The sequence below is a fragment of the Erwinia sp. 9145 genome (assembly GCF_000745075.1).
Lineage (GTDB): Bacteria > Pseudomonadota > Gammaproteobacteria > Enterobacterales > Enterobacteriaceae > Erwinia > Erwinia oleae.
Map to the genome: position 1 here is coordinate 2698544 of NZ_JQNE01000001.1, position 57671 is coordinate 2756214.

Here is a 57671-nt window from a genome sequence, read left to right on the forward strand (position 1 = left end):
GACCCGCCGCGCCGATGCGAACCGTGGCTTCAACCACAAAACCAAATATGTTTCCTGGGACGTACTCGGTTCGCAACAGCTGTTTGGCATGACGCACGATCTGGTGCTGGGAACGGATTACGAGATGAACCAGACCTACCGTGCCCGTCAGTATCAGGGTAAAGCGGACAAAAACTTTACCCTCAGCGATCCCGGCTACGACATGCTGACGCCAACCACCGATGATTCGACGGAAAACAGCGCCAATGCCAACAACCTCAACCGCATTCACAGCCGGTCACTTTATGCTAAAGACAGTATCTCACTGACCTCAGACTGGCTTGCCATCGTGGGCGGTCGCTATCAGCATTACGAGCAGCGCGCGTCGAAAGGCGTTGATCCCATCGTGCAGACGCTGGACAGCGAAGGCAATAAATTCCTGCCGCAGGCCGGACTGATTTATAAACTGACGCCGGATGTGTCGTTCTACGGCAGCGTCAGCAAGTCCTTTACGCCTTCAACTGACGTTGATGATGATGGCAGCGTCGGCAAACCAGAACAGGGCACCACCTGGGAAATCGGCAGCAAGTGGCAGATGACACCGCGTCTGTTCGCAACCGTGGCGCTGTACCGTATTGATGAAAAAGATATGTCGCTGAGCATCAATGGCACAACGCGAGCCATTAACAAGGCGCGCTCCAGCGGCGCTGAAGTCGAGGTGAACGGTGAAATTCTGCCTGAATGGGATCTCAGCGCCAACTACAGCTATGACAAAGCGGAGATCGTTGACGACGGCGTCAACGCTGACAACAACGGTAACCGGCTGCAAAATGCACCCCGCCATTCAGGCGCGCTCTATCTCAGCCACAATATCAACGTCCTTTCGCTGCCGGGCGATTTCCGCCTCGGCGGCGGCGCCCGCTACGTCGGTACGCGCGCGGGCGACCCGGAGAACAGCTTCACACTGCCGGATTACGTGGTGGCGGACAGCTTTATCGCCTGGAATCATCGACTGTTTGGCCAGAAAACCCAGCTTCGGCTGAACCTGAATAATATGTTTAATAAACACTACTACAGCTCCAGCGGCGGCAACCTGCGCGTGCGCGAGGGCGAAACCCGTAACGTGATGGTGCAGGCAAATGTTGAATTTTAAACGCGGGCGCATTGCGCAGGCAGCGCTCTTACTGATGCTGGCCTTCAGCCCGCTGCTGTCGGCAAAAACAATCACGGATATCGACGGTAACCACATTGCTATTCCGGATCGGCCGCAGCGGATTGTGCTCGGCGAGAGCCGCATGCTGTATACGCTGGCGATGCTTGAACCCGGCGATCCCTTTAAACGGATCGTTGGCTGGCCGCTGGATCTGAAAAAATACGACAGTCAGACATGGGCTGTTTTTGCCCGGCGCTTTCCGCAGATGCTGAAGATCACCCCAACAGGCCTGGGTGGCACCAACGATTTAAATCCGGAAAAAGTGCTGGCGCTGAAGCCTGACGTGGTTATTCTGCCAAGCCTTGCGCGCTATGACGACGCCGATCAACAGCTTCAGCTCATTCTGAAGGCGGCGAAAATACCCGTTGTCAGGGTCGATTTACGCGTACATTTACTCAAAAATACCACGCGAAGCGTGGAGATTTTGGGCGAGGTACTCAATCAGCAGCAGCGTGCCGGCGCGTTTACGCAGTTCTATGATCAGCATATGCATCGTATTCGCGATCGGCTTGCCGCCCACGCAGGGCCAAAACCGACGGTGTTGCTCCATTTCCACCTGGGTCGCCGCAACGAATGCTGCGTAACGGCGGTGAACGGCAGTCTGGGCGAACTGCTCGCGTTTGCCGGCGGCGATAATATTGCCGGAGGTAAAGTAAAGGGCGTATTTGGCCGACTCAGTGAAGAAACCGTGATTGCCTCGCAGCCTGATTACTACTTCGCTACCGGCATGGGTGATGCCAGCGATCGCAGCGCGTTGAGAATGGGGCCGGAGGTTTCGCCCGCCGTTGCACAACGCAGCCTGAAGGAACTTACGGCGAAGCAGAACGGCCTGCGTGAACTGAAAGCACTGCGGAACGGTCATTCGGCCGCTATATGGCACAACTTTTATCTCAGTCCGTGGCACGTTGCCGCCACGGAGTTTATGGCGAAAACGCTCTATCCCGACCTGTTCAGCGACGTAAACCCGGAACAAACGCTTCAGCAGTTCTTCCATCAGTTCCTGCCAGTCCCGTTCAGCGGCAGCTATTTTCTGCACGATCCCGGCTCCTGAAATCACCTTTCGCCGCCGCGACTGGATCGAAAGCGTCGGCTGGGGCATTATCTTCAAACGGGTTGATAATTCACACATTTGAAGCGTGCCGACGCAGGTGGTACGTAAAAGGGATACGGGTTAATGAAAGAGAGTTCGCTCACGCTCTACGGCATCAAAAACTGCGACACGGTAAAAAAGGCACGCAAATTTCTGCAAACAAACGGCGTGGCCTGCACGTTTCACGATTATCGCGTCGATGGTCTGGACGCGCTGATGCTGCAACGCTTTATCGATAAACTGGGCTGGGAGATCTTGCTCAATACACGCGGCACCACATGGCGTAAGCTCAGTGAAACGCAGCGCGCTGCGGTCACCGACGCTGACAGCGCGCGCGATCTGATGCTGGCGCACCCGGCAATCATCAAACGCCCATTGCTCTGCGGTGCAGACGGTTCTATGCTTCCGGGCTTCAGCGAAAGCGCCTATACGCAGTTTATTCAGGAGCAGCCGTAAATGTTTTGTCCCGTCATTGAGCTGACACAGCAGCTCATCCGCCGTCCTTCTCTCAGCCCTGATGACGCCGGCTGCCAGGCGATTATCATTGCCCGACTGGAAGCGCTGGGGTTCACCATCGAACCTATGCCGTTTGGCGATACGCTGAACTTCTGGGCCTGGCGCGGCCAGGGCGAGACGCTGGCGTTCGCCGGTCATACCGACGTGGTACCCGCGGGTGACGCCAGCCGCTGGATCAATCCACCGTTTGAGCCCTCCATCCGCGACGGCATGCTGTTCGGACGCGGCGCGGCAGACATGAAAGGCTCGCTGGCCGCGATGGTGGTCGCCGCCGAACGCTTTGTGAAAGCCTGCCCGAACCATCGTGGTCGACTGGCCTTTTTGATCACCTCCGATGAGGAAGCCAGCGCCACTAACGGCACGGTCAAAGTGGTCGAGACGCTGATGGCGCGCAATGAGCGGCTGGATTACTGTCTGGTGGGCGAACCGTCCAGCACCGAAACCGTCGGCGACGTGGTGAAAAACGGGCGTCGCGGATCGATGACCGCCAACCTGACGATCCACGGCGTGCAGGGACACGTCGCCTATCCGCACCTGGCGGACAATCCCGTGCATCGTGCGCTGCCCGCGCTGAACGAGCTGGTGGAGATTGAATGGGATCGCGGCAACGAATTTTTCCCGCCGACCAGCATGCAGATAGCCAATATGCAGGCGGGCACCGGCAGCAATAACGTCATTCCTGGCGACTTTTTTGTGCAGTTCAATTTCCGCTTCAGTACCGAACTGAGCGACGAGATGATTAAACAGCGGGTTCAGGCGCTGTTGGATAAGCATCAACTGCGCTATACGCTGACATGGAACGTTTCCGGCCAGCCCTTCCTGACCGCCACCGGAAACCTGGTGAATGCGGTAGTGAAAGCCGTTGCGCACTATAATGAAATCAGGCCAGCGTTGCAGACCACTGGCGGCACCTCCGACGGACGCTTTATCGCACGTATGGGCGCGCAGGTGGTTGAGCTGGGGCCGGTGAACGCCACCATTCATAAAATCAATGAGTGCGTGAAGGCCGCCGACCTGCAACTGCTGAGCCGGATGTACCAGCGGATTATGGAACAGTTGATCGCATAAGGGTAACTATATGGAATGGCTTAAAGAGTACTGGTGGATAATCGTTATTGTGTTGATGGTTGGCGTGCTGATGAACGTTTATAAAGATCTGAAGCGCATCGATCACAAGAAGTTCATGGCCAACAAGCCGGATTTGCCGCCGCATCGTGATTTCAACGATAAGTGGGATGACGACGACGACTGGCCGAAAAAGAAATAGTCAGCCGGGGCGCCTGCCGCCCCGCATTATTCTGCCGCATTGCTTTTCTCCCTCAGCGTCGCAATACGTAAGCGCCATTGCTCACTGCGCGCGCCGTCCAGGGTTTCCAGCGCGCGCTGCGTCTCCTGTCGGCATCCCGCCAGCAGCACCTTACGCCCGCTCATGCCAAACTGCCTGGCAAGCGAAGCACCGTCAGCGCCTTCCGCCACGGAACCGGAAAGCAGCGGCAGCGGCTGAGGAAAAACGCTGACCAGGCGCCCCAGCGCGCCAATGCCCGCCTCAAGCGGCCGCTGTGCCCAGGCGAAACCCGCCAGTTCCCGCCAGTCGTCGTCGTCGAGCGCCTCGTCATGCGCCGGAAACGTGAGACCGTCAATCTGCACAAACCGACGCAGCCACGGCCAGTCTCGCGCCAGACGCTGACTGGCACGCGCGCATAGCTGGCTGCCCTGTTCGCTTATCGGCAGGACAGCCATCGCCGCATAGCAGCCGCTGCTGGCTTCCTGCCGGGTGCCGATTCGTACCAGTTGAAATCCGCACGCGCGCCAGAATGCCCACAGCGCGTCGGTGTAGCCAAAACTGACCGAGAGGAAATCCAGCCCGCGCGCGCGTGTTATGCCGTGACGCACCATGTTACGCCCGATGCCGCACCGCCGCAGCGCAGGCGCTATCGCAATACGGCTGATACGACGTGAGTGAAGCTGCGCCGCCTCGGGAAAGCTGGCGTGTGCCGCAAGCGACTGCGCGACAAGGTTTCCGCGCGGACGGCGAAAACCAGCCCAGACCGCTTCGGCCAGCGACGCCGAAAGCCCCCCCTCTTCGACCAGCCATGCGGCGCCGCTCACCTGGTCACCCTGCAAGGCAGCGCTGAAGTGCATACCCGGCGCATCCATCATCCGTCTTAAATCAAGCGGCGAGGTGCGATAGTGAGCGCTCGCAAGAAGCTGATAAAGGGCGCAGAGCTGTGCTGGATGGGTTTGCCAGTCTGCCTGTTCAGGAAAAACATAGCGGACGTCCGCCTCGCTGCGCTCAGGCTGCGCCTCTTCAAACAGCAGCGTCCCATCGACAAAGCGCTCAAGCGGATCGTTTTTCGCCCAGCGCAGCGGTTCGTCAAGGCTCAATAGCGTGGCATTTGGCAGCCCGGCGCAAAACTTCAGCAGGAAGCCGCGCCCGGTTCCCTCAAAGCCCTGAAGCGTGGTGGTCAACAGCACACGAGGAAAAAGCGTGACCAGTTTTTCCAACAGCGGCGTGGGGATAGCCGCCGCTTCATCAATAATCAGCCAGTCGATTTTCTGCGCCTGGTAGTCAGCCTGTTCCGCCAGCAGGCGATCCGGGGCGATAAAACGGAATTTCTCGCCCGCAAAACGTGCCAGCACCTCGGTAGACACCTTCGCCGGAGCGGTGATGAGACATTCGCCAGGCCACTCTGCCGCCAACTGCCCGGCCAGCGCCGATTTACCTCTGCCGCGCGGCGAAATCAGCGCGTGGATCCCCGGTTCGCAGGCGAGCAGACGCGCAAGCAGTTGCCGCTGCGCGGTGTTATCGGGCTGCCACGCGGGCCCGTCGGGCAGCGGCGGCAGGCGCAACGGAGAGTGCTGGCGCAGCAGCGCGGCATCGCTGTCGGTCAGCACCCGTTGGCGGAATCGATGAAGGAAATTGGGCGTGGGGATGGCGGAAGGTTGTTCGCTCCAGCGTAGTGAATCGGTATCCGGCTGTGCCAGCCAGCGTTCCCACGCCGGCGCCAGAACCAGCAGCCAGCTGCCGGGTTTAAGCGTACCGGAGAGCGCGGCCAGCGCCTCTGCATTGAAGCCGTGTCGGGCGTCAAAAACCGCATGAAGAAATTCGCGGCCCAGTAGCGTGCGTGCCGCCGTCGCGGCGCAGGAGAGCGGGCTTTGCGGCGCATCGCCGAGCCACAGCCAGTCGCCGGGAAGCGCCGCCATCCACCGGGCGGCCTGCTGCTGGCACCACTCCTCCTCGCCGCTGATCACCAACAGACGGCGCCTGCCCTGCTGCTTCAGCGCCTCTGTATGTGTGATCAGGTCGCCGGGTTCAGCCACCGCTTAGCCTGCAAAGGTGTTGCACTGGCCAGGATTCCCGCTGTCGTAACCTTTTTTGAACCAGTCATAACGCTGTTGCGACGTGCCGTGCGTAAAACTGTCCGGCACCACGCGGCCCTGACTTTGCTGTTGCAGGCGATCGTCGCCGATCGCTTCGGCGGCGTTTAACGCCTCGTTCAGATCGCCCGGTTCAAGCACTTTTTCCTGCTGCATATAGTGGCCCCAGACGCCGGCAAAGCAGTCGGCCTGAAGCTCCATTTTCACCGAAAGCTGATTAACCTGCGTCTGGCTGGCGCCCTGCTGCATCTGGCGAACCTTCGATTCAATGCCCATCAGCCGCTGCACGTGGTGTCCAACTTCATGAGCAATCACGTAACCCTGCGCAAAATCGCCGTCTGCGCCGAGCTTGTTTTTCATCTCATCATAGAACGAGAGGTCGATATAAACCGTGCTGTCGGACGGACAATAGAACGGCCCCATCACCGACTGGCCGGTACCGCAACCGGTTCGCGTGGCACCGCGATACATCACCAGTTTCGGCGCGGTATAGGTTTTGCCCATCTGCTGGAAAATTTTCTGCCAGGTGTCTTCCGTCGTCGCCAGGATCACTTTAGTAAATTTCGCCGCCTCATCGTCCTGCTGCGGATCAACGCGCTGTTGCTGGACGGATTGCGATCCCCCCGTCTCGCCGGTTAACAGCGGCGTCAGGTCGTATCCATAGTAGCCCGCCACCATCACCACGATCAGCAGCACGATGCCGCCTTTACCGCGCGGAATACGCATCCGACCACCGCCGACGGTGCCCGGTTCATTTCGACGATCTTCGACATTGTCGCTTTCGCGGCGCCCTTGCCAACGCATACATTACTCCTTGTTGAGACCGCAAAGCGGCAGATGGGCTAATTTTAGACGTCGCGGGGTCACTGCACCAGCCCCGGCATGATAAAGGGGGATTTGAACAGGCAGGAAAAGGCGCTACGGCCGCGAGCCGTAGCGCAGAGGGTCAGTCCAGCTTCACGCCAAGACGAGTTGCTACTTCCTCATAGGCCTCGATCAGGCCGCCAAGGCTTTGGCGGTAGCGATCCTTATCCATCTTATTGAGCGTTGCTTTGTCCCAGAGACGCGCGCCATCCGGCGAGAACTCGTCACCCAGCACCACTTCGCCATTGAACAGGCCGAACTCCAGCTTGAAGTCGACGAGGATCAGACCGGCGTCATCAAAAAGCGCGCTTAACACCTCGTTGGCTTTGTAGGTCAGCTCGCGCATGCGCGCCAGATTCTCTTTACTCACCCAGCCGAAGGTCTCGCAGTAGGAGTCGTTGACCATCGGATCGTGTTTGGCATCGTCTTTCAGGAACAGATCGAACAGCGGCGGATTGAGCACCATGCCCTCTTCAACGCCCAGGCGCTTCACCAGCGAGCCTGCCGCGCGATTGCGCACCACGCACTCCACCGGCACCATATCCAGCTTTTTCACCAGCGCTTCGTTATCAGAAAGCAGCGCTTCCATCTGCGTGGGGATGCCCGCTTCCTGAAGTCTGGTCATAATAAAATAATTAAATTTATTATTAATCATTCCCTTGCGATCAAACTGTTCGATACGCTCACCGTCCAGCGCTGACGTATCGTTACGGAATTCGAGAACCAGCAGATCCGGGTTATCGGTGCTGTAAACGGTTTTCGCTTTACCGCGATACAACTCAGCTTGTTTTTTCATCTTCTTAAACTCCAAACATAAAATATTCTGCGTATTTCGCTTCGCCATCACGGCAACAAGAAGCAATCTGTCGAGGCGAATAGTCTATAATCTGCGGCGAAAAAACCGAAGCAATCGTTTACGCGTCAGAGAATAAAAAAGGCCGGAGATGCTCCGGCCTCTGATATTACTTACTGAAGGCGGCCTGGAATACGGCCACCAGCGCGTCGTTTTGCGACTGCGTAAGCGTATGACCTTTCGGGTCAAGGAATTGCAGGCTGCTGCGGTTATCCAGATCGCCGACCTGAAGTTTGTAGTCGCCGTTGACCAGTTCAGGATCTTTCGCACCCAGCTCGTCCCAGGTATCGCTACCCGGCGCTTTATAGGTCACGTTCAGGCTGCCCTGAGAACGGTTGCTGTCGGTCACCTCCATCCCCACGCGCGGCAGCGCCTGCGGCAGACGTTCCCAAACGGTGTTGAACGGCGCCCGCACGATCAGCGCAGGCAGACCGGTTTCATCAGCACCGCTCTGCACGTCAATCTGCGTGGCGCTGCGGTGTGCCGCGGCGTTTTCACGACTGGTCTCAATCTTATCCAGGCCGCTGCTCAGTTCATTCAACATCTGCGCGGTGTAGCGCTGAAGCTGAACCGGCGAAGTTACCGCACTGTTTTCCTGTTGCAGTTCCAGCAGCTTGACGCTCAGCGCCTGCTGATAACCCTGCTGCTGCACGTTGATTTGATAGCGTCCGCGATACTGATGATCTTCATCGGCGCGATTCCACTGCACCCAGTCCGTGGTCAGCGTCTGGCTGGCGTCAGTGCGGCTGGCAATGGGGTAGTTTCGTTGCTGTACCACATTAACTACCTGCGGCCACAAAGTGCCATTGCGAGCGTTATCCAGCAGCAGCACGCCTGAGTTACCGGCAAACTGAGTGCGCGCGCCGTTCATCAGCGCCAGCGGCTGAGCGGGCGGACGAATGTCTAACTGCTTGCCAACCGCGCCTTTGCTGTTAACGTCAGGAACGTCATATTCACCATTTTGCAGCGGAAGTACCATGCCCGCAGGGGCGTGTAGATCGCTAACGTCTGCGGCCTGAAGATAGGATTCGTCACCGCTGACCTGGCGCTTATAGCGCTGGTCGCTGGAACATGCCGCCAGCAGCATCACAACGGAAAGCCCTACCACCTTTGCGACAGCGGACTTTTGTACTGAGTAAGCCATTACTTCTCCCTAAATTTAAAGCAGGCCAGCTTTTTGGAGCGCCTGCTCAACAACCGGACGTCCCGCTGCTGTCAGCGGCGTCATAGGTAAACGCATCGTATCGGTTGCAATTAATCCTAACTGTTTAGCCGCCCATTTGACCGGTACAGGATTAGGCTCGATAAACAGCTTCTGATGGAGGTGCATCAGGCGCTGGTTCAGGCGACGTGCTTCCACAAAATTATGCTGTTGTGCCAGTTCGCAGAGCTGCGCCATCTCGCGTGCGGCAACGTTTGCCGTCACTGAGATAACGCCATGACCGCCTAACTGCATAAAGTCGAGGGCGGAAGCGTCGTCGCCGCTGACAAGAACGAATGTCTCATCAACCAGCTCTTGGATCTGACTAACCCGCGATAAGTTCCCGGTTGCCTCTTTAATACCGATAATATTTTTGATTTTTGACAGACGGCCAACGGTTTCCGGCAGCATGTCGCAGCCGGTGCGGGACGGCACATTATACAGCATCTGCGGCAGGTCGGTACTTTCGGCAATGGCTTTGAAGTGCTGATACAGCCCTTCCTGCGTGGGACGATTGTAGTAAGGCGTGACGGTCAGACAACCCACCACGCCGCTGTTTTCGAATCGTCTGGTCAGCGAGATGCCCTCGGCGGTGGCATTTGCACCGGTTCCGGCAATGACCGGGATGCGGCCATCGGCCAGCTCCAGCGTCATCATCACCACATCGCCATGTTCATCATGGCTTAACGTAGCGGATTCACCCGTTGTTCCTACCGAGACAATTGCTGCCGTTCCGCTGGCAACATGATAATCGATCAGTTTTTTTAAGCTCGCCCGGCAGACATACCCTTTCTCATCCATCGGCGTAACGAGTGCAACAATACTTCCCGTGAACATTAGCCATCCCCTCCACAAACAAGTGCTTCATGGTACGTTTGACGGCTATTGAAAAGCAAGCGGACAAGGCCGCGCGGCCCCTTGGCACAGGGTATTTTTTATGTTTACCTTAGCGTTATCATATTTGCTAATCATCATGACGGACAGGAAGCATCATTTTGCCGCAGTCAGAGCAACATCATTTGGTTATCACCGCGCTCGGCGTTGATCGTCCGGGTATTGTTAATACCATTACCCGTCATGTCAGCAGCTGCGGTTGTAATATTGAAGACAGCCGCCTCGCCATGCTCGGCGACGAATTCACCTTTATTATGCTGCTTTCCGGCAGTTGGAACGCCATCACGCTGATTGAATCAACGCTGCCGCTCAAGGGCGCCGAGCTGGAACTGCTGATTGTAATGAAGCGCACCGCCTTTCGCGAACGGCCGCCGATGCCCGCCACGGTGTGGGTGCAGGTTGAGGTAACCGACTCGCCACACATTATTGAACGCTTTACCGATCTGTTCGATTCGCACCAAATGAACGTTGCGGAACTGGTTTCTCGCACGCAACCGGCTGAAAATCAGCCTGCCTTGCTCTATATTCAAATAACGGCCCATAGCCCGGCTCGCCAGGATGCATCATTTATTGAGCAGGCGTTTAACGAGCTATGTACAGAACTGCATGCGCAAGGCACTATCAGCGTCGTTACGTATCCACAGCATGATGAAAAAATGGAGAGTTGTGATGAATCCACTGAAAGCCGGTGATGTTGCACCGAAATTTAGCTTGCCCGATCAGGATGGCGAACAGGTAAATTTAACCGACTTCCAGGGACAGCGCGTTTTGGTCTATTTCTATCCAAAAGCGATGACGCCGGGGTGCACCGTACAGGCGTGCGGCCTGCGCGACAGCATGGACGAGCTGAAAAAAGCAGGTGTTGAGGTGCTGGGCATCAGCACGGACAAGCCTGAAAAGCTTTCGCGCTTCGTTGAGAAAGAGCTGCTGAATTTCACCCTGCTCTCTGATGAAGATCATCAGGTCTGCGAGCAGTTTGGCATCTGGGGCGAAAAAACCTTTATGGGGAAAACCTACGATGGCATCCACCGTATCAGCTTTCTGATTGGCACGGATGGTAAAGTCGAGAAGGTGTTTGATGAATTCAAAACCAGCGATCACCACGATATCGTTATGGCCTGGCTACAGCAGGCATAATTCAGGAAGAAAGCGGGTTTAAAAAACCGCATAACGCTGCAATGGGCTTAACGGAGTAATCTGTTAAGCCTTTTTACGGACAACAACTTTTTAACGATACGTTTTTTGTTGCGGTATTTCTGGATAAATTTATATATAAAGCGACCAGACAATCAAAATATTAAACACCTGATGGTTATTATATTATTTTTTTAATAAAAACCTGGCCCAACATAGCCATTAGCTCAAAAAACTCACTAACCCCATTGAATTTGCATAAGAAACATACTCATCAGGTAAATAACAAAAAAATATGGCGTACCGTATTGCTATTAGATAGTACTGATTTATAATACTTGAAAATATCGAGAAAAAAGATTTTTTCCTCATAAGTGGACTGTTATTCAAAAGGATTTAAAAATGAAAAGAACCTCTCTTTTATTGTCTGTCGTTGCATTAACTTTTAGTACTTTCACCTATGCAGCCGAACATACTGCGATTTCCGTGGCAACCTGGTCTGCAACGGCCAAAAAAGATACTACCAGTAAACTGGTTGTTACGCCGGTGGGAAGCCTGACATTTGACTATGCGGCCGGCCTGGCAGGCTTTAACACGCAAAAAGGATTATTTGACGTTACTATTGAAGGCAATGCTGACGCGAAGGATTTTTCTCTTGAATCAAAAGTACTTTCCAGCACGTTAAGCTTTCTTGGTTCAGATCCCTCCACGCTGGAAGTTGGCGTTATGTGGAATGGTATAGCCCTTGATAAGGCTTCCTATACCACCATTCTTGATACAAAGAAGAATATCAACGGCGGCAACCTGTTTAATCTTGCCAGTATTTACAAAACGACTGGTCGCAGCAGCGCACAGGAAAATTTCACGTTCAATATTACCAGCGCCTCTGATGGTACGGCGCCCTTGACCAACATGGAAGAGTTACCTGATGGTGTATGGACCGGTGATGTTAAGGTAGAATTCCTGGCCACCTGGACCACCGCATAATTAATCATGGATACAGCGCTGCCTGACGACGGCAGCGTTTCCAAAGGAATGACATCGTGCTTCGCTATTTTTTTGTATTTTTTTTCTTTGTTATACCTTTCCCTTTAAAAGCAATAGACGTTGGAGAGGTAACCTCATTTATTTTTCCAACAACCCACGCGGTTGCCAAAGAGATAAAAAATACCGCGCATTCGGCACGTATGGTCAGTGTAGAAGTTGCACGACTCAGCTCCCCGCAAAAAGGAGGTAATATAATTCAAACAGAAACACCTGATGAATTATTAATGACGCCTTCGCGAATCTTATTGCAACCACAGTCAAGCGACATCGTTCGTTTTTATTATAATGGTCTAAATGATGACAAAGAGCGCTATTATAGAATTTACTGGACCGAGCAGGCTTTAACGGATGACAGTGTTTCATCTTCTCAAAAAAACGCAATTGCGACCACTTCGGTGCGAATTGGCACAATTCTGGTTGTTACGCCACGACAAGAAAATTTCTCCTGGAAATTCACCGGTGAAAAAGTTATCAATAACGGGAATGTCTCTTTCCGGTTAATTGCTTACGGCCCTTGCCTGCATCCAAAAAATGGACAGCATGAATGCAGAGAGAAACACAACATAATGCCTGGCGACAATCGTGCTTTCACTCGTGTTGATGTAAAAAGAAAACAATCGCGAATTGCTATATGGCACGGTAACGAGTTTATTTCTGTAAAGTAAATGTTACCTAAGTCATCACTTGCTAAGGGAATGCGGGCATGCTCAGGAATCAGTTTAATGTCTCTTATTTCCACTTAGTGATGGTGAGCTTGTCTGCCTGTATTCCCCTTAAGGGTAATACAGCGGCAAATAACGCTGCGATCGATCCGGTACGTATTAAAAACATTCTTATTCCCGGTGCGTTCCGACAGGCTTTACAGGAAGGGGTGGCGATCCCGGTGATGCTGTCTCTTGAAGGCAATCAAACAGAGAATAATCAGAAAGTCGCCAACGTCATGTTGGTGCTTCATAACGCTCAGTTTCGCATTGCACAGGTAGAAACCATTGAGAATCCGCAGGGTGCAAAGCTGACAGAGGAGATCACCACGCAGCTTGCCGCGCTGAAGAGCGTTGAATTTAACAACGACCTCAATATTGCCGTCGCCCCGGGCGCAACGCTTCATCTCGATCTGAAAAGTCTGACGATACGGCTTATTGTTCAAAAAAATGCCTTGAGCAGGCGGGAGCGCCCGCGTCACACTCTGCTTAATGCTGCTACCGTGCAAGATTTTACCGGTACAATCGCCTGGGACACGGGCCTGTACAATTCATGGCACAGCCATCAGCAATCAAATACCAATGGCTACCTTTCACTCAACAGCCTGCTAAGTAAGGGCGAAGATCATTTTAATGTGAATGGTTCGGTCTACGGCACGGATGATAAAAATTACGACGCCTTCCTTTCTCGCGCCATCTATGAACGCGACGTGGGTGGCTATCGCTTCGCAACCGGCATGGCCGATAGCTGGGATCTCCAGTCGCTGGGCAACGTGTCGGGCATCAACGGCGGTAAGGTTCTTGGTATCTCAATGGGTAATCACGCCGCGTCGCGTAACAGGATTGAAGGACAATCCCTGATACCGATTGAGGTTTTCCTGCCCGCTGCCGGCGAAGTGCATATTAAACGCGACGGAAAACTCCTCTCAATCCAGAATTTCCCGATGGGCAGTTTTGAGGTGGATACCCGTGCTCTGCCGTGGGGCGACTATGCCGTTGATGTTGAGATCATCGTTGACGGCAAACGGGTTTCCACCACCAGGCAGCAGCTCAAGAAACATTTTCTACGTCGCGGGATCGGCACACCTAAACTACTGTGGCAAACCTGGGGCGGGCTGCTAAAGCGTGAAGGCTGGCAGGACAGCAGCAGCAAAACCGACGACAAGACATGGATAGCCGGTGCTTCCGCCTCATCGCAATTGTCGCTGTGGCAGGTTATTGACTGGACGTTCAGCGCCTGGGGGTTTGCAAACGTCGGCGTAGCGGAAAGCACCCTTACGATGCCGCTGTATGAAAACGCCAGCATTACCATGCAAACGCTGAGCGCAACTGACCGCTCAACGCGCGCCATGCTTAGCGGTAATGTGTCCATTAACAGCCAGTTCAGCGTTTGGGCCAGCCATGAAAAAAGCACGCAGGGCAAATCGTTATCATTTGATGCCAGTAATGAGTTCGCCGTAGGCGGCACGCTGAATCTGCGCAGGCTGCTGCCGAAAGCAGGCGTTGTTAACGTCAGTTATCACCGCGACCGAAAGCATAACAATGCCTGGCATAATCTGGACTATAGCCAGTCTCTTTTCTCAGGCCGGTATGGCAACCTTTCAATGCGTATGGGAATGCAACACTACCGTTACCAAAACAGTGACAGTAGCGGGAAATACCTTGCCTTTGATTTCTCAATGCCGCTCGGTAAAGCCCTTGGCTTGGGCATGTCGCATCAAAACGGCTATACAACGGCCAATGTCAGCGCCAGCCAGACGCATAAAGAAGGCATTATTAACGCAACGGGTGTCAATATTGCCAGAGCGATCGGCGGTGATACCGGCCTCGATAAAACGCTGAGCGGCAGCGCCTATGCCAACTTTCAGGCGAAACAGGCCAGCGGCTCGCTGAACGTGAATAGTTCGGCGCGAGGTTATGTTAATACTAACCTTGTGGCCCACGGCGAAACGGCGTTCAGCGGCAAAAATTTTGCCATGAGCGGCGCCAACAGCGGGAGCGGTTCCGGCGTTATTGTCGAAACAGCTCTAACGGACGGTTCATTAACCGCACGCGTCAACGGACAACGTTTCAAAATCGACGGCATTAATAATTACATTCCGCTGTCGCCCTATCAGCATTATCAGGTTGAGTTGATGAACGATCGCAACTCAATGGCAAGTTATGACATCCTGAAGGGTCGCCAGCAGAGTTTTACGCTCTATCCCGGCAACGTAGTGGTGATGACCCCAGAGGTTAAACAGCGCGTGACGGTATTCGGTCGGCTGCGTTCGGCACAGGGGCAGTTGCTTGCCAACACGTCTGTCCATAATCACATCGGCAAAACCGTCACCGATGAACAGGGCGAGTTCAGTATTGATGTGGACAAACTTCACCCGTCAATTTTTATTTCAGATGCTTCAGAACGGCTTTGCGAATCGACATTAGATTTATCAGGCGCACAGGGCGTTAAGTGGATTGGGGAAATTATTTGTGAAAATAAGGCAAGCTAATATTAGACGGTTGGGTTTGATCGTTTTCACCATGTTGCTGTCATTGTGCATGGTATCGCCCGTATGGTCATTGACACCGGTTATTACCGCAGCCACCCATTCAAATTCATTTTTATTTGTCGAAAATAACCTCGACGACGACTACTTCATTACACCGATGAAAAGCCTTGACCCTCGCATGACCGGCTCAAGCAGTTGGACAATGTCGAAATGGCAGAGTGGTTCAATTGTTAACAAACAGCGGAGCCTTGGCTACATCAACAGCTATACGCACTACACGATCCCCAACAACCGAAACGTTGATATCTGGTTCGAGCAACCACCGGTCAACCGCGCCATTACCGGGCTGCGCTGCCTGATCGATTATGCAGGATGTCCGCCTGACAGCGGCGTAATTCCTGCGGCGTTGGTCGATAATGACGGTTTTTACAAAGCCAGAACCCCGTCCAGTGGTACGCGGTGGAATCACGGATTGATAAGCATGGCTTTTTATCAATTCCTGCGCGTTTTGCCCACCGGGGACACGTTCGAAATGATTATCAACAACTGCTGGACGGAAGAGGATTACGACGTTCATAACGGCGGCAGATGCAAAGACGCCACGCGGGGCTCCTGGTATCAGCAAAAGGTACAACACACGAAAAGCGCGCACCTGATTCTTAAGCCGACCAATTCGCTTTCAGAAGTGTTTATCGACTCTGAGGGTAACCCGACTATCGGCGAGGGCGGCGTGGAGTGTTTTAAGTACCGACAGTCGGGCGGCACGGCCTCAACGCGCGACGGCGTGGTATGCAAAATGCTGGATCTGTCCCTCACTATGGCAAACGGCAGCAGCAGCAGTTCTATTGCGTTTAGCCTCTCCGCAGAAGGATTAAGTTTCACCCCCAATAACGCTGCACTGCGACTTAGCTTCGACGGCAACAACTGGACGAACCTCAACGGCGATTTCAGCTTTTCGAAGCTGGCGTCATCAGGCAGTAAAGCGCTTTATATTTTTTTCTCAAACGCCTTTTTTAAAGAGCTGGCCGCAAGTGGTCTGAACTATATGGACAGCAGCCAGTTTCTTAAAATAAATATCACTAACAGCCTGACGCCTGAATCAGGTTTTTATGAGTTTCGACCATCGAATAAGATCCTTATTAAACCGAGAAACTTTGGCATCAGCATTATTTCCGATGCGTTCGCCATCTCTCCTCATAAAGATGGCCGCGTGGAATCAGGTGAGCCGCCGCTTGAGTTTGGCTACATCCTCACCACTAGCGGCAGAACGGAGGCGGACAAGGTTTCCGTGCAGGTCACCGGGCCTACCGGACGGGTTCTCAACAGCGATTACTGCCTGCTCAGCGCCAGGGACAATACCTTCCGCGTACCTTTCCCCGGCTTCCTGATCTTTACCCGTTCCGACGGTGCCGTTGAACGGCTGGCGCACAACTGCACCGAAAAATGGTTCGATATTACTCATGCGCTGTGGTCGCAAATCCCCTGGGATGACGTCAGCGGCGACACGGGTGTGATGAATAAAACCAGGCTGAAGCTGCAATTTCCAATGGATAATAGCGTTTCACAACGCACTACAGAGCTCGAATTTTGGGAAGGGATTGTTTCTGCATCGGGAGAAATTCGCGTTTCAGCCACCTGGCGGAATATAGAATGATGAGAAGGCTCAGCGCGACACTGCTGTTTCTCTGGCTCCCGGCGGAGGCCATCGCGATTGATATCGGCACGCTGACTTTTTCCATGCCGCCTGAAAAAAAATTCATCAGCAAACAGGTACATAATAATAATCACGCCTCGCGCGTTTATGCCATTTCCGTTACCGGCATTGACAGGCCGGGTAATAATGAAGTTAAAGTCCGGCCTGTCGATGGCGAGATAATGTATACGCCGCGCCGGCTGACGCTGGAAGCGGGACGAAGTGATAACGTGAGGTTTATTTACTCCGGCCCGCAGGATGATAAAGAGCGCTACTATCGCGTGACTTTCCGCGAAATACCGCTCGGCGTACTGATGACTGAACAGGTTACCCGTGGCGCAACGCTGGAACCGGTGGTGGCGCTGGAAGCGATTCTGGTTGTTCGCCCGCGCCAGATGCGCCTTAACTGGACCTACTCCGTCAGCGAAGGAACGTTGCTCAACAGCGGCAATACCTGGTTCAGGCTGATGGTGAAAAATGGCTGTAGCGGCAGCGATCAACTCGCTAAAAGCGTCTACCTGCGTCCGGGAGAAACTTTTCGCTCACCGTTGCTCAAGGGTAATAATAAAAAATTTATCGTCACTGAATCGCGCTTTATTCCGCTTGGCGCCGCCTGTTTTGATCAGGCGGCTCGCTGATTAATGCTGAACCGCTAAACGCGCTTCTGGCTGGCTGGTCACCACGCAGTTGCGACCGGCATTTTTGGCCTGATAAAGGGCATCATCAGCCAGTTTAAAGGCGCGCTCCAGCGGCATCTCATCCGCTGACCAGAACGCCACGCCAATTGAAATGGAAATATGCCCGATGGTTTCGAGCGTTAACTGCGCTATGTTTTCCCGCACGCGCTCGGCGATGTCCACCGCTCTGGCGCGATCGGCGCCGGGTAAAATGATTAAAAACTCTTCGCCGCCGTTACGGCATACGACGTCAGTCTGACGCGAACTTTTTGCAAGCTGCTGCGCCACGCTTTTGATCACGCTGTCGCCGATATCATGGCCCCAGGTGTCGTTGACCCGTTTGAAATGGTCGATATCCAGCGCCAGCACTGCAAAAGGCTGCCGCGTGGCGTTAAAGTACTCCAGCACCATATTCAGCCCGCGCCGGTTCAGCAGCGAGGTCATCGGGTCGGTTTGTACTTCAAATTTCAGGCGGCCAATTTTGTCCTGAAGCATGCCGATGCCGGTTAGCATCGCGCGCTTAATTTGTGACGCCTCATAGTACCAGGCGCGAATGCCGTTAATTTCTTTCGAGACGCCGGGCGCATCCATGTTGCTGGCTTTGCGTGCCAGCTGCCACAGCGGCAGCGCAATCAGTCGCGCCAGAATCCATGCGCACAGCAGCGTCAGCAGCGCAAAGGGAATCGAATGTTGGAGCACCTTCAACAGCAGGCTGCTGAGCGGCGCCAGCGTGGTCTGCGTCGGCTTGATTGCAACGATAGTCCAACCCGGCGTCGGCACCGTGGCATAACCGACCAGCGTCGATTCGCCGTCTGCCTGATCAATCTCACGCGAACCGTTGAGATCGCCAGGGGCGATACGATCGCCAATTATCGACGGAAGCTTTTCGCCGATCAGCTTGCCGTTCTGATGGTAGAGGACGCGATCGTTATCATCGACCACATAAAGCGACGAACCATCGCGATAGAACTGCTCGCCGAGCATTTCATTGACGATACTTTTTTTCTTTAAATAGATCGTGCCGCCAACGAACCCCAGATAGCTGCCGGTTTTTGACCAGACGGGCGTGGAAACGAGCACCACCAGATTTCTTGCCGCTGAGATATTGGGGCGGCTGATAAGCGGTTTACGCTGTGACAATGCCTGTTCGGACATGGGCGTACTTAACTGGATACCTTTCAGCCTCAGCGATTCAGGAGAGATCGCCCGGACCCAGCCGCTCGCATCGGCCACCACCACTGAATTGAAACTGTTGGTTTGCAGACGCAGGCGATCCACCTCGGCCTGAAGCGCCTGTTCATTATCCATCTCGCCGCTCAGCATTTTTGCGCTATAGCCCAACTGAGACTGGGCGAGCTGAAAAAACATTTCGGTGGTGGAGGCCAGCTTGGTGGCATAGACGCGATTGGACTCAAGCGTATTGGCAATCAGCACGTCGCGCTGTACCCGCCAGCTTGCATACAGCGAATTGGCCAGCGTAATCACAATGCTGGCAATGGCTAACAGCGTTATAAGCGTGCGCAAGTCCATTTTCAGGCGTTTACGCCTTAACATAGACTTACCTTATTTTGAATTATCATCATTCAGCGCCTTGCTATTGTTTATGCGCGTTTACTTTACAATGTCATGCCCTGGTAAAACACCTCCCGATTGTACACGTCTCGATAATTTTGGGAATATTCGGCCCTGTTTTGATCGCTAATAATTCGGCCCGCAAAGGCGGGCCGAAGAATTTATTGCAAGAAGCAGAAAAGCATTACATCGCGAGGAAGGCGTAACCTTTATTTTCAAGCGTTGCAACAGTCGTCGGGCTGGAGAGCGCATGCGTGACGGATTTATCAATCCAGTCATGCTGAAAATGGTGAAAAGCAACGGACTGGTCGCAGACCGATACGTCCACACCTTTCTCACGCAGTTCGCCAATCAGCTTAAGATTGGGATTATCGATACCGTAAATGCGTTTGTACTGCACGTTATTGAGCATGGCAGGCGTACCGTCTGCGGTCACTGAAACCACGAACTTGAGCTGGTCCACCGGCACGCCGGATGCCACATAGAGGTTAACCACGCGCGCAACACGCTCCAGACCCAGGTTGGGATCTTTCGGACTGTTTTCTGCACGGGTCACCTGAAAAACAATCTTGTTGCTGTCGCCCACCGCCGGTTTGTAAGCGGCATCCGCTTCGTAATGCGCTTTACCATAGCCTTCGATCGCTGGCGTGGTCCAGAATTCCTTAGGTTCTTCTTCAGGCTGGCTGCCTAAATGGTTGCTGATTTTTGCGACGACTTCTGGTGCCTGAGTAAAGCTTGCGCCGATAAAACCGGCTACGACTGCGATAAGAACATAGGTGACAACGGGACGCATATAACACTCTCCAAACGGTAAGCTGATAAAGGATTGGCCACACGAAGCGGCGAGGAGAGGATCTATATCACAGCAACGCGCGGTTGTTTCGCCTCTATTTTGCGTCAGTCGCTTCGTTAATTTCATAACGAAATTATTGATCACAATTAATATGTAGCTGCCCTGAATGCTGATTCAAAAGATATTTTTTGGTCAGTGCCATTTAAAAAAAATCGGAAGGGGTCAGAAGAGAAATTTGCGTTAAGAAATAACGGGTAAACGGCCTGCACAGCAGAAATTATTATATTCATACCCGGCCCTGGAACATTGGCAAAACTGATAAACCTGCCTGATGTAATTTACCCTTCGCAGCAGTACTTCATCCGGGGTCAATACGGCTTTTCAGACAATGCTTAATCAAAAAACATGCCAGAATCAATTTAATTGAATAAATTTACTAAACTTTAAAAAAATCTGTCGCTTATCCGGTTTTTATTTTTTCCAGAATGCCCGTCAACCGGTGCTTTACCCCACGTATATGCTAACGGGCGCCCTTTTTGTGGCCCCGCAAAACGTTCAGTTTTTTTAGCGTAAATCGCGTCAGCACGGCAATATCGCTCTTCACCCTCTTTCCCCTGGTGATTGCCCGCGGTTAAGATAAGGCGCGTCAACCGATCGACGCGGTTAAAACGCAGAACGTTATGGCCGGTTCCGGGTCAAAAGAGGAGTTGCTCACCGTGGGATCCCCGATGCTTAATCCATTAAAAAAAGGCGCCATCGCCTCACTGATCCTTTCTCTGCTGACCGCCTCGCTGCCGGTTTCTGCCGACCTGAGCGATAATCTGCCGGATATCGGCACGACGGCAGGCAATACGTTATCGGTTAATCAGGAACTGGCGATGGGCGATTTTTACGTTCGCCAACTACGCGGCAGCGCGCCGCTCATCAACGATCCTTTGCTGAATGATTACGTTAACCAGCTCGGCCAGCGCCTTGTCGCCCATGCCTGGTCGGTGAAGACGCCGTTTCACTTTTTCCTCATCAGTAATGATGAAATCAACGCCTTCGCCTTTTTCGGCGGCAACGTGGTGCTGCATTCCGCCCTGTTCCGCTATACCGAAAACGAAAGCCAGCTGGCATCGGTAATGGCGCATGAAATCTCTCACGTCACCCAGCGCCATCTGGCGCGCGCAATGGAGGCTCAACAGCGCAATGCGCCGCTGACCTGGGTTGGCGCGCTGGGTTCAATCCTGCTGGCAATGGCCAGCCCGCAGGCCGGCATGGCCGCGCTGAGCGGCACGATAGCCGGTACACAGCAGGGGATCATCAGCTTTACGCAGCAGAATGAGCAGGAGGCGGACCGCATCGGCATTCAGGTACTGCAACGCGCTGGTTTCGACCCGGAAGCGATGCCGAATTTCCTTCAGAAGCTGGCGGATCAGTCGCGCTTCTCCTCGAAGCCACCTGAAATGCTGCTTACCCACCCGCTGCCGGACAGTCGGCTTTCCGATGCGCGCAACCGCGCCAATCAGATGCCGCCCATCGTCGTGCAGTCCTCTCAGGATTTTTACATGGCGAAGGTGCGCATTCTCGGCATGTACGCCTCCGGCAGAAATCAACTTAGCGACGATCTGCTAGATACGCTGAGTAAAGGCAACAGCCGCGAGCAGACGGCGGCGCGCTACGGCAAGGCCGTGCAGTTTTTACAGGCCAAACGCTTTGACGAAGCAAAAAGAATTATCGCCCCGCTGCTGGCAAAACAGCCTGGCAACGTCTGGTATCTGGATCTGATGACCGATATCTGCATCGGCCTGAAGCAGCCGCGTGAAGCCATTACGCTGTTGCAGGCGGCGGGCGGTTCAAATCCGGTGGTACAGCTAAACCTGGCAAACGCCATGGTGGAAGCAAAACAGCCTGCCAGCGCCAGCAAGATACTTTATCGCTACACCTGGGCGCACAAGGACGATCCTAACGGCTGGGATCTGCTGGCGCAGGCGTCGCACGATCAGGGTCTTGGCGACGAAGAGCAGGCGGCCAGAGCGGAAAGCCTGGCGCTGAGCGGGAAGTTGGATCAGGCGATCCGTAGCCTGAGCGAGGCGAGCGCCGCCGTGCCGTTGGGCAGCCTGAAACAGGCGCGCTACGATGCGCGTATCGATCAGCTACGGGATCTGCAAAAACGCTTCCGCCCGTATCAGCGCTCATAAACGTCAGTAGAAGGCGTGATTTACTTCCCGTCACGTTGCACAAGCGCCACCAAACGCTAGAGCGCCAGCGCCTCTTTGACGAAGGGAATAGTCAGCTTGCGCTGTGCGCTAATCGAGGCGCGATCCAATTGATCGAGCGTGGCGAAAAGCTGACGCATCTCGCGGTCCACTCTTTTCAGCAGAAAGCGGCCCACGTCTTCCGGCAACTCAAAACCGCGCAGCTTCGCACGTAGCTGAAGCGCCTGCACTTTGTCGTCGTCAGAGAGCGGATGAAGACGATAAATCTGTCCCCAGTCGAGCCGCGAGGCGAGATCCGCTAATGTAAGATTCAGCTGGCGCGGCGGACGATCGCCGGTGATCAGCAACCGCGTACGTCCACTTTCAAGAATGCGATTGTAGAGGTCGAAAATCGCCATTTCCCAGGGATCGTCACCGGCAATGCATTCAATATTATCAATGCAGACCAGCGCCAGCTGCTCCATGCCGTCGAGCACTTCCGGCACAAACCAGGTGCGCTTATCCAGCGGCACATAGCCCACCGCTTCACCCCGCGCCGACAGCTCGGCGCAGGCAGCATGAAGCAGATGGCTACGCCCTCCGCCCTCTCGCGACCAGAAATAAAGATAACTGCCGTGCTGCTGGTGAAGCGCGCCCTGAAGCGCGGCAAGCAGGGATGGGTTTTCTCCCGGCCAGAAACTGGCGAAGGTTTCGTCATCGGGTAAATAGAGTGGCAGCGATAGCTGAGCCGGCGTGTTCAGAAGCACCTCGGTGTCGATCGGGCAAAATCCGGCAAAAGTTTACCACACCTTTGCCGGGAGATTAAACGACGTGTATTCAGCCGCGATCGTCAGGATCGAGCACGGTTTCTTCCGGCCTGAGCAGGCTGATAACCTTGAAGATCAGGCTCAGTGAAATACCGACAACGGTTGCCAGCGCCATGCCCTTCAGCTCGGCCGCACCAATATGTATGGTGGCACCACTGACGCCAATAATCAGGATCACCGAGGTCAGGATCAGGTTTTGCGCCTTGTTATAATCAACTTTGGATTCAATCAGGACGCGAATACCCGAGGCGGCAATAACGCCATACAGCAGCAGTGAAACCCCGCCCATCACCGGCACCGGCACCGCCTGGATCGCCGCCGCCAGCTTGCCCACGCAGGAGAGCAGAATAGCCAGCACCGCCGCGCCGCCAATCACCCAGGTGCTGTAAACGCGGGTAATGGCCATCACGCCGATATTCTCTCCGTAGGTTGTGTTAGGCGTTGAGCCAAATAAACCGGAAAAAACCGTTGAAATGCCGTTGGCAAACATGGAGCGATGCAGGCCCGGATCTTTCAGCAGATCTTTTTTGACGATATTCGCGGTAACCACCAGATGCCCGATGTGTTCCGCAATTACCACCAGCGCGGCGGGCAGCACGGTAAGCATGGCGAACCACTCAAAGCGCGGCGTGTAGAAGGTGGGCAGCGCGAACCAGTGCGCGGCGGTAACCGGCGCCCAGTTCACCATGCCCATGAACCACGAAAGCGCATAGCCCGCCAGCACGCCGATCAGGATTGGGATGATAGCCAGAAAACCGCGAAACAGCACCGAGCCGAAAACCGTGACCGCCAGCGTTATCATTGAGATCAAAATGGTTTTGCCATCCGCTGGCGCGCCGTTAGCAGGCAGCAGCCCTGCCATATTGGCCGCCACGCCCGCCAGTTCAAGGCCGATGACGGCAACGATGGCGCCCATCGCCGCCGGGGGAAACATCACGTCCAGCCAGCCCGTACCGGCCTTTTTCACAATCAGCGCCACCACGCAAAACAGCACGCCGCAAAGAATAAAGCCGCCCAGCGCCAGTTCATAGCCTAACGGCAGCAGCAGCAAAACCGGCGAAATAAAAGCGAAGCTCGAACCCAGATAAGCCGGGATTTTTCCCTTACAGATGAAGAGGTAGAGCAGTGTGCCAATGCCGTTAAACAGCAGCACCGTGGCCGGGTTGATATGAAATAAAATCGGCACCAGCACCGTTGCGCCAAACATCGCAAAAAGATGTTGAAAGCTGAGCGGAATCGTTTGCAGCAGCGGTGGTCTTTCGCTTACGCCAATTGCGCGACGCGTCATCGTATTCCCCTTATTGATTTACCCTGAACATTAAAAAGCCGACTCTTCGGTCGGCTTCCTTTTATTTTATTTCGTCCCGAAAATCTTATCGCCCGCGTCGCCCAGGCCGGGAATGATATAGCCTTTCTCGTTGAGGCCTTTATCGACCGAAGCGGTATACAGCTCCACGTCCGGGTGCGCTTTCTCCAGCGCGGCGATGCCCTCCGGCGCCGCAACCAGCACCAGCACTTTAATACTGACGCAACCGGCCTTTTTCAGCAGGTCGATGGTGGCGATCATTGAGCCGCCGGTTGCCAGCATCGGGTCAACCACCAGCGCCATGCGTTCTTCAATATTGGATACCAGCTTCTGAAAATAGGGCACCGGCTCCAGCGTTTCTTCATCGCGATAAACGCCCACAACGCTGATACGTGCGCTGGGTACGTGTTCCAGAACGCCCTCCATCATGCCGAGACCGGCGCGCAGAATCGGCACCACGGTAATTTTTTTACCTTTGATCTGCTCAATCTCCACCGGGCCATTCCAGCCTTCGATGGTGACTTTTTCAGTGGCTAAATCAGAAGTGGCTTCATAGGTCAGCAGGCTTCCCACTTCGGAGGCAAGTTCACGGAAACGCTTGGTGCTGACGTCATGTTCACGCATCAGGCCCAGTTTATGTTTGACCAGCGGGTGTTTGACTTCCACGATCTTCATTTTTTGTACTCCCCCGAGTAATAGGCTGCCAAAAAAAATCGCGAGATTATAGCGCCATTTTTCCGCTGCGCCCTATGACTTAATGTAAGTTATACGCGATCTTTTCCAAACTTCGCACGGTGATGAGGAAATTTTCATCGCCCAACGCAGGAGGACAGATGGCACTCGCAAACGTTTGCCTGCGCTGGTAGAATTGCCGCGCCTTATTTCTTTACCACCATCGCGGGGATTTCGCAGTGACCGACAACACCTCTCTCAGCTATAAAGACGCCGGCGTAGATATCGATGCGGGCAATGCGTTAGTCGATCGTATTAAAGGCGTGGTGAAAAAAACGCGCCGTCCGGAAGTGATGGGAGGGTTAGGCGGTTTTGGCGCACTTTGCGCGCTGCCGCAAAAATACCGCGAACCGATCCTGGTCTCCGGCACTGACGGCGTTGGCACCAAACTGCGCCTGGCGATGGATCTCAAACGTCACGACGCCATCGGGATCGATCTGGTCGCCATGTGCGTCAACGACCTGGTGGTACAGGGCGCCGAGCCGCTGTTTTTCCTGGATTACTACGCCACGGGCAAACTGGATGTTGATACCGCTGCCAGCGTGATTACCGGTATCGCCGAAGGCTGTTCGCAGTCCGGCTGTGCGCTGGTCGGCGGCGAAACGGCGGAAATGCCCGGCATGTATCACGGCGAAGACTACGACGTGGCGGGTTTTTGCGTCGGCGTGGTGGAAAAGTCAGAAATTATCGACGGCAGCAAAGTGCAGGACGGCGATGTGCTGATCGCGCTGGGCTCCAGCGGCCCGCACTCTAATGGCTATTCGCTGGTGCGTAAAATTCTTGAAGTCAGCAACACCGATCCTGAAACCACGCAGCTCGACGGTAAATCTCTGGCCGATCACCTGCTGGAGCCTACCCGTATTTATGTAAAAAACATCCTCAGCCTGATCGAGCAGGTGGACGTGCACGCCATTGCTCACCTGACCGGCGGCGGCTTCTGGGAGAATATTCCACGCGTGCTGCCGGACAACACCCAGGCAGTGCTGGAAGAGTCGAGCTGGCAGTGGCCGGCAGTGTTTAGCTGGATGCAGCAGGCGGGCAACGTCAGCCGCCATGAGATGTATCGCACCTTTAACTGCGGCGTCGGCATGCTGATCGCCCTCAGCCCTGACGAGGCGGATAAGGCAATCGCACTGATGACGCAGGCGGGTGAAAAGGCCTGGAAAATCGGCGTGATCAAGGCCTCTGATGCCGATGAGCGCGTGGTTATCAACGCATGATGCGGCTGGTTGTGCTGATTTCGGGCCAGGGCAGTAATCTTCAGGCTATTCTTGATGCGTGTCAGCAGGGTCGGGTGGCTGGCCGCGTGGCCGCCGTGTTCAGTAACAAAGCCGACGCCTTCGGGCTTGAGCGCGCGCGCGCGGCGGGCGTTGCGGCGCACGCGCTGTCCGCTGCGGAGTTCGCCGATCGCGAAGCCTTTGACCGGCAGCTGATGCAGGAGATCGACGCTTACGCGCCCGATCTGGTGGTACTGGCGGGCTACATGCGTATCCTCAGCCCGGCATTTGTTCAGCGCTATGCCGGGCGCATGCTCAACATCCACCCTTCCCTGCTGCCGAAATATCCGGGTCTGCACACTCATCGCCAGGCCATCGCCAACGGCGATGATGAGCACGGCACCTCGGTACATTTTGTCACCGACCAGCTTGATGGCGGCCCGGTGATCCTTCAGGCGAAGGTGCCGGTCTACCCGGATGATACGGAAGACGAAGTGAACGCACGCGTTCAGCATCAGGAGCACGCCATCTATCCGCTGGTGGTGGGCTGGTTTACGGAAGGACGCCTGGCGATGCGGAACGACGCCGCCTGGCTTGATGATAAGCGCCTGCCGCCGGAAGGCTACGCGTGGGAGTGAACGCACTGAAAGCGAATCGTTGATTCGCTTTTTTTTCAGCCGTAGCGCCCGGAAATATAGTCTTCCGTCCGACGCTGCCTGGGCGCGGTGAACAGCACGTCGGTTTCGCCCGCTTCCACCACGCTTCCCTGATGCATAAAGACGGTATAATCCGAGACGCGCGCGGCCTGCTGCATATTGTGGGTGACCAGGATCAGCGTGAACTGCTCTTTCAGCGTCTGCATCAGCTCCTCAATCACCAGCGTGGTGATGGGATCAAGCGCCGAAGTGGGTTCGTCAAGCAGCAGCACCGCAGGCGCAATGGCAATAGCCCGCGCAATCACCAGCCGCTGCTGTTGCCCTGCCGACAGCGTCATCGCGTTTTGCCACAGCTTATCTTTTACCTCCGGCCACAGGGCGGCAGCGCGCAGCGCCCGCTCCACCGTCTCGTCGAGCACGCGGCGATCGCGCACGCCCTGAAGGCGTAGCCCGTAGACCACGTTCTCATAAATCGTCTTCGGGAACGGATTCGGCCGCTGAAACACCATGCCAATCCGGCGGCGCAGTGCCGGAAGATCGAGGTTGTTTGCCATAATTGACTGCTGTTCGAGAAGGATATCCCCCTCAACGCGGCAGTCGACAATAGCGTCGTTCATACGGTTAAAACAGCGCAGAAGCGTGGATTTCCCGCAGCCGGAGGGGCCGATCAGTGCGGTAATGCGGTTCTTCGGTATCTGCAAGCTGATGGCGCTCAGCGCCTGCTTATCGCCATACCACAGCGACAGATTATCCAGCGTCAGGGCAATGTCCGGTTCGTTCAATCAGGCGCTCCTTCAGTTCATCAGCGTGCGGTAACGTTCGCGCAGACGGTGGCGCAGCACCATCGCCAGCAGATTCAGCGCAAGAATAATCACCACCAGCAACAGCGCGGTGGCGAAGACCAGCGGGCGATCTGCCTGCGCGTTGGGGCTTTGAAAAGCCAGATCGTAGATCTGAAAACCCAGATGCATAAACTTACGGTCCAGATGCAGCCACGGGAACACGGCGTCCACCGGCAGCTCCGGCACCATTTTCACCACGCCCACCAGCATCAGCGGTGCCGTTTCACCCGCCGCGCGCGCCACGGCGAGGATCAGGCCGGTCAGCATAGCCGGCACCGCCAGCGGCAGCGTCACTTTCCATAACGTCTCCGCCTGCGTCGCGCCCAGCGCCAGCGAGCCCTGCCGCAGGGAAACAGGAATACGCGACAATCCCTCTTCGGTGGCGACGATCACCACCGGCAATGTCAACAGCGCCAGCGTCAACGATGCCCAGAGCAGCCCCGGCGTACCGAAGGTTGGCGCGGGCAACGTAGCGGAGAAGAACAACCGATCCAGACTCCCGCCCACCAGCCAGACAAAAAAGCCGAGGCCAAACACGCCGTAGACAATCGAGGGCACGCCGGCCAGATTGACGACGGCAATACGCACCAGCCGCGTCATCAGGCCGTTCCCGGCGTATTCATGCAGCCAGATGGCGGCCACCACGCCAAGCGGCATTACCATTACCGACATCAGCAGCACCATCAATATGGTGCCGAAAATCGCCGGAAACACGCCGCCGTCGCCGAGACTGTCGCCGGGCGAGTCGCTGACGAAGTGCCAAATCTGCTGCCCGAAGTGCTGCCACTTTTCGCCATAGCTCATCGCGTTGGGATGCCAGGCCGCAAGAATTTGACTTAGCGGAATACGATGCTGTTGACCGTCGGCATCGCGCAGGATCAGCACGGTACTGTCGCTTTCGCGCTTGAGTTCCGCCAGCCGTTCGGCGCTGCGGGAAAACTGGCGCTTCAGCTCCGCGCTGTCGGCCTGATGAATCGACTCGTCCTGAGCCGTATACTGATTCGCTTTTTCCAACCGCTCACGCGCCTCGGCAAGCTGTTCAAGCTGGTTATTCACCTGCGCCATGCCAACGCGCCGGATCGCCTCCGCGCGCGATTGCCGCTCACGCGTTTCTCTGATGCGCTGCTGAAGCTCTGCCATCATGTCGGTCGCCACCAGCGGCTGACCATTTTCCAACAGCGCATCCAGCCAGCCGTAAGCCATCCCGCCCGTCCGACGCTGCAATACGATGGCGCCGGCAGGCTGCGTCTGGCGCAGGATTTGGCTGCTGGTCACGTTATGAAAGTCGACGCCGTCGATATCGCGGTTGCCGGTTTTGAGCAGATAGCGGATTTCCTGATGATCGTTTTGCTCCTGCTGCGCAATCTCGCCAAGCATCTGTACAATCCCGGCGGGCTGCTGCACGGTAAAAAGCGTGACGGGATGCGGCCAGAAGTAGCGCAGCCCCTGCCAGCCAAGCAGAAAAACCAGCAGCATAAAGGCCAGCAGGCAGACGGCCACCGCGCCGCCGGTCAGCCAGCGCCAGCGATGGTTATTCGTCATCGCGCTCATCCCTGCACCTCATAGCGCTTTCGCAACCGCTGACGGACAAGCTCCGCCAGCGTGTTCACAATCAGCGTAAACACCAGCAGCACCAGCGCGCTTAAAAACAGTACCCGGTAGTGGGCGCCGCCCGCCGCCGCCTCCGGCATCTCTATCGCCACGTTCGCCGCGAGGCTGCGCACGCCTTCGAGAATGCCGCCGTCGGTCACCGGCGTGTTACCGGTTGCCATCAACACGATCATCGTTTCGCCCATCGCGCGGCCAAAGCCAATCATCAGCGCGGCGAAGATCCCTGCCGCCGCGCCCGGCAGCACCACGCGCGTCAGCGTTTGCCACTGCGTCGCGCCAAGCGCCAGCGAACCCTGCCCCAGCGAGGCCGGCACGCTGAAAATGGCATCTTCCGCCAGGGTGAACACGATCGGCACCAGCGCAAATCCCATAGCCACGCCAGCCACCAGGACGTTGCGCTGCGGATAGTCGCCGCCAATGACGCTCGCGCCAAACAGCTGCTGCTCCAGCCACGGCACGGCAATCAGACAAAACAGCGCGGTAACCAACAGCACCGGCAGCAATATCCACACTTCACGGCCTTCCGCGCAAAACCGCGCTCGCCAGCTCGGCGGCAGGCGTACCGAAAGCCAACTGCACGCCAACAGTACGCCCGCCAGCAGCAGCGGTAGCAGCAAAACGCCGGAGAGCCTGTTCGCCAACTGCGGCGCCAGCCAGATGCCGGCCACCAGGCCAATCACCACGCCCGGCAGCGCGCCCATCATCTCAATGGCGGGTTTGACCCAGCGACGCAGCCCCGGCGCCATAAACCAGGCGGTGTACATGGCCGCCGCCAGCGCCAGCGGCGTGGCAAACAGCATCGCCAGCCCCGCCGCCTTCAGCGTGCCGGTGACCAGCGGCACAAGACTGTATTTGCCCTGATAGTTATCATCAGCGGAGGTGGACTGCCAGACGTAATCCGGCGAGGGATAGTGTTCGTACCATACTTTCTGCCACAGGCTGCGCAGGCTGATATCCGGCCAGGGATTTGACAGGGTCAGATGCTGCCAGCGGCCCTGCCGCTCAATAAGCATGCCGTCGCCGCGCGGGGCAAAAACCGCGCTCAGAATACCGGGCGTCAGCTGGCGGGAGAAAATCACGCCAGCCTGTTTACTGGCGAACAGGGAAAGCTCGCCATTGTGACCGAGCGTGGCGAAAACGCGCCGTTGTGATTCGCTGAACAGCAGCGGCTGCGCTTTGCTACCGTCAAAATAGCGAATTTTGTGCAGGCGCGGCCCGTTTTCGCCCGCGATATCAAACCACTGCGCCACGCCCTTATCGTCTGTCACCAGCAGGGAGCTGCCGCCGCTCAGCAGGCTGATATGCTGCGGCGCGGGCGACAGCGTATGCGCCTCGCGCAGCAGGATACCCGACGTACCGATTTGCCAGACGCGTAGTATGTTGCCGGAGAGCGTAAACAGCTGTCGTCCGTCCGGCGTCAGTAAAAGCTGGCGGGTGTCGGCGCTGTCCACGCTCCAGACGGTTGCGGGACGGTTGGGTTGAAACTGCTGAATGACCATGCGCTTGCTGTCCGCCTGCGCCACCAGCCAGCGCGCGGGTTCTGGATGCGCCACGCTGGTCAGCGCATCCGACGCCAGCGCCAGCGTAAGCGGTGTGTCGCCCAGCGGAAATTTCCAGCCAGGCTGGCGATCGTGGAAATCAGGCTCCACCACCACCATGCCGCGGGCATTTTGCAGCAGCACGCTCAGGTTATCGGCAGTGGTGACGGCGTGTTGTGCGTCGGGCAGCAGCGTGATCGGCGGCGCGGGCGGCTGTGCATCCAGCGGGATAAAGCGCCCCTGCCCCTGATTATCAATGCGCCACCCCCATTTCTGCTGTGCATCCATGCCCAGCGCCACAACGGGCCGCGCCTGCCAGAGCGCGATTTCGCCGCGACTGTAAAGCGTTGTCGAGGAGAACAGCGGCACAACCACCCATACCAGCCAGACAAACAGCAGCAGCATCACCGCCAGTACCAGCAACCCGCAGGCCATCACGCAGCGGCGCGTCAGACGGTCTGCCCATTGACGGCGGCGATCGTTAAACTGAGCGGGAATGGGGGTCGGGTTCATGCTTATTGTCGCTTTCCTGTGCGCTTTTAGGCGCTATGTTGCCCGTATGTGGTTAATAAGACAATCCATAATGTCCATTGGACATTGTTGCCATACTCTCGCCATAATTGAGCGAGACAATGGGCGGTCTTAAGCGCGTTGCATCTGCGAATGGAGTAAAAATGGGTCAGGAAAAGCTGTATATCGAAAAAGAGTTGAGCTGGTTATCCTTTAATGAACGCGTGTTGCAGGAAGCCGCTGATAAAACCAATCCGCTGATTGAACGCATGCGTTTTCTCGGCATTTATTCCAATAATCTGGAAGAGTTTTATAAGGTTCGCTTCGCCGATTTAAAACGCCGTATCCTGATTGGCGAAGAACAGGGTACGCCTAACCCACCGCGTCATTTGCTCAAAAAGATTCAGGCGCGGGTGCTGAAGGCCGACCAGGAGTTCGACGGGCTGTATAACGATCTGCTGCTGGAGATGGCGCGTAATCAGATCTTCCTGATCAACGAACGACAGCTCTCGCCCAATCAGCAAAGCTGGCTGCGACACTATTTCAAACATCACCTGCGCCAGCATGTCACGCCCATTTTAGTGAATCACGACACGGACCTGATTGAATTCCTGAAGGATGACTACACCTATCTTGCCGTCGAAATTATCAGCGCTGATACCATTAGCTACGCGCTACTGGAAATTCCGTCCGATAAGGTGCCGCGCTTCGTCAATTTGCCGCCGGAAACGCCGCGCCGCCGCAAACCGATGATCCTGCTCGATAATATCCTTCGCTACTGCCTCGGCGACATTTTCCGCGGCTTCTTCGATTACGACGCGTTGAATGCCTATTCAATGAAGATGACCCGCGATGCGGAATACGATCTGGTGACCGAGATGGAATCCAGCCTGCTTGAGCTGATGTCGTCCAGCCTGAAACAGCGCCTGACCGCCGAGCCGGTGCGCTTTGTTTACCAGCGCGATATGCCGGATGCGATGGTGGAAATGTTGCGTAAAAAGCTGAACATTTCTAACTATGATTCCATTGTTTCAGGCGGCCGCTATCACAATTTCAAAGACTTCATCACCTTTCCGAACGTCGGCAAAGCTAACCTGGTGAATAAACCGCTGCCGCAGCTGCGCCACATCTGGTTTGACCGCTTCCGCAACGGCTTTGACGCCATTCGCAACCGCGACGTGCTGCTCTACTATCCTTATCACACCTTTGAACACGTGCTGGAACTGCTGCGTCAGGCGTCATTCGATCCCGCCGTACTGGCGATAAAAATCAATATCTACCGCGTGGCGAAAAACTCACGCATTATCGATGCGATGATCCACGCCGCCTATAATGGCAAAAAAGTGACGGTGGTGGTCGAGCTTCAGGCCCGGTTCGATGAAGAAGCAAATATTCACTGGGCCAAGCGGCTGACCGAAGCGGGCGTGCACGTCATTTTCTCTGCGCCGGGCCTGAAGATCCACGCCAAGCTGTTCTTAATTTCACGTCGTGAAAACGGTGAAATCAATCGCTATGCGCACATTGGCACCGGCAATTTCAATGAGAAAACCGCCCGCCTCTATACCGACTATTCACTGCTGACCGCCGACGCGCGCATCACCAACGAGGTGCGGCGCGTGTTTAACTTTATTGAAAACCCGTATCGCCCGGTTTCTTTTGAGCACCTGATGGTGTCGCCGCAAAACTCGCGGCAGATGCTTTATCAACTGATCGATAATGAGATCGCTAACGTGCAGCAGGGCATTCCGGCGGGCATTACGTTGAAGATCAATAACCTGGTGGATAAAGGCCTGGTGGATCGTCTTTATGCCGCGTCAAGCGTGGGCGTGAAGGTGAATTTGCTGGTGCGCGGAATGTGTTCGCTGATCCCCAATCTTGAAGGCATCAGCGACAACATTCGGGTGATCAGCATCGTGGATCGCTATCTCGAACACGACCGCGTTTACATTTTCGATAACGGCGGCGACAAAAAAGTCTTCCTCTCTTCCGCCGACTGGATGACCCGCAACATCGATTACCGCATTGAAGTGGCGGTGTCCATCCTCGACCCGATTCTGAAACAGCGGGTGCTGGATATCATTGCGATCCTGTTCAGTGATACGATCAAGTCGCGCTTTATTGATAAAGAGTTGAGCAATCGTTACGTTCCGCGCGGCAACCGCCGCAAGGTGCGCGCCCAAATGGCTATCTACGATTACGTTAAAACGCTGGAACAACCTGAATAATATTATGCCAATATCCCAAAAGAGTTCGCCGAAACCCCAGGAGTTTGCGGCCATTGATTTAGGCTCCAACAGCTTCCATATGGTGATTGCCCGCGTGGTGGACGGCGCCATGCAGGTGCTCGGCAGGTTGAAACAGCGCGTACATCTGGCCGACGGGCTGGATCACAATAATATCCTTAGCGAAGAGGCGATTCAGCGCGGGCTGAACTGTCTGGCGATGTTTGCCGAACGCCTTCAGGGCTTCAGTCCGGCCAACGTGACCATCGTCGGCACCCACACGCTGCGCCAGGCGATTAACGCTGAGGATTTTCTCCAGCGCGCCGCCGACGTCATCCCCTACCCGATTGAGGTGATCTCCGGTAACGAAGAGGCCCGCCTGATTTTTATGGGCGTTGAGCACACACAGCCGGAGAAAGGCCGCAAGCTGGTAATTGATATCGGCGGCGGTTCAACGGAGCTGGTGATTGGCGAAGACTTTGAGCCAAAGCTGGTTGAAAGTCGGCGGATGGGCTGCGTCAGCTTTGCCAATCTCTACTTTCCCGGCGGCGTTATCAGCGCAGAAAATTTCCGCCGCGCGCGTCTGGCGGCGGTGCAAAAACTGGAAACGCTGGCATGGCAGTATCGGCTGGCGGGCTGGCAGTTCGCGCTGGGCGCGTCCGGTACGATTAAGGCCGCCTGCGAAGTGCTGCTGGCCATGGGCGAAAAAGAGAAGTTCATCAACCCGGAACGCCTGGAGATGCTGTATCAGGAGGTGATTCGCTATAAATCCTTTGATGCGCTGACGCTGCCCGGCCTTTCTGATGAGCGAAAAGCGGTGTTCGTACCCGGCCTGGCCATTCTTTGCGGCGTGTTCGATGCGCTTGCGATTCGCGAACTGCGCCTGTCGGACGGTGCGCTGCGTGAAGGCGTGCTGTATGAAATGGAAGGACGCTTTCGCCATCAGGATATTCGCAGCCGTACCGCGCAAAGCCTGGCGAACCACTACGCCATCGACAGCGATCAGGCAAAGCGCGTGCTTGAGACCACCGAGCGGCTTTATGAGCAGTGGCGTGAACAAAACCAAAAACAGGCCAATCCGCAGCTCGCCGCGCTGCTGAAATGGGCGGCCATGCTGCATGAAGTGGGACTGAGCATTAATCACAGCGGGCTTCAACGCCACTCCTCCTACATCCTGCAAAACACCAACCTGCCCGGTTTTAATCAGGATCAACAAACGCTGCTGGCCACGCTGGTACGCTTTCACCGTAAGGCGGTAAAGGTGGAAGAGATGCCGCGCCTGACGCTGTTCAAGAAAAAGCAGTTCCTGCCGCTGGTTTTTTTATTGCGGCTTGGCGCGCTGCTGAACAATCAGCGCCAGGCCACCTCAAGACCGGATACGCTGAAACTGGACACTGACGACGGTCACTGGACGCTGACGTTTCCGCATGACTATTTCAGTCAGAACACGCTGGCGCAGCTCGATCTGGAGCGCGAACAGATCTACTGGAAAGACGTTACCGGCTGGCAGCTCACTATTGAAGAAGCAGTAAATTAATGGCTATTTTACGACCCGATAATTATTACACCGAACGGTATCAGCTCACCGCCACCCATTCAGAGGTAGTGGAAGCGGTACAAAAAATCGCGCCGGGACACGCGCTGGATTTGGGCTGCGGCAACGGCCGTAACGCGCTCTATCTCAATCTGAAGGGCTTTGACGTGACCGCGTGGGATCGTAACGCGGCCAGCCTGGCGCGGCTCAATCAGATTATTCATGAGGAAGGTCTTACGGGCATTCAAACCGCGGAGAAGGATCTCAACACCCTGCGCTTTATCGGCGAATACGATTTTGTGCTCTCCACCGTGGTTATGATGTTTCTTCAGCCGGAGGCTGTGCCGCAGCTGATCGCCGATATGCAGGCCAGTACGGTGAAAAACGGCTTCAACCTGATTGTGGCGGCCATGGATACGGAAGATTACCCGTGCAATGCAGGTTTTCCGTTTGCGTTTAAATCCGGCGAGCTGAGCGCTTACTACCGTAAATGGCACATCATTAAATACAACGAAAACGTGGGCGAACTGCACCGTACCGATGAGCATGGCAAACGCATTTCGCTGCGTTTTGCCACGCTTCTGGCGCAAAAATCGCAGGTTAAAGCGTGATGCTCTCCGCTACCTGATTATCGGCAAAGGGCAGCGTAGCGAGATGACAGGGCTGGCTGATGAACTCTCCCTGAAGAAAATCCACGCCAAGTCGGCGCAGCAGCTGCGCCGTTTCTTCGGACTCAACGCCCTCAGCAATAATCTGCATACGTTTGAGTCTGGCTACAGCGCAAATGGATTCAATAATCTGATAGTCCAGGCTGCTTTTGTGCATGTTATCGACAAATTGTCTGTCGATTTTCAGCATGTCGGCCTGCACCTCTTTCAGCCGCGTATAGCTGGACCACGCGCTGCCGAAATCATTAATCGCGACGCGAAGTCCGAGTTGTCGAAGCTGCGCAAGAGAGCGATTTCCACCGCTGTAGTCTCTCAGCAACGATGACTCATCCACCTGAAGAATCATCTGCCACGGCTCAACATGATAACGGCTGAGGTACTCACCAAGCTCTTTCGCCAGACGCGGTCGCGCAAGGCTGGTGGTAAACAGACTGATGGCAAATCTTGCGGCGGGCAGGGTCTCACGATTCTCACAAACGAACGCCAGCGTTCTGACAATCACCAGCCGATCCACTTCCCAGGCCAGGCCAAACTCGTTGACGATGGCGGAAAACCGCTCAAACGGCACAAGTTCGCCGTCTCTGTCGCTCATTTGCAGAGAGATTGCGTAATACGCGTCGCCGCGAATGCCGCAGATTTTTTGCGCTATCAGCGTGATGTCGCCCGTTTCCAGTAACGCTTGTACATCTTCCAGCAGCGCGATTTTTTCTGTCAGGCTGCGCTGGATTGTCTTGCCTCTGTTGTGATGAAGATTTTCCGCCACGCCGCTGCGCAGTGAAACCTCAGCCTGCGCGCTCATCTCACCCAGTAGTTGGTACAGATGCGTGACCGGCGGTCGCACGGTGCAGTAGCTGAGGCCGACGGCCGTATAAACGGGCATTCCTTCCCACATCAGATGGTAATCTTTCAGACGTGCTTCGATATTTTCAATGCGTTCCAGATGGCTGACATAGTCGAGCCGCATGACCAGATCGAACCCCGGCAGTTGATAAACGTACTCGCCGGCGAGCAGTTCCGACATCAGATGATTCGCCAGGCTTCGCTTGTACTGAATTCGCATTTGCAGCCCGTAAATGCGGCTTAACTTGTCCAGATCGGGGATGCGCAGAAAGCAGAGCGTTGAGCGTGGCTGAGCGGCCAGATCGTCAACCAGCGCGCGCAGATTCGGCAATCCGACGATCGGGTCACTCAACGCGGCCAGCTTGATCCTCTCCATCGCAAATCGCTGTCGCGTGGTGATGGCAGCCATTAACAGGATGGTCAGCGTGAAAACCAGCAGATTCGCTGACATCACGGCCAGATGATAAGGCTCCGTCGCCGCCCCAAGGAAACGATCGCGTAGCTGGTACAGCGCCAGCAGCAGCACCGCCCAGCTTAAAGAAGTAAAAATATAGCCAAAGCGCACGGCAGACCACAGCATCAGCGGCAGCAGCAGTGGCAGACCATAATCGGTGGTGAGCAGGTTGTACTTCCCTTTCTGGAAAATCAGCAGCATGGCCATTAAAAAAATTAACAGACTGCTCCAGGTGAAGAACTCAGTCTTTTTTACCTCGTGTGCCGCCTGGCGCCTGGCGCGTCGGTAAATCAGGCGTATAAACGTCGGATTACGCAGTGAGCGAATCGCTAAATAGCTGATGGGCATCATCGCCATACAGGAAAGCAGCACAGACTGATAATTAAGCAGCGTATGGAGCGAAAACAGTTCCCGGGAAAAAATGGAGCGCTGAGCGGGCACAAAACCCACAGCCAACATCAGTTGCATACCCACGCTAAACAGCGTGGGCACCATAAAGGCCAGCCAGAAAAGCCTGATTGGCATCAGTCGCAGTTCGCTGAAATCGACGCTCCAGCGTTTACGCGCATGGAGCTTATAGCCTGTCCAGCAAATGACTAACGTTGCCAAAAAAATGCCGGTCACCACCCAGGCTGCCAATAACTGATGCTGATAGCGCTGAAAATAGTAGACGATCAGCGACAGCGCGATACCCGGAAACGCGGCCCAGTCATAGACCATCAGCATAGCGACCATCACCGCCAGCGGCAGATAGATCAGATAGACGTAGCCCTGCGGCAGGAACAGCCGAACCGACAGCTGCGTACTTAACGGCATCAGGATCACAGGCAGCAGCAAGGGTAAGCCCCACATGCTTTTGTTAAAGTTTTTAAAAATATTATTAATTATCATTGTGATACTTTTGACGCCTGGTGCTAAATATGACAAATAAGGAGGATCTAAAAAAATGGCATTCTGTGCGCTATTTCAATTAAAAACAACATAATAAATTGACTTTTATCAACCTATTGCTTTTTTCAGGCGGTTCTTTTTCTTATCTAAAAGAGATCCAAAAATTAATGTAAAAAAATTTAAGTTTCAGTCTGGCTGGTCGTTATTGCAGCATAGTGCATTGCTATTCTCCTCTTCCTGTGACTAAATAACAGCATCGCCTACGGGCTTAACTCAGGACAACGTGCGTGAACAGCGCTATCCCTTTTCATCGTCGTAAAAAATCCAGCCGAATGACCCGCATCGTCTTATTCGTCAGCTTCTTCCTTCTTGCGGGCAGATTAATCTATGTGCTTCCCGGCGCAATCGAACACAGCCAGCAAAAGAAACAGGATGTCTCAACGTCTGTCGCAAAATAGCGCAACCGATCGTTTTTCCTGTCAGTTCGCCTGAAAGAGCGCGGCTTTTCCCCTGATTTGAGCAATACTTACCTCTTTGTTGCCTTTTATCAGACACAAGGGAATTTTTATGTCTGTCGCCTTATCCCATGCTCAACAACTTTCTGAAATACGTAGCCGCATTCTCACTCTTCTCCTTAACGATCGCGGCCTGGTGGAAGCACTTCTTGAACGCCCCGTAAAGAAAAATGCAGACGACACCCGCGTTCATCAGGAACAGACACGTGAGATTGAGCACTATATTCCACTGCTGCATGCGGCAGATATCGCCGATTTACTTGAAGCTCTGCCGGAAGATGAACGACTGGCGCTGTGGCGGCTAATCGGCACCGAGCGGCGCGGCAGAGTGCTGGTTGAAGCGTCTGAAAGCGTATGGGAAAGCCTGATTGAGGAGATGAGCGATCGCGACCTGCTGCGCGCTATCGAACCGCTGGATATTGATGACCAGGCTTACCTCGCCAGGTATCTTTCACGCGATTTAACCGGCCGTCTGCTCACCTCGCTGGAGCCTGAACTGCGTTCGCGCGTGTTATCGGTAATGGATTTTGACCGCGACCGCGTCGGCCGCATTATGGACTTTAAGCTGATCACCGTTACGGCGGATGTCACGCTGGCCACGGTGCAGCGTTTTTTGCGACGCAAGAAAATCATTCCCGATGGCACCGATAAACTGTTTATTACGGACGAAAAAAATACGCTGCTGGGCGAACTGACCCTGACGGATATCCTGCTCAACAAGCCTGATAAGCAGGTTTTTGAGGTGATGAACGCCAGCCCGACCACGTTTCTTATCAACGATAAAGCAGGCGATGCGGCAGGCGCGTTTGAACGTTACAACCTCATTTCCGCGGCGGTTATTGATACCAAAGGCAAGCTGATGGGGCGCGTCACCGTTGAGGATGTTATTGACCTGGTCAATGAGGAAAACGACAGCCATATCCGCAAGATGGGCGGCGTTAACCCGGATGAGGACGTTTTCGCGCCGGTGCGAAAGGCCGTGCGTACCCGCTGGGCGTGGCTGGCCATTAACCTTTGTACCGCATTTATCGCCTCGCGGGTGATTGGCCTGTTTGAACAGACGATTTCACAGCTGGTCGCGCTGGCGGCGCTGATGCCTGTCGTTGCCGGTATTGGCGGCAATACCGGCAATCAAACCATTACCATGATCGTCAGAGCGCTGGCGCTGCATCAGGTTGAACCGGGTAACTTTACCTTTTTGATTGGACGCGAGCTTGGCGTGGCGTTGATAAACGGCCTGTGCTGGGGCGGAATTATGGGCGGCGTAACCTGGGCGATGTACGGCAATCCGGCGCTCGGCGGCGTCATGATGCTGGCGATGACGCTGAACCTGTTGCTGGCGGCGTTGATGGGCGTGCTGATCCCGCTGGTGATGATCAAGATGAAGCGCGATCCCGCCGTGGGCTCCAGCGTGTTGATCACCGCCCTGACCGACACCGGCGGATTTTTTATATTTCTGGGGCTGGCGACGCTGTTTTTACTGCCCTGATCGCTTGCCGTTGATGCTCACGCCCGACGTAAAAAATAATCCCCCGGCAGATCTTCATGATACCGGGCCGTTTATGGGACGAAAGGCCGGCTTCAACGCTGCGCCGTCGAGTGGCGGAGTTCGGAGGGCTGAAGGGCTGCTCCTGGAGAAGCGGCTTATACGGATGGCTTCAGCTGAAAATGACAAACGTGCCATTACGCGGAATTGACAGCGGCATGCCGGGAATGACAGTAGAGATATCTTATGGCAACCGGCATACGCTGGATGCGCCCCTTACGCCCGGCGCCCTGGTTATCCGGCGCTGTTAAGCGCCATTTAGCCTGATAATTAACTCTCTGAGCCAGCGATGGCCCGCATGTCCGTGGCTGCGCTCATGCCAGATAAGACTTACCTCAAAATACTCCCTGAGCCAGGGTAGCTCCAGAACTGTGAGTTGATGAAAGGGTTGCTGTATCAGTCGTCGCGGGACGAGCGCGACCAAATCACTCATTGCCACCATCCCCGGCACGAACAGGAACGAAGCCGCAGACATTACGACCTGCCGTCGCAGCCCGGATGCGGCCAGAACGCTGTCAACGGGCGTGGTGAATTCCCCACCGGCAGGTGAAACGATAATGTGTTTCTGCTTTGAAAACTCATCCATGGTCAGCGAGCCTGATAATTCAGGATGGCCTGCGCGTCCGACCAGCACATAGGTTTCATTAAACAAATGATGAACTTTCAGGTTCGTTTGCGCCGCGTCCGGCGTGGCAATGACCGCATCGATTTGGCCCGTCCTCAGCTGATGCTCTGACTGATTCGGATCGTAGTGACGGACAGCAATGCGCGCGCCTGGCGCGAGTTTTTGCAGGGCCACTACCAGCGGCATGATAACCGCAGCCTGTATGTAATCCGTACAGGCGATCGTTACGGTCAACGACGCGCTTTGCGGATCAAAACGCTCATGAGACTGCACGGTTTGACGGAGTATTGCCAGGGCGTTACTGAGCGGCGTCATCAGCTCAAGCGCTTTCGCCGTTGGCGTCATGCCCCGCCGTCCGGGTATGAGCAGAGGATCGTGAAAGATCTCCCGCAGTCGGTTGAGCTGTGCGCTCACGGCGGGCTGGCTGAGATGAAGCTGCATGGCAGCTTTTGTGACGTTCTGTTCAGTCAGCAGGGTTTCCAGCGTCAGCAGCAGGTTCAGGTCAATTTTTCTGGTATCCATTCAGTGGATTTCTTGATATAAAAAAATCGATTTCACTTATCCCTCATCCGTTTTGATAATGCAACCACGTCTTATCTGAGGATGGAAAGTGAAAATGATATCGTCCAGACCGCTAATAGTCGTTTTCGGCGCCATGAGTAAACAGGGACGTAGCGTGACCCGGACGCTCCTGGAAAGTCAGCGCTACCGCGTGCGGGCGTTAACCCGCGATACCACTTCTTCAACGGCACAGGAACTGGCACGCCTCGGTGCAGAACTGAAAGACGTGTCCCTGGCGCCCGATAAAGAACATTGCCTGGTTGAGGCATTCAGGGATGCTTTCGGCGTGTTTTTAATGACGCCCGGCATTGCCCCCGCATCACGTCTGGCTGACACGCACGAGACAGCCCTGGGCCGCCAGCTCGCGGATGCTGCCGTAACGGCGGGCGCGGAACATATTGTTTTCAGCAGTCTGGAAAACGTTGAGAAAATCTCTGAAGGGCAATTGTGGGTTCCACATTTCACTGATAAAGCGAAGATTGAGGACTATATCCGTACATTGCCCGTTACCTGCTCGTTTATTCAGATGGCATTTTTCTATACCAACCTGGCCGAGTACTACCCGCCGCGCAGAGAAGGCGACCAGCTGATTTTCCCCGTTTATCTGCCGGAGGATTTTCGCGCGCCTTTTGTCGATCCGCTTACCGCCACCGGGCCGGCAGTGCTGGAGATATTGGATCACCGCGAACAGTATGCAGGACGAACGCTCCCGGTGATCGGAGAGTTTCTTTCGCCCCGTGAGATGGTAGAAACCTTCACGCGCATAACGGGTAAAAAAGCGGTTTACCGCTCAGCCTTCACACGGGAAGAATTATTGCACCATTTTCCTTCGTTTTCCGGGCAAGACGGCGTGGTTGATGAGATTACCGGCATGACTGAATACGCGGTGAAATACGGTTATTTCACGCCAGATCGTGATGTACTGTGGAGCAGGAGAATTGATCCGTCCAGCCTGACATGGGAAGCATTTCTGAGAAATACCGGCTGGCAGGGAGACGAACACACTTTCTGAGTGTGCTGCCAGGGGTGAACGGATGGGCTGGAGGCATTACTTGTAATTGCACTAGTGTCCGCATGTTGAGCATCAGACTTACCGGCGCGGCATTCAGGCGCTATCACCATTGCAGAAAGCCCGCAGTTACGCGGGCTTCGTTGTTGTGACCTGATGCTTTTACCTGTTGGCAGGTGCCAGACGCGAAATCATTCCCACTCAATCGTCGCCGGTGGCTTGCCGGAAATATCGTAAACCACGCGGGAAATACCGTCGATCTCGTTGATAATGCGGTTGGAGACGCGGCCCAGGAACTCGTAAGGCAGATGTGCCCAGTGCGCGGTCATAAAGTCGATGGTTTCCACCGCGCGCAGTGAAACAACCCAGTCGTACTTGCGACCGTCGCCCATTACGCCGACCGAACGAACCGGCAGGAATACGGTAAAGGCCTGGCTCACCTTGTTATAGAGATCGGCTTTACGCAGTTCGTCGATAAAGATCGCATCGGCGCGACGCAGCAGATCGCAATACTCTTTTTTCACTTCGCCAAGCACACGCACGCCAAGGCCCGGACCCGGGAACGGATGGCGGTAAAGCATGTCATACGGCAGCCCCAGTTCCAGACCGATTTTGCGCACTTCGTCTTTGAACAGCTCTTTCAGCGGCTCAACCAGCCCCAGCTTCATCTCTTTTGGCAGGCCGCCAACGTTGTGGTGAGATTTGATGACGTGCGCTTTGCCGGTGGCGGACGCAGCAGATTCAATCACGTCAGGGTAGATGGTGCCCTGCGCCAGCCACGAGACGTCGGTGACGCGGGTTGCCTGCTCGTCAAACACCTCGACGAAAACGCGACCGATGGTTTTACGCTTCGCTTCCGGCTCGTCGATGCCGGCCAGCGCGTCAAGAAAGCGATCCTCGGCGGCCACGTGAACAATATTCAGGCCGAAGTGGTCGCCGAACATCTCCAGCACCTGCTCGGCTTCATTCAGGCGCAGCAGGCCGTTATCGACAAATACGCAGGTCAGACGATCGCCGATGGCACGATGCAGCAGCATCGCCGTCACCGATGAATCGACGCCGCCGGAAAGGCCCAGGATCACCTTATCGCTACCTATCTGGGTGCGCAGGCGCTCAACGGCGTCTTCAATAATTTTTGCCGGTGTCCACAGCGCTTCGCACTGGCAGATCTCCAGCACAAAGCGTTCAAGCAGGCGCAGCCCCTGGCGAGTGTGGGTCACTTCCGGGTGGAACTGCACGCCGTACAGACGTTTTTCTTCGTTCGCAATGATGGCGAACGGACAGGTTTCAGTGCTGGCAACGGTAGTAAAATCAGCCGGAATGGCGGTGACCTTGTCGCCGTGGCTCATCCAGACATCCAGCAGCGGCTTACCGGAAGCGCTGATGGCGTCTTCAATGCCGCGGATCAGGGCGCTTTCCACGCCCACTTCCACCTGCGCATAACCGAACTCGCGCTCGCTGGAACCCTCTACGTTGCCGCCGAGCTGTAGCGCCATGGTCTGCATGCCGTAGCAGACGCCCAACACGGGAACGCCTGCGCTGAAGACGTATTCAGGCGCGCGCGGGCTGTTATGCCCGGTGGTGCTTTCCGGCCCGCCGGAGAGAATAATGCCGTTCGGATTGAACTGGCGGATCTGATCTTCGCTGACGTCCCAGGCCCAGAGTTCACAGTAGACGCCCAGCTCACGCACGCGGCGCGCAACCAGTTGCGTATACTGCGAGCCAAAATCAAGGATCAGTATGCGATGTTTATGGATATTTTCCGTCGTCATTTAAGGCGTTTTCCGGCAAAAGAAGTGAAAAAAAGCGTAAGGCGGGCCGCGCGTGGCGGCCCGTTGAAATCAGGAACCCATGCGGTAGTTCGGGGACTCTTTGGTAATAGTGACGTCGTGCACATGGCTTTCAGAAATCCCGGCGCCGCTGATGCGGACAAATTCCGCTTTGGTACGCAGGTCGTCGATAGTACCACAGCCGGTCAGGCCCATACAGGAACGCAGGCCGCCCATCTGCTGATGAACGATCTCTTTCAGGCGACCTTTGTAGGCCACGCGGCCTTCAATTCCTTCCGGCACCAGTTTGTCAGCCGCATTGTCGGTCTGGAAATAGCGATCGGAGGAGCCTTTCGACATCGCGCCCAGCGAACCCATTCCACGATAGGATTTGAACGAGCGCCCCTGGTAGAGTTCGATCTCGCCCGGCGACTCTTCCGTTCCGGCCAGCATTGAGCCGACCATCACCGCTGAGGCGCCTGCGGCAATGGCCTTGGCGATGTCGCCGGAGAAGCGGATACCGCCATCGGCGATAACAGGAATACCGGTGCCTTCCAGCGCCTCAACGGCGTCAGAAACGGCGGTGATCTGCGGTACGCCCACGCCGGTGACGATGCGGGTGGTGCAGATTGAGCCAGGGCCGATGCCCACTTTCACCGCACTGACGCCCGCCTCCACCAGCGCCAGCGCGCCGGCGCCGGTCGCCACGTTGCCGCCAACGATCTGCAAATCAGGGTATTTTGCGCGGGTTTCACGAATGCGCTGAAGCACGCCTTCAGAATGGCCGTGGGAGGAGTCAATCAGCAGCACATCAACGCCTGCCGCAACCAGCGCGTCCACACGCTCTTCGTTGCCGGCGCCGGCGCCAACCGCCGCGCCAACGCGCAGACGGCCGTGCTCGTCTTTACAGGCATTAGGTTTACGTTCTGCTTTCTGGAAATCTTTTACGGTGATCATACCGAGCAAATGGAAGCTTTCGTCAACCACCAGCGCCTTTTCAACGCGTTTTTCGTGCATTTTTTGCAGCACCACGTCACGGGCTTCGCCTTCCCGCACGGTAACCAGACGCTCTTTTGGCGTCATAACTGCGGTAACCGGCAGGTTCATATCCGTGACAAAACGTACGTCGCGACCGGTGATGATGCCGACCAGTTCGTTATCGTTATTCACCACCGGATACCCGGCAAAACCATTACGTTCGGTAAGGATTTTCACGTCCTTAAGCGGCGTTGTCGGCAGCACGGTTTGCGGATCGGTGACCACGCCGCTTTCATGTTTTTTCACCCGGCGAACTTCTTCCGCCTGGCGCTCAATGGACATATTTTTATGAATAAAACCCAGACCGCCTTCCTGCGCCAGCGCAATCGCCAGGCCCGCTTCGGTCACGGTGTCCATCGCAGCGGAGAGCATAGGAATGTTTAAACGGATAGTTTTGGTGAGCTGGGTGCTGAGGTCGGCCGTATTCGGCAGTACAGACGAATGGGCAGGAACGAGCAGAACGTCGTCGAAAGTCAGGGCTTCTTTAGCAATTCTTAGCATGGCAATATCTCAACCTCAGGGTGAATGAGAACGTATAAAATATTGCCGCGGCATTATACAGGCCGTAATGGATTGCCTCCAGCATTTTTTCACTAAAGAGCTTGATCCGCTGAGCGAGGCATGTAGTATCAGTTGATTAACTTTCTGATTTAAAGTTTGATCTTCCTCACATGTCGCTACCGCCATCCGCCAATATTTTTACCGTCAGCCGCCTCAATACCACGGTGCGTCTGCTGCTGGAAAGAGAAATGGGGCAGATTTGGCTGAGCGCCGAAATCTCCAACTTCTCGCAGCCCTCTTCCGGGCACTGGTACTTCACGCTGAAGGATGACAGCGCCCAGGTACGCTGTGCGATGTTTCGTAACAGCAACCGCCGGGTGACTTTTCGTCCGCAAAACGGGCAACAGGTGCTGGTCAGGGCGAATATCACCCTGTATGAACCGCGCGGCGACTACCAGTTGATTGCAGAAAGCATGCAGCCCGCGGGCGATGGCCTGTTGCAGCAGCAGTTTGAGCAGCTTAAGCAGAAGCTGACCGGCGAAGGGCTTTTCGAACAGCGTCATAAACAGCCGCTGCCGGAACCGGCGCGTCAGGTTGGCGTCATTACCTCAGCAACCGGCGCGGCCCTGCATGATGTTTTACGCGTGCTGCATCGCCGCGATCCGTCGCTGCCGGTCATCATCTATCCAACGCCCGTGCAGGGCGTTGACGCGCCCGCGCGCATTGTGCGCGCAATCGAAATGGCCAACCAGCGCGGCGAGTGCGACGTGCTGATTGTCGGACGCGGCGGCGGTTCGCTGGAGGATTTATGGAGCTTTAACGATGAGCGTGTGGCGCGGGCGATTTTCGCCAGCCGCATTCCCATCGTTAGCGCGGTGGGCCATGAAACGGACGTCACCATCGCCGATTTCGTTGCCGATCTGCGCGCGCCAACGCCCTCTGCGGCGGCGGAACTGGTGAGCCGCAATCAGTTGGAACTGCTGCGCCAGTTACAAAATCAGCAGCAGCGGCTGGAAATGGCAATGGATTACTATCTTGCCCGGCAGAACCGCACTTTTACCCGCCTGCATCATCGTCTCCAGCAGCAGCATCCGCAGCTGCGGCTGGCGCGTCAGCAGACCAGCCTGATGCAGCTCCGACGTCGCCTGGACGATGCCATGCAGCTGCGTTTGCGCCAGGCGACGCGCCAGCAGGAGCGCGTCGGGCAGCGGCTGATCGCCTTTCAGCCGCAGAGCCGCCTCCACCGCGCGCAGCAGCAGGTGCAACAGGTGCACTATCGTCTGCAACGGGCGATGCTCGGGCAGTTAAACGGCGGCAAACAGCGCTTCGCCACCCTCGCCGCGCAGCTTGAAGGCGTCAGCCCGCTGGCCACGCTGGCGCGCGGCTTCAGCGTTACCACCTCTGCGCAGGGCGAAGTGATTAAAAAAATCACCCAGCTTCACCCCGGCGACCGCCTGAAAACCCGTCTGGACGACGGCTGGGTTGAAAGCGACGTTACCACCGTCACGCCCCAAAAGCCGCGCAAGCCGCGCGCCTCCTGAACGCTCGTTCTCTGAGCAAAACCGTCACGCCTCCGGGCATGGCGGCTATACTTTCCAGACAATCACAGTCGAACGGGGAGTCAGATATGCACTACGGGGTCATTCCTCCTTACATGCTTCGGAGAATTATCGATAACGGTTCCGGGACGCAGCAAAACTGCGCACGGCAAACGTTAGCCCATGTACAAACGCTGATGGCGGAAAGCTGGACGAAACCCGAGGAAGATGCGTCGCCGGTACAGGACAACGTCCGTCGTGAAATTTACGATACGGCAAATACTCAAACGCTGCCCGGCAAGCTGGTACGCGATGAAGGCCAGTCCGACAACGGCGACGTTGCCGTACGTGAAGCCTATGACTACCTTGGCGATACGTGGAACTTCTTTAAGACAGCGTATCAGCGCAACTCACTGGACAACAAAGGCCTGACCCTGAAGGGCACCGTGCACTATGGCCAGAACTACCAGAACGCCTTCTGGAACGGCCAGCAGATGGTGTTCGGCGATGGCGACGGTGAAATATTTAACCGCTTCACCATTGCGCTGGACGTGATAGGCCATGAATTAACGCACGGCGTGACGGAAACGGAAGCCGGACTGATCTACTTCGGCCAGGCGGGTGCGCTGAACGAATCGCTCTCGGACGTTTTTGGCTCGCTGGTGAAGCAGTTTCACCTGAAACAGACGGCGGATCAGGCGGACTGGATCATCGGCGAAGGGCTGCTGGCGAAAGGCATCAACGGCAAAGGGCTGCGTTCGATGTCTCAACCCGGAACGGCCTATGACGATCCGCTGCTGGGCAAAGATCCGCAGCCGGCCACTATGCAGGACTACGTGCAAACCCGCGATGATAACGGCGGCGTGCATCTCAACTCCGGTATTCCCAATCGTGCCTTTTATCTGGCCGCCAAAGCGCTGGGCGGCAACGCGTGGGAAAAGGCGGGCTATGCCTGGTACGATACGGTCTGTGACCGCACACTGCCACAGGATGCCGATTTTGCCACCTTTGCGCGCTTTACCATGCAGCACGGTCAGAAGCGCTTTGATCAATCGGTAAGTCAGGCTATTGAATCAGCATGGAAAGAGGTTGGCATAGCGCTATGAACTCGCTGCCGGAATTGAACGACGATGCGATTATTGATGTTGCGCGCGAAGGCGGTTTGGCTTTCATTCCAAAACTCTCCGGCCCGCGACGCATCGCGCTGGCGCAGCTGGATGGCGTGGAGCGGGAACATGTCTGTAGCGTGCTGCGTCACGCATTGCCGCTTGGCACGCCGCCGGAAGCCGGGCGCGTCGGGCAAGGCGATCGACGCTATTTTCGCGTTGAGGTCAGCTATGCCACGCGGCAGGAAACAGGCAGCATTGTATTATTGATACCGGAAGAGCAGGCGTCGCCGGAGCTGGTACAGCTCTGGCAGGAGGGGCGTTAACAAAAAACCCTCCGTTTTCAGGCGGAGGGTTTTGCGGGCTTGCGCTAGTTATCCAGCGCGTAAGCGATAACGTAATCGCCGCGATCCGGCGACTGACGCGCGCCACCGGCCGAAATCAGGATGTACTGCTTGCCTGTTTTCGGCGATTTGTAACTGATGGGGCCGCCCTGGCTTCCTACAGGAAGACGCGCTTTCCACACTTCCTTACCGGTTGACGAATCAAACGCCCGCAGATAGTAATCCTGCGTTCCGGCAATAAACACCAGCCCGCCCTGCGTCGCCAGGGTGCCGCCAAGCGTTGGCATACCCACAGGCATCTGCGCATGCATTTTAATACCGAACGGCCCGGTATCCTGCACCGTCCCGACCGGCACCTGCCACACAATTTTTTGCGTTTTCAGATCGACCGCGGAAAGCGTGCCGAACGGCGGGCGCTGGCAGGGAATGCCCAGCGGTGACATGAAGCGGTTTTTATTCACGGCGTAAGGCGTACCTTTCAGCGGCACCGCGCCCATACCGGTATTAATCGCTTCACCGCCGTTGCTGCCGCGTGAAATCTTATCGGTATTGGCCGGGATCATCTGAACCCACAGACCCAGGCGCATATCGTTCACAAAAATATAGTGGCTGTTGGGATCGGACGAGAGGCTGCCCCAGTTCATACCGCCCAGCGAGCCGGGAAAGCTTAACGATTTATCAGTTCCGGGCACGGTATAAAGGCCATCGTACCGCATCGATTTAAAGCCAATACGGCAAACCAGCTGATCGAACGGTGTTGCGCCCCACATATCCGACTCTTTCAGCGTGTCAGCGCCAATCTGCGGCATACCTACCGACCTTGGCTGCGTCGACGTGTACTGCTCGTCCGGAATATTGCCTTTTTTAACCGGCACCTCTTTCACTTCAGTGAGCGGTTTTCCGGTCAGGCGATCCAGCACGTAAATCTGACCGGCTTTGGTGCCAATCACGACGGCAGGCTTCCGCGAGCCATCCTTCATTGGAAAATCGATCAGGCTCGGCTGCATCGGCAGATCGAAGTCCCACAGATCGTTATGTACGGTCTGGTAGACCCACTTTTCTTTACCGGTGGTGGCATCAACCGCCAGAATCGACGCGCCATATTTATGGTTCAGTGCCGTTCGTGTTGCGCCCCACAGATCCACCGACGAGCTGCCCATCGGCATGAAGACGGTGTTCATAGCCGGATCGTACGACATCGGCGCCCATGAGTTCGGCGTACTGCGCACGTAGTTTTCACCTGGCTTCAGCGCCGCGTTAGGATCTTCTTTGCCTGAGTCAAACGCCCAACGCATTTCACCGGAGATCACATCAAAGCCGCGGATCACGCCGCCGGGCATGTCGGTCTGCACGTTGTCCGCCACGCGACCGCCGACCACCACGGTTGTGCCGGCAACGGTGGGTGCCGAGGTTAGCTGATATTTTGGATCCTGCGCATCGCCCAGACCGGCTTTGAGATCGACCACGCCGTTCTTGCCAAAGTGCTCGCAAAGCTCGCCGTTATCCGCATTAATGGCAATCAGGCGCGCATCGATGGTATTCATCAACAGGCGGCGCTGGCAGCTATCCCCTGCGGCCAGCTGAGGCTGTGGAACCGGCACAGAGCCGGGCACAGAAGGCTGACTGACCGGTTTGGTCGCGTCGAACCACGCCAGACCACGGCAGCGATTCCAGACTTCCGCTCTGGCGTTAACCACGTGCTTCCACTTTTCTTTCCCGCTGTCCGCATCTACCGCGATGACGTTGTTGTGTGGCGTACAGAGGTAGAGCGTATCGCCAATCTGTAACGGCGTCTGCTGATCTTCCGCGCCATTGCCCGTTGGGCTGTCGGGAATATCACCGGTGTGGAAGGTCCAGGCGACTTTGAGATCGCGAACGTTATCGCGGGTAATCTGGTCCAGCGCCACAAACCGGCTACCGCCCGGCGTATTGCCGTAGTTTTCCCAGTTTTTCTGCTCGCTCGCCTTATCAACCGGCGTCAGCGGCAGCGTTGTGCCGTCGGTTACCGGCGAGTGGGGCTGAAACATCTGCACGAACGTGGCGACCATACCGACCACCACCACGGCAGAGAGCGGCCACGCCACTTTTGCCGCAGAGGGCTTGCCTTCACGGCGGCGCAGCGCGGGCAGCGTGAGCAAAGCCAATAGCAGAAAACCCGCCGGCACCATCAGGCGTGAAACCAGCGGCCAGAAGTTAACGCCAGCATCCTGCAAAGCCCAGATAACCGAGGCGATAAAGACCAGCGCAAATATCGTCACGGCGGAGGATCTACGGCGAAATAACTGAAGGGCCGACAGCAAAATAAAGACACCCGCGACGGCAAAATAAGCGCTGCCTCCCAGCATCAACAGCTTTACGCCGCCAATAACAAAAAACAGGCCGGTGGCGAGGAAAAGTATTCCCAGCACCGCGCACCATAGTCCCAGCCAGGCAGACGACCGGGGAGTATTTTCAGACATGATTAAACGACTCCTGAAGGAAACAGAGCGCAAAGACTCTCTGTATTTCTTCTTTTCCGACAACAGGCTGAAGGGATCTGCAAGAAATACAGACAGTTGATTACGCGCAAAACGAAAGATGGAACGGGTTTAAACTGTCACGCTAAAACGCTTCAGCGTAATAACAAATTTTACCTTTTGGTCTTACCGGACGAACGTAAAATTAACAAATTATGCGCCTGGCATAAACAGGAAATGAAAATGATTTTCATTTCCATAGTAAATTACAGGGATTTAAACAGGTGGGATTCAGGGAAGCGGGACAAACACAACGCGTTTTTTTGAAATCAATCCATGCCCGTTTGGGCAGAAGTAATCCGTCGCGCCGCAGGCTTTTAATACCTGAAGCGGCTGGTTGCAGTCGGGGCAAAGCGCCTGCTGCGCATAATCTCTTGCGCAGGCGTCACAATGAAAGTGCCCTTCTGCGAAACGTAACGGCTGCTGGCACTGCGGGCAAACGACGTTCATTTTCTTCTCCAATAATAAGGGAGCCAAAAGGCTCCCTCTCTGTCAGCGTTTATTCTTTTTCAGATGGCTCATCAGGCGTTTACGCTTGCGCTGCTGATTCGGCGTCAGCAGGTTGCGCTTGCCGGCAAACGGGTTTTCGCCTTCTTTAAACTGAATGCGGATCGGCGTACCCATCACCTCCAGCGAACGGCGGAAATAGTTCATCAGATAGCGTTTGTAGGAGTCCGGCAGATCCTTAACCTGATTACCGTGGATCACCACAATCGGCGGGTTGTAGCCGCCCGCATGCGCATACTTAAGTTTCACGCGGCGCCCGCGCACCAGCGGCGGCTGATGGTCGTCAGCGGCCATATTCATGATGCGGGTCAGCATTGAGGTATTCACGCGACGCGTTGAGCAGTCATACGCTTCGGTAACCGATTCGAACAGATTACCCACGCCGCTGCCGTGCAGAGCGGAAATAAAATGCACGCGGGCGAAGTCGATAAAGCCCAGACGGAAGTCGAGCGTCTCTTTAACCTCATCACGAACTTCCTGTGACAGGCCATCCCACTTATTCACGACGATCACCAGCGAGCGACCGCTATTCAGAATAAAGCCCAGCAGTGAAAGATCCTGATCGGAGATGCCTTCACGCGCATCAATAATCAACATCACCACGTTGGCGTCTTCAATGGCCTGAAGCGTTTTGATGACGGAAAATTTCTCAACGGTATCAGTGATTTTACCGCGCTTGCGCACGCCTGCGGTATCGATCAGGATGTATTCGCGGCCATCACGCTCCATTGGAATGTAGATGCTGTCTCGCGTGGTGCCTGGCATATCGTAAACCACCACGCGATCTTCGCCGAGGATGCGATTGGTAAGCGTTGACTTACCAACGTTAGGACGACCAACAATCGCCAGCTTGATGGGCAGATCGAGCGGATTGAAGTCATCTTCTTCTTCCACTGCCTGCTCTTCACCGCTCTCTTTCGCCGCCAGCGCTGCCCAGTAGGCTTCGTTTTCGTCCTCTTCCGTCACTTCCTGCGGTGCCACTTCGTCCATCCAGGGCAGCAGCACCATTTCTAACAGCGTGGTGACGCCGCGCCCGTGAGAAGCGGCAATGGGGTGAATGTCGCCCAGACCCAACGAGAAAAAGTCGCCCACCGCCGAATCGGCATCGAGCCCGTCGGTTTTGTTTGCCACCAGGAAGGTAGGTTTTTTACGCGAGCGCAAATGTTTAGCGATAGCGTTATCGGCAGGCATCAGGCCCGCACGCGCATCCACCATAAACAGCACCACGTCGGCTTCTTCAATCGCCAGCAGCGACTGCTCAGCCATGCGCGTTTCCACGCCCTCTTCATTGCCATCAATACCGCCGGTATCAATGCAGATGAACTCCCGCCCTTCCACCTCGGCACGACCGTATTTGCGATCGCGCGTAAGGCCTGGAAAATCCGCCACCAGCGCATCTCTTGTGCGCGTCAGACGATTAAACAGGGTGGATTTTCCCACGTTGGGACGCCCGACCAGCGCGACCACAGGTACCATATTGAAGCCTCATTACTAAAAAATTAAGCCTGTAACAGAAACAGGCCGACGCCGCAGGGGCATGAATTGCGTAAAGGATACCACGCCCGGCGTAAAACGAAACGGCCCCTGACGAATCAGGAGCCGTTATGCAGTGTTAGTCAGCAGACGATGTTAGCGGGTAAATGCGTAAACCTTACCGTCTTTCGACTGAATTAACAGCTTGTCACTGGCCACAACCGGCTCGGTCTGGAAACCGGAGCTGTCAACTTCCTGCTGCGCAACGAAGCGGCCATCATCGGTGTTCAGCCAGTGCAGATAGCCTTCGCTGTCTCCCACCACCAGATAGCCATTATAGAGCACCGGCGAGGTCAGGTTGCGATGCAGCAGATCGCTTTGACGCCAGACCGAAACGCCGCCTTCGGTGCTCAGGGCAATAACGCGATCGTCCTGATCGACCAGATAAATACGTCCGCCGTCAACAATCATGTCATGCACGGAGCCGATCTCACGCTTCCACATGATCTGACCGGAACGCAAATCCAGCGCGGTAAGATTACCGTTATAGGCCAGGGCATAGACCACGCCGTTGACCACGATTGGCGTGGTGTCGACATCGGCAAGGCGGTCAATCTCGGTTGCGCCAGACGGCTGCGAAATACGCTGCTGCCAGATGATTTGGCCCTGGTTCAGGATAACCGCGCTGACGCGTCCGTTATCGCCGCCTACAATTGCCGCGCCGAAGGCGGTAGCAGGCGCTGATTCACCGCGCAGCGACAGCGCCGGCACGTCGAGGTTAACCGACCATTTGACCACGCCGCTGCTCTGATCGAGCCCCTGCAACATGCCGTTGCTGGTATGCACCAACACCAGGCCATCGCTGACCACCGGGCGAGAAAGCACTTCGCCTGCGGCTTTGGTCTGCCAGGCAATGCTGCCGTCGTTGCTGTTCAGGGCATAAACCTGCGCGCGTTCGCTGCCAAGGTAAACATGGCCGCCGTCAACGGTAACGCCGCCGGAAAGCAGCGCGGGACGATTGCGTGAGAAGAAGCCGGTTTTTTCCGACAGATCCACTTTCCACTGCTCTTCGCCGTCGCCGGCATTCAGCGCCTTAACGATACCAAAGCGGTCGGCGGCATAGACGGTACTGTCAGCCCAGGCAGGATGAAGATTGGAGTAGAAGTCACCGATCCCGTCACCGACAGAAGTGCTCCAGACCTTTTCCGGCGTGAACTGGTTCTCCACCTTTGGCAACGGCGACATTTTGACCACGTCTTCTTCACCGCTGAACCATGAACATCCGCTAAGCAAGGTGACTGAAATCAGCCCCGGCAGAAGTAACTTACGCAATTCCATGAAATCCCTCTTGAGCCTCCGGGAGGCAATCTTTGACCACCGGCAATCAGCCCGGCAGATTATTCATTTTCATTTGCAGCATCTCTTTCAGCGCCGGAGACGCATCCGAGGCAATGCCTTTGCTCCACGCACCGCGAGCGCCGCTGGTATCGCCTTTGCTGAGCAGCGCTTCACCGCGCACGTCGGCCACGATCGCCGTCCAGCCATCACCTTTAACGGCATCAAGCGTTTTCAGCGCCTCATCGGCTTTTTTCTGCTGAAGCTGGATGCGCGCGATGCGCAGATTGATCACCGCCTGAAGATTGGCGTCTTTGACGTCCTTCAGGCCGTTTTGCAACCGGGCAACCGCTTTATCGAGCTGGTTGGCGTCAACGTAGCGTTTTGCCAGATCCATTGAAGCGATGGCGCCGTAGGTGTTGCTGTTCTCTTCGGCAAACTTCGCCGCCGCAGTCAGCGTTTCCGGCTTGCTGCTGTCCAGCGCGGTGGAAATCTGCTGGTATGCCGCTGACGTTTCACGGCCGCTGTCGTCCTGATGATTGCTCCAGTAGCGCCAGCCAGCCAGCGCGCCGATGCCGATAACCACACCAATGACCAGCGCTTTGCCATTCTGAGCAAAGAAATTCTTCAGCGCATCGACCTGTTCGTTTTCATTGCTGTACACTTCCACTGACATCTTCTCCTTTAAATCGCCGTCAGTTTCAACAGCGCTGCGGCAGCGTCATGCTGCGCCAGCGTTTGCTGTTCGCCGTTGCGCAAATCTTTAATCACTACCTGACCTCTGGCGACTTCGTCTTCGCCGAGCACCAGCGCAACGCGGGCGCCCCATTTGTCGGCGCGGGCAAACTGCTTTTTAAAGTTTCCGCCGCCAAAATTTGTCATCAGCCTGAGCGACGGGTCAGCATCTCTCAGTTGCTCAGCCAGCTGCATCGCGGCTGGCTGCACGCCCTGCCCCGAAGCGATAAGATAGACATCAACAATGCGCGTCGGTTCAAATTCCGGATTTACCGCCTGCACCAGCAGCACCAGGCGCTCCAGCCCCATCGCAAAGCCAACGCCCGGCGTGGCGCGACCGCCAAGCTGTTCAACCAGGCCGTCGTAGCGACCGCCACCGCAAACCGTGCCCTGCGCGCCGAGGCTTTCGGTCACCCACTCAAACACGGTGCGGTTGTAATAATCCAGGCCACGCACCAACCGCTGATTCACGGTGTAAGCAATGCCCGCCGCCTTCAGCAGGCCGCACAGCGTTTCAAAATGTTCGCGGGATTCTGCATCAAGATAGTCATGCAGCGCAGGCGCGCTGTTCAGCAGCGCCTGCACCTCCGGGTTTTTGCTGTCCAGCACGCGCAGCGGATTCGAATACATGCGGCGCTTGCAGTCTTCATCCAGCGTCTCTTTGTGCTGCTCCAGAAAAGCCACCAGAGCCTCACGATAGCGCGCGCGTGCCTCCAGTGAACCAATTGAGTTCAGTTCAAGACGCACGTGGTCGGCAATGCCTAACGCCTTCCACCAGCGCGCGGTCATCATGATCAGTTCGGCATCCACGTCCGGCCCCTGAAGACCAAACACCTCTGCGCCAATCTGATGAAACTGACGGTAGCGCCCTTTCTGCGGACGCTCGTAGCGGAACATCGGGCCCATATACCACAGCCGCTGTTCCTGATTGTAGAGCAGACCATGTTCGATACCGGCACGCACGCAGCCTGCGGTGCCTTCCGGGCGCAGCGTCAGGCTTTCGCCATTGCGGTCATCAAAGGTGTACATCTCTTTTTCAACCACGTCGGTCACTTCACCGATAGCGCGTTTGAACAAGGGGGTCTGCTCGACAATCGGCATGCGGATTTCGCTGTAGCCATAGCTGGCCAGCACCTGTTTCAGGATCTGCTCAATGCGCTGCCACACGGCGGTGTCGGCGGGCAGGAAATCGTTCATTCCGCGCACGGCCTGGATATTCTTTGCCACTACGTTACTCTCATTATTCAGTTTGCGTATCAGACCGCCTCCCGCTACGCGAGAAAAGCCGTCCGGCGCATGAGTTTATTTTTCTACCTGCTGGATGCTGATACGGCGCGACTCATCCATCATTGCCGCTTTGGCGCGAATGCGTGCCTCAAGCTGATCGATCATGTCGTTGTTGTCCAGTCGTTCACGCAAACGCACGCCATCCTCATAGAACCCGCTCTTCTTGTTACTGCCGGTGACGCCCAGGGTTGATACCAGCGCTTCGCCTGGCCCGTTGACCACGCAGCCGATAATCGAGACATCCATTGGCGTGATAATATCTTCAAGCCGCTCTTCAAGCGCGTTAACCGTGCCGATAACGTCAAACTCCTGACGCGAACAGGTTGGGCAGGCAATAAAGTTAATGCCGCGCGAGCGAATGCGCAGCGACTTCAGAATGTCAAAGCCAACCTTAACTTCTTCCACAGGATCGGCCGCCAGCGAAATACGCAGCGTGTCGCCAATGCCTTCGGCCAGCAACAGTCCCAGACCGATTGCCGATTTCACCGCACCGGCGCGCGCGCCGCCTGCTTCGGTGATCCCTAAGTGCAGCGGCTGCTCAATTTGCTTCGCCAGCAAACGATAAGATTCCACGGCGAGGAACACGTCAGAGGCTTTTACGCTGACTTTGAACTGGTCAAAGTTAAGGCGATCGAGATGATCGACGTGGCGCATAGCGGATTCCAACAGCGCCTGCGGCGTCGGCTCACCATATTTTTCCTGAAGATCCTTCTCCAGAGAACCCGCGTTCACGCCGATACGAATAGGAATATTGTGATGACGGGCGCAGTCAACAACCTGGCGAATACGCTCTTCGTTGCCGATGTTACCAGGGTTGATGCGCAGGCAGTCAACGCCGTATTCGGCAACCTTCAGCGCGATGCGGTAATCAAAGTGGATATCGGCCACCAGCGGAACGTTCACCTGCTGCTTGATCAGGCGAAACGCTTCGGCTGCGTCCATGGTGGGAACAGAGATGCGAACGATGTCCACACCCACGCGCTCAAGCGCTTTTATTTGATTGACCGTTGCCGCCACGTCCGTGGTACGGGTGTTGGTCATTGACTGGACGGCGATGGGCGCGCCATCGCCTACCGGCACCTTGCCGACGTAAATACGCTTAGATTTACGACGGATAATGGGTGCTTCGTTATGCATAATA

48 protein-coding genes (1 of these 48 cut by a window edge) are annotated in these 57671 nt (G+C 55.6%); 24 read left to right on the forward strand and 24 right to left on the reverse strand.

What is annotated here, in order from left to right; genetic code table 11:
* The 5 genes from FA91_RS12915 to FA91_RS12935 form a co-directional block, all read left to right on the forward strand.
* Positions 1 to 1132, forward strand: the 3' portion of a protein-coding gene (locus FA91_RS12915; protein WP_034919281.1) for a TonB-dependent siderophore receptor. It extends 995 nt beyond the left edge of the window; only the last 1132 of its 2127 coding nucleotides appear in the window; its start codon lies beyond the left edge, outside the window; its stop codon occupies positions 1130 to 1132.
* A gap of 34 nt (positions 1133 to 1166) precedes the next feature.
* The gene (locus FA91_RS12920) at positions 1167 to 2243 is read left to right on the forward strand and encodes an ABC transporter substrate-binding protein (protein WP_231566807.1); all 1077 of its coding nucleotides are present in this window, start codon (positions 1167 to 1169) and stop codon (positions 2241 to 2243) included.
* Positions 2244 to 2366: 123 nt separating this feature from the next.
* Positions 2367 to 2738 (forward strand): ArsC family reductase, encoded by a 372-nt coding sequence (locus tag FA91_RS12925; RefSeq protein WP_034916310.1) that lies wholly within the window; start codon positions 2367 to 2369, stop codon positions 2736 to 2738.
* The gene (gene dapE / locus FA91_RS12930) at positions 2739 to 3866 is read left to right on the forward strand and encodes a succinyl-diaminopimelate desuccinylase (protein ID WP_034916311.1); all 1128 of its coding nucleotides are present in this window, start codon (positions 2739 to 2741) and stop codon (positions 3864 to 3866) included.
* 10 nt (positions 3867 to 3876) lie between these two features.
* Entirely contained in the window at positions 3877 to 4065 is a 189-nt protein-coding gene (locus FA91_RS12935; RefSeq protein ID WP_034916313.1) for a YpfN family protein, read from the forward strand.
* Between the two features lie 26 nt (positions 4066 to 4091).
* On the opposite strand, the gene FA91_RS12940 is transcribed toward FA91_RS12935, so the two are convergent.
* The 5 genes from FA91_RS12940 to dapA form a co-directional block, all read right to left on the reverse strand.
* Complete coding sequence (locus FA91_RS12940; protein WP_231566770.1) at positions 4092 to 6119, reverse strand: GNAT family N-acetyltransferase; 2028 nt, start codon at positions 6117 to 6119, stop codon at positions 4092 to 4094.
* Positions 6120 to 6122: 3 nt separating this feature from the next.
* Positions 6123 to 6980 carry a neutral zinc metallopeptidase gene (locus FA91_RS12945; protein WP_034916315.1) on the reverse strand — a complete coding sequence of 286 codons (858 nt, stop codon included), beginning with the start codon at positions 6978 to 6980 and terminating at the stop codon, positions 6123 to 6125.
* A gap of 142 nt (positions 6981 to 7122) precedes the next feature.
* A complete protein-coding gene (gene purC, locus FA91_RS12950) occupies positions 7123 to 7836 on the reverse strand; it encodes a phosphoribosylaminoimidazolesuccinocarboxamide synthase (RefSeq protein WP_034916316.1) in 714 nt (237 codons plus the stop codon).
* A gap of 166 nt (positions 7837 to 8002) precedes the next feature.
* Positions 8003 to 9037: an outer membrane protein assembly factor BamC gene (gene bamC, locus FA91_RS12955; RefSeq protein WP_034916318.1), complete on the reverse strand. Its 1035-nt coding sequence runs from the start codon at positions 9035 to 9037 to the stop codon at positions 8003 to 8005.
* A 15-nt stretch (positions 9038 to 9052) separates the two neighbouring features.
* The gene (dapA, locus tag FA91_RS12960; protein WP_034916320.1) at positions 9053 to 9931 is read right to left on the reverse strand and encodes a 4-hydroxy-tetrahydrodipicolinate synthase; all 879 of its coding nucleotides are present in this window, start codon (positions 9929 to 9931) and stop codon (positions 9053 to 9055) included.
* A gap of 158 nt (positions 9932 to 10089) precedes the next feature.
* On the opposite strand from dapA, the gene FA91_RS12965 reads away from it, so the two are divergent.
* From FA91_RS12965 to FA91_RS12995, 7 genes are all read left to right on the forward strand, one after another.
* Entirely contained in the window at positions 10090 to 10680 is a 591-nt protein-coding gene (locus tag FA91_RS12965) for a glycine cleavage system transcriptional repressor (RefSeq protein WP_034916322.1), read from the forward strand.
* Positions 10658 to 11125 carry a thioredoxin-dependent thiol peroxidase gene (gene bcp / locus FA91_RS12970; RefSeq protein ID WP_034916324.1) on the forward strand — a complete coding sequence of 156 codons (468 nt, stop codon included), beginning with the start codon at positions 10658 to 10660 and terminating at the stop codon, positions 11123 to 11125. The genes FA91_RS12965 and bcp overlap by 23 nt, the downstream gene beginning before the upstream one ends.
* 399 nt (positions 11126 to 11524) lie before the next feature.
* Positions 11525 to 12109, forward strand: coding sequence for a common pilus major fimbrillin subunit EcpA (locus FA91_RS12975; protein WP_034916326.1), 585 nt, complete (start codon positions 11525 to 11527; stop codon positions 12107 to 12109).
* A gap of 56 nt (positions 12110 to 12165) precedes the next feature.
* Positions 12166 to 12834 (forward strand): fimbria/pilus periplasmic chaperone, encoded by a 669-nt coding sequence (locus tag FA91_RS12980; RefSeq protein WP_034916328.1) that lies wholly within the window; start codon positions 12166 to 12168, stop codon positions 12832 to 12834.
* A 38-nt stretch (positions 12835 to 12872) separates the two neighbouring features.
* The gene (locus tag FA91_RS12985) at positions 12873 to 15362 is read left to right on the forward strand and encodes a CS1-pili formation C-terminal domain-containing protein (RefSeq protein ID WP_082212589.1); all 2490 of its coding nucleotides are present in this window, start codon (positions 12873 to 12875) and stop codon (positions 15360 to 15362) included.
* A 202-nt stretch (positions 15363 to 15564) separates the two neighbouring features.
* Positions 15565 to 17016, forward strand: coding sequence for a hypothetical protein (locus tag FA91_RS12990; protein ID WP_051937160.1), 1452 nt, complete (start codon positions 15565 to 15567; stop codon positions 17014 to 17016).
* Positions 17013 to 17693, forward strand: a complete 681-nt coding sequence (locus tag FA91_RS12995; RefSeq protein ID WP_051937162.1) for a fimbria/pilus periplasmic chaperone — start codon at positions 17013 to 17015, stop codon at positions 17691 to 17693. The genes FA91_RS12990 and FA91_RS12995 overlap by 4 nt, the downstream gene beginning before the upstream one ends.
* On the opposite strand, the gene FA91_RS13000 is transcribed toward FA91_RS12995, so the two are convergent.
* Positions 17694 to 19286: a sensor domain-containing diguanylate cyclase gene (locus FA91_RS13000; RefSeq protein WP_034916330.1), complete on the reverse strand. Its 1593-nt coding sequence runs from the start codon at positions 19284 to 19286 to the stop codon at positions 17694 to 17696.
* A 202-nt stretch (positions 19287 to 19488) separates the two neighbouring features.
* Entirely contained in the window at positions 19489 to 20097 is a 609-nt protein-coding gene (locus FA91_RS13005; RefSeq protein WP_034916331.1) for a DsrE family protein, read from the reverse strand.
* 728 nt (positions 20098 to 20825) lie between these two features.
* On the opposite strand from FA91_RS13005, the gene FA91_RS13010 reads away from it, so the two are divergent.
* Complete coding sequence (locus FA91_RS13010; protein WP_034916333.1) at positions 20826 to 22280, forward strand: M48 family metallopeptidase; 1455 nt, start codon at positions 20826 to 20828, stop codon at positions 22278 to 22280.
* 56 nt (positions 22281 to 22336) lie between these two features.
* Here FA91_RS13010 and hda read toward each other — a convergent pair whose 3' ends face one another.
* The 3 genes from hda to upp all read right to left on the reverse strand — a co-directional run bounded on the left by hda (position 22337) and on the right by upp (position 25085).
* Positions 22337 to 23044 (reverse strand): DnaA inactivator Hda, encoded by a 708-nt coding sequence (gene hda, locus FA91_RS13015; protein ID WP_034916335.1) that lies wholly within the window; start codon positions 23042 to 23044, stop codon positions 22337 to 22339.
* Positions 23045 to 23114: 70 nt separating this feature from the next.
* Entirely contained in the window at positions 23115 to 24392 is a 1278-nt protein-coding gene (gene uraA, locus FA91_RS13020) for a uracil permease (RefSeq protein ID WP_034916336.1), read from the reverse strand.
* Positions 24393 to 24458: 66 nt separating this feature from the next.
* Positions 24459 to 25085, reverse strand: a complete 627-nt coding sequence (upp, locus tag FA91_RS13025; RefSeq protein WP_034916338.1) for a uracil phosphoribosyltransferase — start codon at positions 25083 to 25085, stop codon at positions 24459 to 24461.
* Positions 25086 to 25321: 236 nt separating this feature from the next.
* Here upp and purM point away from each other — a divergent pair, with 236 nt between their 5' ends.
* Together purM and purN are read left to right on the forward strand one after the other, a co-directional pair.
* Positions 25322 to 26362 (forward strand): phosphoribosylformylglycinamidine cyclo-ligase, encoded by a 1041-nt coding sequence (gene purM, locus FA91_RS13030; RefSeq protein ID WP_034916339.1) that lies wholly within the window; start codon positions 25322 to 25324, stop codon positions 26360 to 26362.
* On the forward strand, positions 26359 to 26997 hold the full coding sequence (gene purN / locus FA91_RS13035; RefSeq protein ID WP_034916340.1) for a phosphoribosylglycinamide formyltransferase: 639 nt from the start codon (positions 26359 to 26361) through the stop codon (positions 26995 to 26997). Before purM ends, purN begins: the two co-directional genes overlap by 4 nt.
* A 35-nt stretch (positions 26998 to 27032) precedes the next feature.
* Here purN and pstB read toward each other — a convergent pair whose 3' ends face one another.
* The 3 genes from pstB to FA91_RS13050 are packed head-to-tail and all read right to left on the reverse strand — an operon-like array spanning position 27033 to position 31519.
* Entirely contained in the window at positions 27033 to 27797 is a 765-nt protein-coding gene (gene pstB / locus FA91_RS13040) for a phosphate ABC transporter ATP-binding protein PstB (protein ID WP_034916341.1), read from the reverse strand.
* Between the two features lie 12 nt (positions 27798 to 27809).
* Entirely contained in the window at positions 27810 to 29408 is a 1599-nt protein-coding gene (gene pstA, locus FA91_RS13045) for a phosphate ABC transporter permease PstA (RefSeq protein WP_034916343.1), read from the reverse strand.
* Positions 29405 to 31519, reverse strand: coding sequence for an ABC transporter permease subunit (locus FA91_RS13050; protein ID WP_034916345.1), 2115 nt, complete (start codon positions 31517 to 31519; stop codon positions 29405 to 29407). The genes pstA and FA91_RS13050 overlap by 4 nt, the downstream gene beginning before the upstream one ends.
* Before the next feature lie 161 nt (positions 31520 to 31680).
* On the opposite strand from FA91_RS13050, the gene ppk1 reads away from it, so the two are divergent.
* Genes ppk1 through tehB form a run of 3 tightly spaced genes read left to right on the forward strand, consistent with a single transcriptional unit; the run spans position 31681 to position 35883 of the window.
* Complete coding sequence (ppk1, locus tag FA91_RS13055; protein WP_034916347.1) at positions 31681 to 33741, forward strand: polyphosphate kinase 1; 2061 nt, start codon at positions 31681 to 31683, stop codon at positions 33739 to 33741.
* Between the two features lie 4 nt (positions 33742 to 33745).
* Entirely contained in the window at positions 33746 to 35275 is a 1530-nt protein-coding gene (ppx, locus tag FA91_RS13060; protein ID WP_034916349.1) for an exopolyphosphatase, read from the forward strand.
* Complete coding sequence (gene tehB, locus FA91_RS13065) at positions 35275 to 35883, forward strand: tellurite resistance methyltransferase TehB (RefSeq protein WP_034916351.1); 609 nt, start codon at positions 35275 to 35277, stop codon at positions 35881 to 35883. Before ppx ends, tehB begins: the two co-directional genes overlap by 1 nt.
* On the opposite strand, the gene FA91_RS13070 is transcribed toward tehB, so the two are convergent.
* Positions 35873 to 38125: an EAL domain-containing protein gene (locus tag FA91_RS13070; protein ID WP_051937164.1), complete on the reverse strand. Its 2253-nt coding sequence runs from the start codon at positions 38123 to 38125 to the stop codon at positions 35873 to 35875. The two genes, tehB and FA91_RS13070, sit on opposite strands and share 11 nt — an antisense overlap.
* 287 nt (positions 38126 to 38412) lie before the next feature.
* On the opposite strand from FA91_RS13070, the gene FA91_RS20535 reads away from it, so the two are divergent.
* A complete protein-coding gene (locus FA91_RS20535) occupies positions 38413 to 38583 on the forward strand; it encodes a YfgG family protein (protein ID WP_072016837.1) in 171 nt (56 codons plus the stop codon).
* Positions 38584 to 38692: 109 nt separating this feature from the next.
* The gene (gene mgtE, locus FA91_RS13075; RefSeq protein WP_034916353.1) at positions 38693 to 40129 is read left to right on the forward strand and encodes a magnesium transporter; all 1437 of its coding nucleotides are present in this window, start codon (positions 38693 to 38695) and stop codon (positions 40127 to 40129) included.
* A 304-nt stretch (positions 40130 to 40433) separates the two neighbouring features.
* Here the strand turns inward: mgtE and FA91_RS13085 are convergent, their stop codons facing one another.
* Entirely contained in the window at positions 40434 to 41333 is a 900-nt protein-coding gene (locus FA91_RS13085; RefSeq protein WP_034916356.1) for a LysR family transcriptional regulator, read from the reverse strand.
* 94 nt (positions 41334 to 41427) lie between these two features.
* Here FA91_RS13085 and FA91_RS13090 point away from each other — a divergent pair, with 94 nt between their 5' ends.
* Positions 41428 to 42384, forward strand: a complete 957-nt coding sequence (locus FA91_RS13090) for an NmrA/HSCARG family protein (protein WP_034916358.1) — start codon at positions 41428 to 41430, stop codon at positions 42382 to 42384.
* Between the two features lie 188 nt (positions 42385 to 42572).
* Here FA91_RS13090 and guaA read toward each other — a convergent pair whose 3' ends face one another.
* Together guaA and guaB are read right to left on the reverse strand one after the other, a co-directional pair.
* Positions 42573 to 44153 carry a glutamine-hydrolyzing GMP synthase gene (gene guaA, locus FA91_RS13095; protein ID WP_034916359.1) on the reverse strand — a complete coding sequence of 527 codons (1581 nt, stop codon included), beginning with the start codon at positions 44151 to 44153 and terminating at the stop codon, positions 42573 to 42575.
* A 69-nt stretch (positions 44154 to 44222) separates the two neighbouring features.
* Complete coding sequence (guaB, locus tag FA91_RS13100) at positions 44223 to 45689, reverse strand: IMP dehydrogenase (RefSeq protein ID WP_034916361.1); 1467 nt, start codon at positions 45687 to 45689, stop codon at positions 44223 to 44225.
* Positions 45690 to 45859: 170 nt separating this feature from the next.
* Here guaB and xseA point away from each other — a divergent pair, with 170 nt between their 5' ends.
* From xseA to FA91_RS13115, 3 genes are all read left to right on the forward strand, one after another.
* Positions 45860 to 47230, forward strand: a complete 1371-nt coding sequence (gene xseA / locus FA91_RS13105; RefSeq protein WP_034916362.1) for an exodeoxyribonuclease VII large subunit — start codon at positions 45860 to 45862, stop codon at positions 47228 to 47230.
* 86 nt (positions 47231 to 47316) lie between these two features.
* Positions 47317 to 48333, forward strand: coding sequence for a M4 family metallopeptidase (locus tag FA91_RS13110; RefSeq protein WP_034916363.1), 1017 nt, complete (start codon positions 47317 to 47319; stop codon positions 48331 to 48333).
* A complete protein-coding gene (locus FA91_RS13115; protein ID WP_034916364.1) occupies positions 48330 to 48659 on the forward strand; it encodes a protealysin inhibitor emfourin in 330 nt (109 codons plus the stop codon). Before FA91_RS13110 ends, FA91_RS13115 begins: the two co-directional genes overlap by 4 nt.
* Before the next feature lie 44 nt (positions 48660 to 48703).
* On the opposite strand, the gene FA91_RS13120 is transcribed toward FA91_RS13115, so the two are convergent.
* The 7 genes from FA91_RS13120 to ispG all read right to left on the reverse strand — a co-directional run bounded on the left by FA91_RS13120 (position 48704) and on the right by ispG (position 57667).
* Complete coding sequence (locus tag FA91_RS13120) at positions 48704 to 51136, reverse strand: membrane-bound PQQ-dependent dehydrogenase, glucose/quinate/shikimate family (protein ID WP_034916366.1); 2433 nt, start codon at positions 51134 to 51136, stop codon at positions 48704 to 48706.
* A 288-nt stretch (positions 51137 to 51424) separates the two neighbouring features.
* Positions 51425 to 51643, reverse strand: a complete 219-nt coding sequence (locus FA91_RS20540) for a zinc ribbon domain-containing protein (protein WP_072032305.1) — start codon at positions 51641 to 51643, stop codon at positions 51425 to 51427.
* Between the two features lie 42 nt (positions 51644 to 51685).
* Positions 51686 to 53176, reverse strand: a complete 1491-nt coding sequence (gene der, locus FA91_RS13130; RefSeq protein WP_034916369.1) for a ribosome biogenesis GTPase Der — start codon at positions 53174 to 53176, stop codon at positions 51686 to 51688.
* Positions 53177 to 53329: 153 nt separating this feature from the next.
* Positions 53330 to 54511, reverse strand: a complete 1182-nt coding sequence (gene bamB, locus FA91_RS13135) for an outer membrane protein assembly factor BamB (protein ID WP_034916371.1) — start codon at positions 54509 to 54511, stop codon at positions 53330 to 53332.
* A gap of 46 nt (positions 54512 to 54557) precedes the next feature.
* Complete coding sequence (locus FA91_RS13140; protein WP_034919295.1) at positions 54558 to 55178, reverse strand: YfgM family protein; 621 nt, start codon at positions 55176 to 55178, stop codon at positions 54558 to 54560.
* A 14-nt stretch (positions 55179 to 55192) separates the two neighbouring features.
* Positions 55193 to 56470: a histidine--tRNA ligase gene (hisS, locus tag FA91_RS13145; RefSeq protein WP_034916372.1), complete on the reverse strand. Its 1278-nt coding sequence runs from the start codon at positions 56468 to 56470 to the stop codon at positions 55193 to 55195.
* A 75-nt stretch (positions 56471 to 56545) separates the two neighbouring features.
* On the reverse strand, positions 56546 to 57667 hold the full coding sequence (gene ispG / locus FA91_RS13150) for a flavodoxin-dependent (E)-4-hydroxy-3-methylbut-2-enyl-diphosphate synthase (protein WP_034916374.1): 1122 nt from the start codon (positions 57665 to 57667) through the stop codon (positions 56546 to 56548).
* Positions 57668 to 57671 lie beyond the last annotated feature (4 nt).

Excerpts from the sequence above, each read along its gene's own strand:
- purC (WP_034916316.1), bottom strand. The coding sequence starts at position 7,836 with ATGAAAAAACAAGCTGAGTTGTATCGCGGTAAAGCGAAAACCGTTTAC.
- FA91_RS13120 (WP_034916366.1), bottom strand. The coding sequence starts at position 51,136 with ATGTCTGAAAATACTCCCCGGTCGTCTGCCTGGCTGGGACTATGGTGC.
- FA91_RS13000 (WP_034916330.1), bottom strand. The coding sequence starts at position 19,286 with ATGTTAAGGCGTAAACGCCTGAAAATGGACTTGCGCACGCTTATAACG.
- FA91_RS13005 (WP_034916331.1), bottom strand. The coding sequence starts at position 20,097 with ATGCGTCCCGTTGTCACCTATGTTCTTATCGCAGTCGTAGCCGGTTTT.
- bcp (WP_034916324.1), top strand. The coding sequence starts at position 10,658 with ATGAATCCACTGAAAGCCGGTGATGTTGCACCGAAATTTAGCTTGCCC.
- FA91_RS13050 (WP_034916345.1), bottom strand. The coding sequence starts at position 31,519 with ATGAACCCGACCCCCATTCCCGCTCAGTTTAACGATCGCCGCCGTCAA.
- bamB (WP_034916371.1), bottom strand. The coding sequence starts at position 54,511 with ATGGAATTGCGTAAGTTACTTCTGCCGGGGCTGATTTCAGTCACCTTG.
- FA91_RS13010 (WP_034916333.1), top strand. The coding sequence starts at position 20,826 with ATGCTTAATCCATTAAAAAAAGGCGCCATCGCCTCACTGATCCTTTCT.
- xseA (WP_034916362.1), top strand. The coding sequence starts at position 45,860 with ATGTCGCTACCGCCATCCGCCAATATTTTTACCGTCAGCCGCCTCAAT.
- FA91_RS12985 (WP_082212589.1), top strand. The coding sequence starts at position 12,873 with ATGCTCAGGAATCAGTTTAATGTCTCTTATTTCCACTTAGTGATGGTG.
- guaB (WP_034916361.1), bottom strand. The coding sequence starts at position 45,689 with ATGCTAAGAATTGCTAAAGAAGCCCTGACTTTCGACGACGTTCTGCTC.
- uraA (WP_034916336.1), bottom strand. The coding sequence starts at position 24,392 with ATGACGCGTCGCGCAATTGGCGTAAGCGAAAGACCACCGCTGCTGCAA.
- bamC (WP_034916318.1), bottom strand. The coding sequence starts at position 9,037 with ATGGCTTACTCAGTACAAAAGTCCGCTGTCGCAAAGGTGGTAGGGCTT.
- FA91_RS12935 (WP_034916313.1), top strand. The coding sequence starts at position 3,877 with ATGGAATGGCTTAAAGAGTACTGGTGGATAATCGTTATTGTGTTGATG.
- FA91_RS13115 (WP_034916364.1), top strand. The coding sequence starts at position 48,330 with ATGAACTCGCTGCCGGAATTGAACGACGATGCGATTATTGATGTTGCG.
- ispG (WP_034916374.1), bottom strand. The coding sequence starts at position 57,667 with ATGCATAACGAAGCACCCATTATCCGTCGTAAATCTAAGCGTATTTAC.
- FA91_RS13070 (WP_051937164.1), bottom strand. The coding sequence starts at position 38,125 with ATGATAATTAATAATATTTTTAAAAACTTTAACAAAAGCATGTGGGGC.
- FA91_RS12925 (WP_034916310.1), top strand. The coding sequence starts at position 2,367 with ATGAAAGAGAGTTCGCTCACGCTCTACGGCATCAAAAACTGCGACACG.
- FA91_RS12995 (WP_051937162.1), top strand. The coding sequence starts at position 17,013 with ATGATGAGAAGGCTCAGCGCGACACTGCTGTTTCTCTGGCTCCCGGCG.
- FA91_RS13090 (WP_034916358.1), top strand. The coding sequence starts at position 41,428 with ATGATATCGTCCAGACCGCTAATAGTCGTTTTCGGCGCCATGAGTAAA.
- tehB (WP_034916351.1), top strand. The coding sequence starts at position 35,275 with ATGGCTATTTTACGACCCGATAATTATTACACCGAACGGTATCAGCTC.
- guaA (WP_034916359.1), bottom strand. The coding sequence starts at position 44,153 with ATGACGACGGAAAATATCCATAAACATCGCATACTGATCCTTGATTTT.
- dapE (WP_034916311.1), top strand. The coding sequence starts at position 2,739 with ATGTTTTGTCCCGTCATTGAGCTGACACAGCAGCTCATCCGCCGTCCT.
- FA91_RS20540 (WP_072032305.1), bottom strand. The coding sequence starts at position 51,643 with ATGAACGTCGTTTGCCCGCAGTGCCAGCAGCCGTTACGTTTCGCAGAA.
- ppx (WP_034916349.1), top strand. The coding sequence starts at position 33,746 with ATGCCAATATCCCAAAAGAGTTCGCCGAAACCCCAGGAGTTTGCGGCC.
- FA91_RS12975 (WP_034916326.1), top strand. The coding sequence starts at position 11,525 with ATGAAAAGAACCTCTCTTTTATTGTCTGTCGTTGCATTAACTTTTAGT.
- FA91_RS12945 (WP_034916315.1), bottom strand. The coding sequence starts at position 6,980 with ATGCGTTGGCAAGGGCGCCGCGAAAGCGACAATGTCGAAGATCGTCGA.
- FA91_RS12990 (WP_051937160.1), top strand. The coding sequence starts at position 15,565 with ATGTCGAAATGGCAGAGTGGTTCAATTGTTAACAAACAGCGGAGCCTT.
- FA91_RS13085 (WP_034916356.1), bottom strand. The coding sequence starts at position 41,333 with ATGGATACCAGAAAAATTGACCTGAACCTGCTGCTGACGCTGGAAACC.
- FA91_RS13110 (WP_034916363.1), top strand. The coding sequence starts at position 47,317 with ATGCACTACGGGGTCATTCCTCCTTACATGCTTCGGAGAATTATCGAT.
- FA91_RS12920 (WP_231566807.1), top strand. The coding sequence starts at position 1,167 with ATGCTGGCCTTCAGCCCGCTGCTGTCGGCAAAAACAATCACGGATATC.
- der (WP_034916369.1), bottom strand. The coding sequence starts at position 53,176 with ATGGTACCTGTGGTCGCGCTGGTCGGGCGTCCCAACGTGGGAAAATCC.
- pstA (WP_034916343.1), bottom strand. The coding sequence starts at position 29,408 with ATGAGCGCGATGACGAATAACCATCGCTGGCGCTGGCTGACCGGCGGC.
- mgtE (WP_034916353.1), top strand. The coding sequence starts at position 38,693 with ATGTCTGTCGCCTTATCCCATGCTCAACAACTTTCTGAAATACGTAGC.
- purN (WP_034916340.1), top strand. The coding sequence starts at position 26,359 with ATGATGCGGCTGGTTGTGCTGATTTCGGGCCAGGGCAGTAATCTTCAG.
- dapA (WP_034916320.1), bottom strand. The coding sequence starts at position 9,931 with ATGTTCACGGGAAGTATTGTTGCACTCGTTACGCCGATGGATGAGAAA.
- ppk1 (WP_034916347.1), top strand. The coding sequence starts at position 31,681 with ATGGGTCAGGAAAAGCTGTATATCGAAAAAGAGTTGAGCTGGTTATCC.
- upp (WP_034916338.1), bottom strand. The coding sequence starts at position 25,085 with ATGAAGATCGTGGAAGTCAAACACCCGCTGGTCAAACATAAACTGGGC.